The organism is Desulfosporosinus sp., from assembly GCF_014237355.1.
Lineage (GTDB): Bacteria > Bacillota > Desulfitobacteriia > Desulfitobacteriales > Desulfitobacteriaceae > Desulfosporosinus.
Genome location: NZ_JABZFS010000087.1, coordinates 1 through 57,671, shown reverse-complemented (window position 1 = coordinate 57,671; position 57,671 = coordinate 1). Strand labels below are relative to the sequence as shown.

General features: G+C 42.4%; 55 protein-coding genes, 1 rRNA gene and 1 pseudogene (1 of these 57 running past the window's edge). 7 read left to right on the top strand and 50 right to left on the bottom strand.

Annotated features, from left to right (window positions below):
• Positions 1 to 2,002, top strand: the 3' portion of a protein-coding gene (locus tag HGJ98_RS21295) for a glutamine synthetase III (RefSeq protein WP_291353776.1). It extends 92 nt beyond the left edge of the window; the window shows 2,002 of its 2,094 coding nt (coding positions 93-2,094); its start codon lies off the left edge, out of view; the stop codon is at positions 2,000 to 2,002.
• Positions 2,003 to 2,070: 68 nt separating this feature from the next.
• Here HGJ98_RS21295 and HGJ98_RS21290 read toward each other — a convergent pair whose 3' ends face one another.
• The 32 genes from HGJ98_RS21290 to HGJ98_RS21135 all read right to left on the bottom strand — a co-directional run bounded on the left by HGJ98_RS21290 (position 2,071) and on the right by HGJ98_RS21135 (position 33,668).
• Positions 2,071 to 3,627 carry an FAD-dependent oxidoreductase gene (locus tag HGJ98_RS21290; protein WP_291353774.1) on the bottom strand — a complete coding sequence of 519 codons (1,557 nt, stop codon included), beginning with the start codon at positions 3,625 to 3,627 and terminating at the stop codon, positions 2,071 to 2,073.
• 27 nt (positions 3,628 to 3,654) lie between these two features.
• Positions 3,655 to 4,401, bottom strand: a complete 747-nt coding sequence (gene sdhB, locus HGJ98_RS21285) for a succinate dehydrogenase iron-sulfur subunit (RefSeq protein WP_291353772.1) — start codon at positions 4,399 to 4,401, stop codon at positions 3,655 to 3,657.
• On the bottom strand, positions 4,394 to 6,157 hold the full coding sequence (sdhA, locus tag HGJ98_RS21280) for a succinate dehydrogenase flavoprotein subunit (protein WP_291353770.1): 1,764 nt from the start codon (positions 6,155 to 6,157) through the stop codon (positions 4,394 to 4,396). Before sdhA ends, sdhB begins: the two co-directional genes overlap by 8 nt.
• Before the next feature lie 12 nt (positions 6,158 to 6,169).
• Positions 6,170 to 6,775 (bottom strand): succinate dehydrogenase, encoded by a 606-nt coding sequence (locus tag HGJ98_RS21275; RefSeq protein ID WP_291353768.1) that lies wholly within the window; start codon positions 6,773 to 6,775, stop codon positions 6,170 to 6,172.
• 106 nt (positions 6,776 to 6,881) lie between these two features.
• Positions 6,882 to 7,361, bottom strand: coding sequence for a DUF1847 domain-containing protein (locus HGJ98_RS21270; protein ID WP_291353766.1), 480 nt, complete (start codon positions 7,359 to 7,361; stop codon positions 6,882 to 6,884).
• A gap of 311 nt (positions 7,362 to 7,672) precedes the next feature.
• Positions 7,673 to 7,891 (bottom strand): hypothetical protein, encoded by a 219-nt coding sequence (locus tag HGJ98_RS21265; protein ID WP_291353764.1) that lies wholly within the window; start codon positions 7,889 to 7,891, stop codon positions 7,673 to 7,675.
• Positions 7,892 to 8,204: 313 nt separating this feature from the next.
• Positions 8,205 to 8,522: a hypothetical protein gene (locus tag HGJ98_RS21260; RefSeq protein ID WP_291353762.1), complete on the bottom strand. Its 318-nt coding sequence runs from the start codon at positions 8,520 to 8,522 to the stop codon at positions 8,205 to 8,207.
• Between the two features lie 37 nt (positions 8,523 to 8,559).
• Positions 8,560 to 10,125, bottom strand: a complete 1,566-nt coding sequence (locus tag HGJ98_RS21255; protein ID WP_291353760.1) for a methylenetetrahydrofolate reductase C-terminal domain-containing protein — start codon at positions 10,123 to 10,125, stop codon at positions 8,560 to 8,562.
• 119 nt (positions 10,126 to 10,244) lie between these two features.
• On the bottom strand, positions 10,245 to 12,077 hold the full coding sequence (locus HGJ98_RS21250; protein ID WP_291353758.1) for an ASKHA domain-containing protein: 1,833 nt from the start codon (positions 12,075 to 12,077) through the stop codon (positions 10,245 to 10,247).
• Positions 12,078 to 12,172: 95 nt separating this feature from the next.
• On the bottom strand, positions 12,173 to 12,793 hold the full coding sequence (locus HGJ98_RS21245) for an HAD family hydrolase (protein ID WP_291353756.1): 621 nt from the start codon (positions 12,791 to 12,793) through the stop codon (positions 12,173 to 12,175).
• 151 nt (positions 12,794 to 12,944) lie between these two features.
• Complete coding sequence (locus HGJ98_RS21240) at positions 12,945 to 13,748, bottom strand: methyltetrahydrofolate cobalamin methyltransferase (RefSeq protein WP_291353754.1); 804 nt, start codon at positions 13,746 to 13,748, stop codon at positions 12,945 to 12,947.
• 278 nt (positions 13,749 to 14,026) lie between these two features.
• Entirely contained in the window at positions 14,027 to 14,653 is a 627-nt protein-coding gene (locus HGJ98_RS21235; RefSeq protein ID WP_291353752.1) for a corrinoid protein, read from the bottom strand.
• A 61-nt stretch (positions 14,654 to 14,714) separates the two neighbouring features.
• Positions 14,715 to 16,157 (bottom strand): trimethylamine methyltransferase family protein, encoded by a 1,443-nt coding sequence (locus HGJ98_RS21230; protein WP_291353750.1) that lies wholly within the window; start codon positions 16,155 to 16,157, stop codon positions 14,715 to 14,717.
• Between the two features lie 67 nt (positions 16,158 to 16,224).
• Positions 16,225 to 17,433 carry a phosphotransferase gene (locus HGJ98_RS21225; RefSeq protein ID WP_291353747.1) on the bottom strand — a complete coding sequence of 403 codons (1,209 nt, stop codon included), beginning with the start codon at positions 17,431 to 17,433 and terminating at the stop codon, positions 16,225 to 16,227.
• A 247-nt stretch (positions 17,434 to 17,680) separates the two neighbouring features.
• Entirely contained in the window at positions 17,681 to 18,340 is a 660-nt protein-coding gene (locus HGJ98_RS21220; protein ID WP_291353745.1) for a corrinoid protein, read from the bottom strand.
• 13 nt (positions 18,341 to 18,353) lie between these two features.
• Positions 18,354 to 19,628 carry a PocR ligand-binding domain-containing protein gene (locus HGJ98_RS21215; protein WP_291353743.1) on the bottom strand — a complete coding sequence of 425 codons (1,275 nt, stop codon included), beginning with the start codon at positions 19,626 to 19,628 and terminating at the stop codon, positions 18,354 to 18,356.
• A gap of 202 nt (positions 19,629 to 19,830) precedes the next feature.
• Positions 19,831 to 21,288, bottom strand: coding sequence for an ethanolamine ammonia-lyase reactivating factor EutA (locus HGJ98_RS21210; protein ID WP_291353741.1), 1,458 nt, complete (start codon positions 21,286 to 21,288; stop codon positions 19,831 to 19,833).
• Positions 21,289 to 21,301: 13 nt separating this feature from the next.
• Positions 21,302 to 22,210, bottom strand: coding sequence for an ethanolamine ammonia-lyase subunit EutC (eutC, locus tag HGJ98_RS21205; protein ID WP_291353739.1), 909 nt, complete (start codon positions 22,208 to 22,210; stop codon positions 21,302 to 21,304).
• A gap of 14 nt (positions 22,211 to 22,224) precedes the next feature.
• On the bottom strand, positions 22,225 to 23,589 hold the full coding sequence (locus tag HGJ98_RS21200) for an ethanolamine ammonia-lyase subunit EutB (protein WP_291353737.1): 1,365 nt from the start codon (positions 23,587 to 23,589) through the stop codon (positions 22,225 to 22,227).
• 30 nt (positions 23,590 to 23,619) lie between these two features.
• Complete coding sequence (locus HGJ98_RS21195; RefSeq protein ID WP_291353736.1) at positions 23,620 to 24,279, bottom strand: cupin domain-containing protein; 660 nt, start codon at positions 24,277 to 24,279, stop codon at positions 23,620 to 23,622.
• 59 nt (positions 24,280 to 24,338) lie between these two features.
• On the bottom strand, positions 24,339 to 24,887 hold the full coding sequence (locus tag HGJ98_RS21190) for a BMC domain-containing protein (RefSeq protein WP_291353735.1): 549 nt from the start codon (positions 24,885 to 24,887) through the stop codon (positions 24,339 to 24,341).
• Complete coding sequence (locus HGJ98_RS21185; protein WP_291353734.1) at positions 24,884 to 26,227, bottom strand: 4Fe-4S dicluster domain-containing protein; 1,344 nt, start codon at positions 26,225 to 26,227, stop codon at positions 24,884 to 24,886. Before HGJ98_RS21185 ends, HGJ98_RS21190 begins: the two co-directional genes overlap by 4 nt.
• Before the next feature lie 18 nt (positions 26,228 to 26,245).
• Positions 26,246 to 26,539 carry a EutN/CcmL family microcompartment protein gene (locus HGJ98_RS21180; protein WP_291353732.1) on the bottom strand — a complete coding sequence of 98 codons (294 nt, stop codon included), beginning with the start codon at positions 26,537 to 26,539 and terminating at the stop codon, positions 26,246 to 26,248.
• Entirely contained in the window at positions 26,536 to 27,354 is an 819-nt protein-coding gene (locus HGJ98_RS21175) for a flavoprotein (protein WP_291353731.1), read from the bottom strand. The genes HGJ98_RS21180 and HGJ98_RS21175 overlap by 4 nt, the downstream gene beginning before the upstream one ends.
• A 2-nt stretch (positions 27,355 to 27,356) precedes the next feature.
• Positions 27,357 to 28,787, bottom strand: a complete 1,431-nt coding sequence (pduL, locus tag HGJ98_RS21170) for a phosphate propanoyltransferase (RefSeq protein ID WP_291353730.1) — start codon at positions 28,785 to 28,787, stop codon at positions 27,357 to 27,359.
• A gap of 28 nt (positions 28,788 to 28,815) precedes the next feature.
• Positions 28,816 to 29,124, bottom strand: a complete 309-nt coding sequence (locus HGJ98_RS21165; protein WP_291353729.1) for a BMC domain-containing protein — start codon at positions 29,122 to 29,124, stop codon at positions 28,816 to 28,818.
• A 113-nt stretch (positions 29,125 to 29,237) separates the two neighbouring features.
• Positions 29,238 to 30,722, bottom strand: a complete 1,485-nt coding sequence (locus HGJ98_RS21160; RefSeq protein ID WP_291353728.1) for an acetaldehyde dehydrogenase (acetylating) — start codon at positions 30,720 to 30,722, stop codon at positions 29,238 to 29,240.
• Positions 30,723 to 30,745: 23 nt separating this feature from the next.
• The gene (gene eutL, locus HGJ98_RS21155) at positions 30,746 to 31,393 is read right to left on the bottom strand and encodes an ethanolamine utilization microcompartment protein EutL (protein ID WP_291353727.1); all 648 of its coding nucleotides are present in this window, start codon (positions 31,391 to 31,393) and stop codon (positions 30,746 to 30,748) included.
• Positions 31,394 to 31,442: 49 nt separating this feature from the next.
• Positions 31,443 to 31,778: a BMC domain-containing protein gene (locus HGJ98_RS21150; RefSeq protein WP_291353726.1), complete on the bottom strand. Its 336-nt coding sequence runs from the start codon at positions 31,776 to 31,778 to the stop codon at positions 31,443 to 31,445.
• Between the two features lie 437 nt (positions 31,779 to 32,215).
• On the bottom strand, positions 32,216 to 32,491 hold the full coding sequence (locus HGJ98_RS21145; RefSeq protein WP_291353725.1) for a hypothetical protein: 276 nt from the start codon (positions 32,489 to 32,491) through the stop codon (positions 32,216 to 32,218).
• Between the two features lie 14 nt (positions 32,492 to 32,505).
• A complete protein-coding gene (locus HGJ98_RS21140) occupies positions 32,506 to 33,513 on the bottom strand; it encodes a DMT family transporter (protein WP_291353724.1) in 1,008 nt (335 codons plus the stop codon).
• Between the two features lie 17 nt (positions 33,514 to 33,530).
• Positions 33,531 to 33,668 carry a hypothetical protein gene (locus HGJ98_RS21135; RefSeq protein ID WP_291353723.1) on the bottom strand — a complete coding sequence of 46 codons (138 nt, stop codon included), beginning with the start codon at positions 33,666 to 33,668 and terminating at the stop codon, positions 33,531 to 33,533.
• A gap of 439 nt (positions 33,669 to 34,107) precedes the next feature.
• Between HGJ98_RS21135 and HGJ98_RS21130 the strand changes: the two genes are divergently transcribed.
• Positions 34,108 to 35,520, top strand: a complete 1,413-nt coding sequence (locus HGJ98_RS21130) for a sigma 54-interacting transcriptional regulator (protein WP_291353722.1) — start codon at positions 34,108 to 34,110, stop codon at positions 35,518 to 35,520.
• Between the two features lie 55 nt (positions 35,521 to 35,575).
• Here the strand turns inward: HGJ98_RS21130 and HGJ98_RS21125 are convergent.
• The 8 genes and pseudogenes from HGJ98_RS21125 to HGJ98_RS21090 all read right to left on the bottom strand — a co-directional run bounded on the left by HGJ98_RS21125 (position 35,576) and on the right by HGJ98_RS21090 (position 44,313).
• Positions 35,576 to 37,042, bottom strand: a pseudogene (locus HGJ98_RS21125) (trimethylamine methyltransferase family protein).
• Positions 37,043 to 37,247: 205 nt separating this feature from the next.
• Complete coding sequence (locus HGJ98_RS21120; protein WP_291353721.1) at positions 37,248 to 37,886, bottom strand: B12-binding domain-containing protein; 639 nt, start codon at positions 37,884 to 37,886, stop codon at positions 37,248 to 37,250.
• A gap of 143 nt (positions 37,887 to 38,029) precedes the next feature.
• Entirely contained in the window at positions 38,030 to 38,353 is a 324-nt protein-coding gene (pylSn, locus tag HGJ98_RS21115; RefSeq protein WP_291353719.1) for a pyrrolysine--tRNA(Pyl) ligase small subunit, read from the bottom strand.
• A gap of 31 nt (positions 38,354 to 38,384) precedes the next feature.
• Complete coding sequence (gene pylC / locus HGJ98_RS21110) at positions 38,385 to 39,572, bottom strand: 3-methylornithine--L-lysine ligase PylC (protein ID WP_291353717.1); 1,188 nt, start codon at positions 39,570 to 39,572, stop codon at positions 38,385 to 38,387.
• Positions 39,532 to 40,677 (bottom strand): methylornithine synthase PylB, encoded by a 1,146-nt coding sequence (gene pylB, locus HGJ98_RS21105; RefSeq protein WP_291353715.1) that lies wholly within the window; start codon positions 40,675 to 40,677, stop codon positions 39,532 to 39,534. The genes pylC and pylB overlap by 41 nt, the downstream gene beginning before the upstream one ends.
• A gap of 412 nt (positions 40,678 to 41,089) precedes the next feature.
• The gene (locus HGJ98_RS21100) at positions 41,090 to 42,043 is read right to left on the bottom strand and encodes a choline kinase family protein (protein WP_291353713.1); all 954 of its coding nucleotides are present in this window, start codon (positions 42,041 to 42,043) and stop codon (positions 41,090 to 41,092) included.
• A 140-nt stretch (positions 42,044 to 42,183) separates the two neighbouring features.
• Positions 42,184 to 43,017, bottom strand: a complete 834-nt coding sequence (pylSc, locus tag HGJ98_RS21095) for a pyrrolysine--tRNA(Pyl) ligase large subunit (protein ID WP_291353711.1) — start codon at positions 43,015 to 43,017, stop codon at positions 42,184 to 42,186.
• A gap of 432 nt (positions 43,018 to 43,449) precedes the next feature.
• Positions 43,450 to 44,313, bottom strand: a complete 864-nt coding sequence (locus HGJ98_RS21090; RefSeq protein ID WP_291353709.1) for an SDR family oxidoreductase — start codon at positions 44,311 to 44,313, stop codon at positions 43,450 to 43,452.
• A 191-nt stretch (positions 44,314 to 44,504) separates the two neighbouring features.
• Between HGJ98_RS21090 and HGJ98_RS21085 the strand changes: the two genes are divergently transcribed.
• Together HGJ98_RS21085 and HGJ98_RS21080 are read left to right on the top strand one after the other, a co-directional pair.
• Positions 44,505 to 45,341 carry an SPFH domain-containing protein gene (locus tag HGJ98_RS21085; RefSeq protein ID WP_291353707.1) on the top strand — a complete coding sequence of 279 codons (837 nt, stop codon included), beginning with the start codon at positions 44,505 to 44,507 and terminating at the stop codon, positions 45,339 to 45,341.
• A gap of 26 nt (positions 45,342 to 45,367) precedes the next feature.
• On the top strand, positions 45,368 to 45,559 hold the full coding sequence (locus HGJ98_RS21080) for a hypothetical protein (RefSeq protein ID WP_291353705.1): 192 nt from the start codon (positions 45,368 to 45,370) through the stop codon (positions 45,557 to 45,559).
• Positions 45,560 to 45,628: 69 nt separating this feature from the next.
• On the opposite strand, the gene HGJ98_RS21075 is transcribed toward HGJ98_RS21080, so the two are convergent.
• From HGJ98_RS21075 to HGJ98_RS21040, 8 genes are all read right to left on the bottom strand, one after another.
• The gene (locus HGJ98_RS21075; protein WP_291353704.1) at positions 45,629 to 46,216 is read right to left on the bottom strand and encodes an indolepyruvate oxidoreductase subunit beta; all 588 of its coding nucleotides are present in this window, start codon (positions 46,214 to 46,216) and stop codon (positions 45,629 to 45,631) included.
• Positions 46,209 to 47,945 (bottom strand): indolepyruvate ferredoxin oxidoreductase subunit alpha, encoded by a 1,737-nt coding sequence (iorA, locus tag HGJ98_RS21070; RefSeq protein ID WP_291353702.1) that lies wholly within the window; start codon positions 47,943 to 47,945, stop codon positions 46,209 to 46,211. Before iorA ends, HGJ98_RS21075 begins: the two co-directional genes overlap by 8 nt.
• A 179-nt stretch (positions 47,946 to 48,124) precedes the next feature.
• Positions 48,125 to 49,051 (bottom strand): bifunctional enoyl-CoA hydratase/phosphate acetyltransferase, encoded by a 927-nt coding sequence (locus HGJ98_RS21065; protein WP_291353700.1) that lies wholly within the window; start codon positions 49,049 to 49,051, stop codon positions 48,125 to 48,127.
• 12 nt (positions 49,052 to 49,063) lie between these two features.
• On the bottom strand, positions 49,064 to 50,122 hold the full coding sequence (gene buk / locus HGJ98_RS21060; RefSeq protein ID WP_291353698.1) for a butyrate kinase: 1,059 nt from the start codon (positions 50,120 to 50,122) through the stop codon (positions 49,064 to 49,066).
• Between the two features lie 340 nt (positions 50,123 to 50,462).
• A complete protein-coding gene (locus HGJ98_RS21055; RefSeq protein WP_291353696.1) occupies positions 50,463 to 51,653 on the bottom strand; it encodes a C40 family peptidase in 1,191 nt (396 codons plus the stop codon).
• A 229-nt stretch (positions 51,654 to 51,882) separates the two neighbouring features.
• Positions 51,883 to 52,740: a TIGR03915 family putative DNA repair protein gene (locus HGJ98_RS21050; RefSeq protein ID WP_291353694.1), complete on the bottom strand. Its 858-nt coding sequence runs from the start codon at positions 52,738 to 52,740 to the stop codon at positions 51,883 to 51,885.
• Positions 52,719 to 54,020 carry a putative DNA modification/repair radical SAM protein gene (locus HGJ98_RS21045; RefSeq protein ID WP_291353788.1) on the bottom strand — a complete coding sequence of 434 codons (1,302 nt, stop codon included), beginning with the start codon at positions 54,018 to 54,020 and terminating at the stop codon, positions 52,719 to 52,721. The genes HGJ98_RS21050 and HGJ98_RS21045 overlap by 22 nt, the downstream gene beginning before the upstream one ends.
• A 119-nt stretch (positions 54,021 to 54,139) precedes the next feature.
• On the bottom strand, positions 54,140 to 54,283 hold the full coding sequence (locus HGJ98_RS21040; protein WP_291353692.1) for a hypothetical protein: 144 nt from the start codon (positions 54,281 to 54,283) through the stop codon (positions 54,140 to 54,142).
• A 256-nt stretch (positions 54,284 to 54,539) separates the two neighbouring features.
• Between HGJ98_RS21040 and HGJ98_RS21035 the strand changes: the two genes are divergently transcribed.
• The 3 genes from HGJ98_RS21035 (at position 54,540) to fliB (ending at position 56,888) form a co-directional block, all read left to right on the top strand.
• Entirely contained in the window at positions 54,540 to 54,815 is a 276-nt protein-coding gene (locus tag HGJ98_RS21035) for an ATP-binding protein (RefSeq protein ID WP_367142757.1), read from the top strand.
• Positions 54,816 to 54,889: 74 nt separating this feature from the next.
• Complete coding sequence (locus HGJ98_RS21030) at positions 54,890 to 55,438, top strand: NUDIX hydrolase (protein WP_291353690.1); 549 nt, start codon at positions 54,890 to 54,892, stop codon at positions 55,436 to 55,438.
• 205 nt (positions 55,439 to 55,643) lie between these two features.
• A complete protein-coding gene (gene fliB, locus HGJ98_RS21025) occupies positions 55,644 to 56,888 on the top strand; it encodes a flagellin lysine-N-methylase (RefSeq protein ID WP_291353689.1) in 1,245 nt (414 codons plus the stop codon).
• Between the two features lie 123 nt (positions 56,889 to 57,011).
• Here the strand turns inward: fliB and HGJ98_RS21020 are convergent, their stop codons facing one another.
• The gene (locus tag HGJ98_RS21020; RefSeq protein WP_291353687.1) at positions 57,012 to 57,311 is read right to left on the bottom strand and encodes a hypothetical protein; all 300 of its coding nucleotides are present in this window, start codon (positions 57,309 to 57,311) and stop codon (positions 57,012 to 57,014) included.
• A 250-nt stretch (positions 57,312 to 57,561) separates the two neighbouring features.
• Positions 57,562 to 57,671, bottom strand: a 5S ribosomal RNA gene (gene rrf, locus HGJ98_RS21015); the annotation flags it as partial.

Below are 57,671 nucleotides of genomic sequence, written 5' to 3'. Positions count from 1 at the left end.
AGGTGGACTTCCGCTTGATCCAAGTGTCGCTGAAATTGTTGCTAATGCTATGAAGGATTGGGCAATTGAAAAGGGTGCAACACATTTTACTCACTGGTTTCAACCCTTAACTGGCATTACCGCTGAGAAACATGATTCCTTTATCTCACCAACCATGCATGGTCTAGTAGGCATGGAATTCTCGGGTAAGGAACTGATTCAAGGGGAGCCGGATGCCTCCTCCTTTCCTAATGGCGGCATTCGAGCTACATTTGAAGCGAGAGGGTACACCTCCTGGGACTGCACCTCTCCTGCTTTTCTAAAAGAAGATGCTGGAGTCTTGACCTTATGTATCCCTACTGCTTTCTGCTCCTATACAGGGGAAGCACTTGACAAGAAAACGCCGCTTCTGCGATCTATGCAGGCTCTTAACAAACAAGCATTACGAATTTTGCGACTCTTTGGAAATACTACAACTACTCAGGTCACCAGTACGGTTGGAGCAGAGCAGGAGTATTTTCTTATCGATAAAAAGTTCTACGACAAACGCTTAGATCTCATGCTTAGTGGACGGACTCTATTCGGGGCTATGCCCCCTAAAGGTCAGGAAATGGATGATCATTACTTTGGCAGCTTAAAAGCACGGGTTGCTGCATTCATGCATGATTTAAACATTGAATTGTGGAAACTGGGTGTTCTGGCTAAAACCCAGCATAATGAAGTGGCCCCTGGTCAATTTGAACTGGCACCGATCTTCGGGACAACAAATATCGCGACTGACCATAACCAACTCGTTATGGATAGCATGAAAAAAGTGGCTCTCCGCCATGACATGGTATGTTTGCTTCATGAAAAACCGTTTGCCGGAGTCAATGGTTCCGGTAAACATAACAACTGGTCTATGTCCACCGATGATGGCCTGAACCTCCTAGACCCTGGCCATAACCCTCATGAGAACTTTCAATTTCTTACAATTCTTTGCGCTATTATTAAAGCCGTCGACGATTATGCTGAACTTCTGCGAGTCTCCGCCGCCATGCCTGGCAATGACCACCGTCTCGGGGCCAACGAAGCTCCCCCCGCAATAATTTCTATCTTCCTTGGTGATCAACTCACAGATATCCTTGAACAATTGCAAAATGGAGATATCACACATTCCCTCCAAGGAGAAAAAATGGCCAGCGGCGTAGAAACTTTACCCGCCTTCCATAAAGATTCAACCGATCGAAATCGGACCTCTCCCTTCGCCTTTACCGGAAACAAATTTGAGTTCCGAATGGTAGCCTCTTCCCAATCTATTTCAGGTCCCAACGTAGTGCTTAACACAATTTTTGCAGAAGTTTTCTCCCAGTTCGCAGATCACTTAGAGCAAGCTGAAGACTTTGATCAAGCCCTTCTCGAACTTCTAAAGAAAACCGTTGCAAACCACAAACGTATTCTATTTGATGGAAATGGCTACAGTAGGGAATGGGTTGAAGAAGCCGCTAGACGAGGACTTCCCAATATATCATCAACGGTTGATTCTGCCCTTGTTCTCCTGCGTGAATCAACAGTCGAACTGTATAAGAAACACGGCGTTTTAAACCGAACCGAGCTGGAATCACGTTATGAGATTAACCTAGAGCGATATTGCAAACAGATTAATATTGAGGCTCTGACCATGATCGACATGGCCAAGCATCTGATTATTCCAGCAGGTGTAAAATATTCTACTCAGCTGGCAAATTCTATCAATGCAATCAAATCTGCATCTAGTGCTGTCGATATTTCCGTCCAAGAAAACCTCCTGATCGATCTTTGTTCGACCCTAGCTTCCTTCAGATCAAACTTAGAAGCTCTGGAAAAAGATATTCAAGGTGCGAACTCTATCCCCGATGATGCTTACACTATAGGTGTCTATTACCGTGATGTGGTCTTTCAAGCAATGAAGGCCCTTAGGACGGATGGGGATAAGCTCGAAACCATGATAGACGCAGAGCTTTGGCCGTTACCCACCTATGCTCAAATGTTATATATGCTCTAATAACCCAAGGAAAACAGGGGGACAGGTGAGTTGTTTCGAAACAACTCACCTGTCCCCCTGTTTCGGCCTTAACTACACCGCTGTAAAGCTGCATCCACCATCAAATTTGCTGCCATGACCATCATTTTTTGTTCACAGTAGTGTAGTAAATCTCCATAGGTTCTAAGAGACATCAAATTCAACCGTTCCTCGATGCTCATCAAATCTACTTTGGCTTGCTGCAAACCTTTGTCGGAACGGATCACACCTAGATGCAGTCCCATCAAACGTTTCAAATCCAGCTTGACTTCCTTCCAGGAGGCCGCGGCTTCTAGATTAGTAGAAAGATTAGGAGAAAGCTCTGGACCAGACCACCGCCCAAATTTAGCTTCGAGGAATTCACCTATGAATCGGCCGCTCCAAGTTCCCATTTTACGTCCTTCGCTTTCAGTTCCTGCCCACCTTCCAGCTCGCCGACCAAACACAACTGCTTCAGTCAAAGCATTACCCGCCAAACGGTTTGCTCCATGCACCCCTCCAGATGCTTCTCCACAAACCCATAAACCTGGTATAGAACTGCGACATTTTGGATCAATAGTAATGCCGCCATTCATAAAATGCTGAGCAGGTGCCACCTCGATCTTTGTTTCACCTTGAAGAACCGTCCAAATATCCGGGTAGTTTTTAATCATTACTTCTTGTGCAATATTGGAGAAATCGACATAGACACCGCCACGGTCCGTGCCCCTTCCCCTTAAAATTTCCTCAAAATTTGCTCTTGCCATAACGTCTCTAGTGGCCATATCCGCTTGATGAGAATAGCGTGCCATATACGCTTCACCAAGTCCATTTCTTAGAACAGCTCCATCTGCAAAGGGTGCTGTCGAAATCACTAGCCGGGGAGTGGCAACTGTTACAGTCGGATGAAATTGGATAAATTCCATATCTCTAGTAGTCGCTCCTGCCAAATAGCCAAGAGCAAAACTGTCTCCACATACATCACTGGTATTTGTAGTGAGCTCAAAGAGACCTCCCGCCCCTCCCCCGGCTAAGACCACTGAGCCAGCATGCAGTATGTATACTATTGCCTCCTTTTTATCCAACCCAATGGCCCCACGTACTCGACCATTGTCTACTAACAGGCTGACAATTAAGACATTTTCCATAAACTCTACGCCAAGCTCTTTGGCTCTTTCCGCTAAGGGGACAGATAAACCTAGTCCTAGAGTTCGGTTGGATTTGGATACTCCAACTGCCCGAACCGTACGAAAGCGAGAATGACCTGGTGAACCTTTAATGAGTAGGTCATCCTTGTCCTTTTGAAACTCTACCCCTTGCTCCATTAGCCAAGAAATAGCCCCAGCAGCTTCCGATGCTAAAATTTGCACTAAAGCTCGATCATTGAGGTTAGCTCCACCTGCCATGGTATCCTCAATATATCTCTCTACCGAATCATCGGTTCGAAGACCGTTCCACACTACAGACATATTATTTTGAGTAATAACCGTATTTCCAGAGCGCCCTGCTTTTCCTTTACTTACCAAGGTGACCATATGTCCTGTTCCAGCGGCTTCCACTGCAGCACTTAGCCCTGCCAAGCCTCCGCCGATTATCAAGATATCCGTAGTAATTTGCCGTATTAACATAAGTATCTATCCTTCCCAAGGGTTATTCTATTTGTTAAACCAACTCTTAATTCCGTGGAACGTAGTAGCACGATTAAGACGGGCAATCGAACGAGTCAGTGGAACCTCTTTGGGACAGACTTTAATACAGTTTTGGGCATTGCCACAATCCGCAATCCCCCCTTCAGTCATTAAAGCCTCGAGTCTCCTCTCTCTTTGCAGAGCTCCGGTGGGATGAGAATTCATCAAATCTACCTGGGCAATCGGTGCGGGACCGATGAATTTAGACTTGGGGTTTACATTCGGACAGGCTTCCATACAACAGCCACAAGTCATGCATTTAGAAAGAGCATACGCTTGCTCCTGAACTTTCGGAGGAACTCTGGGTCCCGGACCCATATCATGAGTGCCATCAACCTCGATCCAAGCTTTAACTTTACGCAGATTCTCAAACATAACCTTGCGATCTACAACCAGGTCACGAACCACTGGAAACTTTGAAAGAGGAGCTAAATGAATGGGTTGGGGCAGCTGATCGACTAGAGCTGAACAGGCTTGGCGGGCTTGACCATTGATCACCATTGTACACGCACCACAGACTTCCTCTAGGCAGTTACAATCCCAAGCAACCGGCGTGGTCACCTCCCCTTTGGCATTGAGAGGATTTTTCTGGATTTCCATAAGGGCTGCAACTACATTGATTTTAGGAAAATAGGGTATCAAAAACTCCTCCATGTAGTCAGCGGCCTTAGGGTTTGCTTGGCGTTTTATCACTAATCGAATATCCTTAGACATTTTGTACAGTCACCTCTTTCGCCACATCGTAGCGTCGCTTGCGTGGTTTTATGAAGCTCGTGTCAACAGGATCATAACTAAAGCGCGGGCCATTTGCCGTCCATTCTGCTTTAGTAGTTTTAAGCCAATTCTCATCATCACGGTCCGGATAATCCGGTTTATAATGGGCACCCCGACTCTCATTGCGGTGATAGGCTCCTAGTGTAATAACTCTAGCCAGAGAGAGCATTCCCCAAAGACGACGGGTAAAGGGAACAATCTGATTCCCCCATTCCGCACCATTACCCACTCCAATAGTTCTATAACGTTCCATAAGTTCTTGGATCTTTTGGTCAGTAGCCAATAGTCGGTCGTTATTGCGAACCACGGTGACATTATCCACCATCCACTCGCCAAGTTCCTGGTGCAATTTATACGGATTTTCCTTCCCCTGCATTGCGAACAAAGCCTTCTGTTTAATAATTTCCTCCTCTTTAGCTCGCCCAAATAGAGACCCAGGCAAGTCGTTACACCGTTGCTTAAGTCCATTGCTATACTCGAAGGCTTTAGGTCCAACCACCATTCCGGCATATATGGCAGCCACTAACGAGTTACCCCCTAAGCGATTGGCACCGTGGTACTGATACTCACACTCTCCTGCGGCAAATAAACCCGGTATGTTGGTCATTTGGTTATAATCAACCCATAGGCCACCCATGGAGTAATGCACAGCCGGAAACGTCTCCATGGGAACCTTGCGCGGATCATCTCCAATGAACTTTTCATATATGTCAACAACTCCAGCAAGTTTGCGATCAATATCATGGGGATCTAAATGGGTAATATCTAGATAAACTTTATTTTCTCCCTCCACACCCAGCTTCATATCTACACAGACTTTAAAGATCGCCCGGGTGGCGATATCTCTAGGTACCATGTTCCCATAGGCCGGATACCAATCCTCCAAGAAATACCAGGGCTTTCCATCTTTATAGACCCAGACACGCCCACCATCCCCCCTGATGGATTCGGACATCAACCGGAGTTTATCCCTCCCTGGGATAGCTGAAGGATGAATTTGAACAAACTCACCATTTGCGTAGGTTGCTCCTTGCATATAAGCAGAGGCAGCCGCAAACCCTGTATTGATCGTCGAATTCGTACTACGGACATAGATCATGCCCGGGCCACCTGTGGCTAAAATCACTGCATCGGCTGGAAAAACTTGAATATCAAGACTCTTCATGTCTTGCACAACCGCTCCCCTGCAACACCCTTCGTCGTCACGTACTAGGGAAAGCAATTCCCATTCTTCATAGCGAGTGACCAACCCTTCATCTTCATAACGGCGGACCTGTTCATCCAGAGCGTATATCAACTGTTGACCAGTGGTAGCCCCAGCAAAAACCGTCCGGGAGTATTTCGCACCCCCTAACCGACGAACATCTAGAAATCCTTCCGGAGTCCTATTAAACTGCACTCCCATTCGGTCCATTAAATAGATAATACTCGGAGCTGCTTCAATCATATTTTTCACTGGAGTTTGGTTCGCCAAGAAATCTCCACCGTATATGGTGTCATCAAAATGTTCCCAGGTCGAATCCCCTTCTCCTTTAGTGTTAACCGCCGCATTGATCCCCCCTTGTGCACATACTGAGTGAGAACGCTTGCAGGGAACTAACGAAAATAAATCGACTTTTTGACCACGCTCAGCTAACTTGATTACTGACATTAGGCCGGCGAGGCCTCCCCCTATCACAATTACTTTTCCGCTCATCTCCCCGACCTCCTAAATGAAGGCTAGCAGGGCGTTAATCCCTACAGCCGTCAGTATTATAAATACAGCAAAGCAAGCATAAGCCGCTGTTCTCTGGGCCTGTTCTCCCACAGTAATTCCCCAGGAAGCTAGAAATGACCACAGCCCGTTGGCAAAATGGACGAAGGAAGCAAGCAGTCCAATCAAGTAAAGTACAAGAATGACGGGCTGATTCAACGCTGTCGCCACAAACTCGAACGTGATACTATTGCTAATCACGCCCTCGGAAAATCGCAGTACGACAACATGCCAAGTTACAAACATCAAGGTGATTACGGCAGATACTCTTTGCATATAAAACAGCCAGTTGCGAAAATATCGATAGTTCTCAATGTTATTTCTGGTAAGATAAACAACCCATATTCCATAAAATGCATGGTACAGAATTGGTATAAAAATGACAACCAGCTCTAAAAACCATAAGTAGGGGATATTGTGTAAGAGTGAAACCCCACGGTTAAAATTCTCCTGCCCTAAAGTAGCCATGGAATTGATAAACATATGGACCATCAAGAAAATGCCTAGCGGAAGAATCCCGGATAAGGAATGAAGTTTGCGCCGGAAAAATGAATGGCTCATTTGAAATCCTCCTTTCACTTGCCGTCAAATCTTTCCCGAAGATATACTCATATCATTACTGACTCTCGTCTCCTTATTTTAGCGAAGCAACTATGACGAAAAGACGTTATAATTGCCGGCGCCAGTAATTAGAGTAGATAGCCCCTAAGGGATTATGGGCAAGAACTCGGTCTTTGACGACTAAGGTAGTCACCGGCGCCTCTGAATATTTTGTAAAAAGCATATCATGCCCGATACAAAGCCCGACGATGATGTTGAGCTGAGTACCTAATTTGTTCAGGTACTTAACCTGTCCGACAGGATTACAAGCTGCTTCGTAACGCTCTGGTTTAACATTTGGTATTTCATATTCTCTTTTATCAACTCCACAAATTTTGCAACAGATTGAATGAACTTTGAAGTGGCTTTCAAATATAGCAGCAATCTCTTTTGCTTCTTTACTCAAGCCCACACAAAAACCAATTCCCAGCTTTTCATAACCCATTTCCTGACAGAACTTAATTACTTCCTGAATGCGAGTCATTTTCATATAATGTTCAGCCTCTATGCGGCTTGCCATGGCTAAAATCCGTCTGTTCTCTTCCACCAGATATTCAGGTTGCTGGTACCCCTGATCATAGCAACTTTTTCCTTGATAACAAGCATTATTTAGTTTACAGTTAGCGCAGTCTATGATAATCCCTCCTCAAAACAATATAAATTAACAATTCAATGTTTTCAATCAATTCCAGCTTACTTTAAGTTTTCTTTTAGAGCAATGTTTAGGTCATATTGTTTCGTTACTTGAATAGGTGAAACAGGGGGACAGGTGCATCAAACAGGGGGACAGGTGCATCGTTTCGAAACGATGCACCTGTCCCCCTGTTTCTTTGAGAAATGAGAGAAAAGAACTGTTGACTATGTTTTTGGGATTATTTCTAGATCGTCGGGATCGTATGCAAATTCGCGAGGTATAATATCTAACCGTGCTACAATAAAAGCTCCAATTTCATCCCGATCTAACCGTACAACAGTCCCAATGCGATGATTACTTGTCTTAACACGGTCTCCTACTTGAAACTTGTGTTGGTGATTTAGAGAATTGTCTGTTTTCAATTTACGATTTAGCGCTAACATAAGCTAATATCCCCCTCTTTATTGCAAATGGTACGTAGAATTCAACGAACGTGACTCTCTCAAAATCGTGTTAGCTAAAGTACAGACTTTAGTGAATGATTTCACTTTTCTTATATAATATTTCAAAAGTCTGAAAATAACAAATTCATTTTAGTTTTAGGGGGTATAAATTCTATTGATACTCCTGGTTAAATAGGGGGACAGGTGAGTTGTTTCAAAACAACTCACCTGTCCCCCTATTCACCGAAGAAGGCTGATTGACGATCTTATTAATCGTCAATCAGCCTTCAGATTCAATCTCGAACTTAAGAGCTTATTCCTTGGTTATACTGATACTGGCATTCTGAGGCAATGCCAAACCTGCTGCCACTTCTATGGTTTTCATGATCCCGGAAACGCCTGGGCAGCTTGGATGTGGGCTATGCTTAGCAAATGCTTCATAGACCTTCCCCATATGGAGTTTCTTGAAAATCTCTTGGAAGGCATCAACTTCATCTAGCTCTTTAGCTATCTTCTGGTAATTCGGACAATCACTGGTTATTTCCAATTTTACCTTCTGATTATCATCACTTACAGCCTTCACATTGATTGTGAAACCACATACTCCTGCTTTGATTACCCCTGTTACCATACTATCTCCTTTATCTCCTCTAACTACTAATTACTAATTACTTTTTGATTTTACTTTCTGGGCGTTTGATCCCTAAAATCGGTGCCGAGTGGTCTTTTCCTAAGTAGAAATTAGACCAAGAGGACGTCTGATAGAAATCCCAGTTGGCAGGTGGTACTGGAGGAACGTCTAATGTGTGTTCTTCCCCATATTTTTTAAGCCTTGCATAAGCTCTAACCCACACGCATTTCTTCTCTTTCGGGAAAACTTCACACCAGCCATCCAAACTTCCACCACAAGCTCCGTTACGTTGGTTTTTGGGACATTGGGACATGGGGCAAAGATAGCCTATATCCAAAATGGCACAATCGCCGCAGTCCTTACAATCAAGCATGACGACTTTGGCAATATGCTCAACCGCATGAAGTCTCTTTTCAGCTTTTTTCTTACCCTCAGCTGCACGATACATACTGCGCATCACAGGGAAGAGCATCTTATTAGGAGTAAACATGAGACTGTGCATTCCTCTCATCATTGAGTTCATAAAACCAGCAGGGGCGTCTAAAGGTCGATTAGCACGATTCGCAGGGCGATCTGTATTCAAACCTGTCTTCTCGTCTTTTTCGAAGTAATAGAAGCCATTGTTTTGAGGATAATCAAACTCCTTGATGTAGTCTTGCCAATTCGCACTGAGTTCTTCACCTTTATCAATGATGTATTCCACTTGCTCGTATTTAAGATTGTGCCCGCCGATATGAACTCCGGCAAAGCCCATCCCTTTCATAAAGGCATACATTTTAGCAGCTCTCAACATCCGTTGTCCGACCCCTTTATCGGCTGCAGTTTTTTCTTCATTAAGCTCTGCTAATAATTTGTCTGTAACAACACAACCAGGCAATTTGTTTTGGTTCATAACATTGGCTGCACCATAAGGGAGAACATAAATGTTTCCTACGACTGGAACATCCAGGTTGTTAACTTTCAAGAACTGTAGAACTTCATGACATTTACGCGCATCATATCCAAGCTGGGTAACAATAAATTGTGCGCCACCTTGAATTTTCTTTTTTAACTTATAGTACTGAACCATCAGCTCTGCCTCAGTAGACTTGAAGGGGGAAACAGCTGCGCCGGCAAAAAAGTCACTAGGTGCATGATAAGTAGGCCCCTTCATACCTTGTACTTCTAAGCCTTTATTCATTTCTGTAATTAGTTGTAAGGTGTTAGAAGGATCAAGGTCAAAGACCGGCTTAGGACGTCCTTTAAACCCGGAATAAGTATAGTCCCCAGTCATTACTAGTAGATTTCGAACGTTTGCACGATCTAAGGCATACAATTGGCTTTCCATTTGGTTCCGGTTTTTGTCCTTACATGTAAAATGAACCAATGGTTCAATTCCCAATTTTAGAATTTCCATTCCCAAGTAATCCGCCAGAATTGCTGGATTACCTCCCGGGTTATCCGTGATGGTAAGTGCATGGATCCTGCCACCTTTTGCAGCTTGCTCCGCTGAAGCAATCGCAGTTTGTTGAGCTTTTTCGTTGGCACCTCTTCCCGGTACAAGTTCCCATGTCACAGATAGGGTGTTTTTGTCAAGCAGCGATTCTTTGAATTTATTTTCCATTACTCAGTTCCTCTCCCTTATAACAAATATTTTCTGGAGATTGTCCTTTTATTCTCTAACCATTATAACTCTTCTTGGACAATATTTTAAGGTGTTTTCAGTCTTTTCCTAACATTTAATTAACTCAGCCGTTCAAGGTACATACTATTCATGAAATAGTTGGAAAATTTCGCACTACCACCAAGTTCAATATGACGAATCTTCTTGTACAATTCATGTGTCATTTCCATCTCCTGGTGATTTAGTAGTGTTCGTATGGCACCAACATGGGCAGCATTTCCTACCATCTTTATTTTTTCGGGTGATATATCCGGTACTAGACCAATATTTAAAATGTTATTGGCCTTGAGATAGGTTGCAAAGGTTCCGGACAAAACTACGGAATCAAGCTCAGAAACGCTGATGCCCGCCATTTCAACTAACGTTTTAATACCGGCACAGACTGCTCCTTTAGCCAACTGTAATTCCCCGACATCTTTTTGGTTGATGGTTACGTCCGATCTCTGATCTGTTCCATAAGCTAGTATAAACTCGCGACCTTTTTCCGTTGGGCGTATCCGTTGACGAAGATCAGCCGAAAGATTGTCAGCTGTATCTGGAACTGTTACCTTCCCTTGTTTGTTAATAACCCCAGCCTGTTTCATCTCATCGATGGCTTCGATAAGACCTGACCCGCAAATCCCGATTGGATCCTGCCCACCGATGACTTCACAGTTCACTCCACTTTCTGTAATGGATACACCCTCGATGGCTCCCTGCTTGGCCCTCATTCCGTAAGCTATCCCTGCCCCTTCAAAGGCAGGTCCAGCTGCGGTAGAACAAGCCATCATCGTTTGATCCGTTTTCAGAAATAGTTCACAGTTCGTACCAAGGTCGATGAGTAGATGATTTCCCGGCTCTAAAACTTCAGGTGCACCTACAATCGCCCCTACCGTGTCTCCTCCAACAAAGCTTCCTATATTTGGCAAAAGGAAAACTTTTGCTTGAGTATTGATCTCTAGGCCTAACTCTGACGCAGAAAACTCTAAGGGTTTATTACAAACAGAGACAAATGGAGAAACCGCCAAATGAGACACATCGAAACCCAGTAAAAGATGATGCATCGTAGTATTTCCAACAATAGACATCTTATAGATCTCACTTCTAAGTACACCTGTTTTGGACTCGAGTTCTTTTAGTAAGTGATTGATTGTTCTCCTAACCGCACTACGCATTGTCCTAGCATTTTCTTGGCTCGCCTTGGCAAAGGAAATGCGGGAAATCACATCTGCGCCATAAGCTGTCTGCTCATTCTCAATTGAAACGACCTTTTGCAAGTTACCGTCCATTAAATCGTATAAAGCCAGCCCAACACTGGTTGTCCCAATATCCACGGCGACCCCATATAGTCTTTTTGTGGTATCTCCAGGTTCGATTTCCAATACCTCGTTTTCAAAGACTGTAACTGTCAGTACATAGCTTTCTGCTCGTAAAACCTCAGATACTTTTTTTAGAACATACAAACTTGGGTACTCATACTTCTTACCCGTGATGGCACATAAAGCATCCATCACACGATCCCAGTCTCCCCTCTCATCGTCTAAGGAAGGCTTATTGAGTGTCACACAAATCTTTTCAACTTTGGTATTCAAGGTAGCAATTTTCATCCCTAAAAGTGCACTTTCTTTTCGATCCTGACTTTCGACAAAATTAAGTTCAATGACCATTCCCTCTTCAGGAGCGACAGTACAGGCAAGCCGAAATCCCGCCTCCAGTTCTACCTCACTGAGATGCTTTAAATCTTGGGCACTTGGCGCCGAAATATTCCCAATCATTCGGACTTTGCACTTACCGCACGTTCCCTGACCATTACAAATATTATCAACGGGCAGCTGATGGCGGGTAAGTGCTTCCATTAAAGTTTCATTTTCATTAACTTCAATAACTCGATTGGGGAGTATTCTAACTTCCATAATTACCTCCTGCAGTACATTTATCTGTGAATAATTCATGTTAATTTTAACTATTATATGAATATTCGATCTATCCTTCAAATTTTCCTTCCTGTTCAGACAGAAACTAAGAAGTCCGCAAGTTCTTCCGGGGTATTGACAAGATAATCCGGGTCGCCTTCTTTAATCTTCTGAGGGTTATGCCATCCCCATGTGACTCCTATCGTTAGGGTGCCTGCACGTTTGCCTTCGATCATATCTCCTTTAGTATCTCCTACGTAATAGGCAGGGCTGCCTGGATGCAATGCCATGGTGTTATGGATTTTTTTTATCTTACTCTTTTCCTTTTCAGCTCCGATAACATCCTTAAAACAATGAATGCCGTTCTTCTTTAAAATCTGAATCGTTGCGCTGGAAAGATTCGAGGTGATAACATAGACATGATGTTTTTCTGAGATCCTCTGTAAGGCAACCCCAATGCCGTTGAAGAGGGCAAGCTCCGTCAATTGCTCATCTTGTAATAGTTCATATCTCTTCAATATATTGTTTATGGTAGCTTCCGAAATCCCTCGGCTCATCATAGTCTCGTAAACATTACCATCGAAGAATGAAATAACATCCTTTGGTTCTTTGATTCCTCGAAACCCATTCTCAAGACAAGCCTGTGAAAAACGTGATATAAAGACGTCTAGAGAATCAACAATAACTCCATCGTAATCAAACATTACAAGCGCCACAAGTTTACCTCCTAACACATTGGTAAGATCTCTATTGTTATAAGATCCCCTACTCTAATTTAGAGAAGGGGATCTTAATTCATATACATACAGAATTTAATTATACTATACCATAAACTTGATGAATTACCTCAATGGGATTAGGGGTTTATTAACCTAAGAAATCAAACTGCTTATTCCGGAAAGCCTTAAGATAGTTGACACAGTAGTCATCACGTCCGGCTAGAGCTTCTGCTGTAACCAAACTAGCCATCATCATTTTATCCAGTGGATTGATAATCAGTCCATCCAGCCCTTTACCAATAGCCATAATAGCAAAGGCATGGTTCATGAATTTACGTACTGGCAAACCATAGGAAACGTTTGAGAGACCGCAAATAGTATGAACTCCTTTAAAACGAGTCATGATAGCTTCTACAGAATTAATGAACTCGACGGCAAAGGTACTGTTCGTAGAGACTGGCTGAACCAATGGATCAACATAAATGTTTTCCAGTGGTACATTATTCTTAACGAGTCCATTAATCAGCTTTTCGGCAATTTTCAGCCGAGCATCCATAGTTTCTGGCATTCCCTCATCACTCATGCACAGAGCCACAACTTTTAAGTCCGTACCTGCTACCACAGGAATTAAGGCATCATAACGCTCTTTTTCTAAGGATATTGAGTTAATCATAGCAATGCCTTTGTGTACAGATAAAGCTGCTTCAATAGCCTTAGGGTCTGGGCTATCGATACAGCAAGGGGCATCTACTGCTTCTTGAACCGTTTTTACAAGCCATTGGAGGTATTCAGGTTCCTTTCCAACAAAAATACCAGCATTAACATCAATAAAATCCGCTCCAGCTTCGTGTTCTTCTTTAGCCACCTGTTTAATATAGTCTGCATCTTGAGCCTTAATGGCTTCCCCTACTGCTTTACGACTTGCATTAATTAATTCTCCAACGACTAACATGAATTTCTCCTCCTCATACTTAGCTAAATTATTTATCTTGTCAAAGATATCATTGCAAATTCTATGCCAATACCGGTTTTTAGTAAAACTCATTTATAATGACTAAGCTTACGACTATTTTCAGCTTACAAGTCCCCATTTAAGATGAAATCTCAAACATTTAGGAGTCTCATATACTTATGAATAAGTCAGTTCAGACTTAAATTAAGGAACTGACTTCAAAATAAGTCAATCAGACTATTAAGAAGTCAGTTCTGAAGTTTTAGAGGAAGTCCTATTTACTTAGCTGTGAGTCGACGAGCAGTCTCAACTGCTCCAGGTCCGTCCGTACTCCAACCGTCAGCGCCAATCTTCTTAGCAAAATCTTCTGAAACAGGTGCCCCTCCAACCATTGTCTTGAAGCTTAGTCCTTGTTCACGTATAGCATTGACTGTAACTTCCATGAAAGGCATAGTGGTAGTTAATAGAGCAGACATGCAGATGATGTCGGCGTTTTTCTCTTTAGCGGTTGTTAGGAACTTTTCTGTATCAACATCAACACCGAGGTCATACACTTCGAAGCCAGCGCCTTCCATCATCATAGAAACTAAGTTTTTGCCTATATCATGCAAGTCTCCTTTGACAGTTCCTATAATAATGGTTCCCTTTTTTTCGCTTGCCCCTTGGGATAATAAAGGTTTTAATACCTCAAGACCAGCTTTCATTGCCTTTGCCGCCATCAGCATTTCAGGTACAAAAAATTCTCCTTCGGAATAGCGTTGGCCAACTTCGTCCATTGCTCCGATTAACCCATTGCTAAGAAGGTCAGAAACATCTGTTCCACTTGCTACCTCTGCATTAACCAGAGTAACCACTTTATCAATATCAAATTCTACCACTGCGTCATAAACATCTTGTATGCTCATTATTCTCTCCCTTTCCCCTCGGTCTCAAGACCGTACATCATAAACTTATTATCCCGTTCTACTAGAGGCTCCACTTAGCATCTCCAGCCACAAGCCCTTTAAAATGGTCTCGAACTTTTGCATCTAATTCATCAGAGAAGCGCGATTTATTCGGTTTACTTAAAATCTTATTAGCTTCTTTCATAGCGCGGCTATGCGCATCGGGTTTTCCTTGGTCTTCCCAGCGACGACGCATTTCTCTGGTAGCAACTTTGGGAAGAACGGCAATGGTACGCATATTTTTCATAGTATGATCCAAATCCATGTAACTGCCGCCTGGTCCGACTTTGGCTATAAGATCTAAGCAAAGATTCTCTTCACTGTATTCGAAGCCCTTTTTCATTCGTTTAAGCATTAGAGCAATTTCGTTATCAATGACGGCCTTGCCGAAATCAAAGGCCATTAAACTTCCTAAGAGACCACCCATATTGAACAAATCTGCTCCCGCAAGCAAAGCACCTGTCGTGTTCATCCCGGTCTCATAGCCAGATTGAGCGTCATTGGAGTGAGCATTTGTCAATCCGATATATCCGCCGGAAGGAACATTATAATATCTCGCCATTTCCGTATGGGCCATTTGTAACATTCCTGTTTCAATAGCACCTGGAGCATAGGCACCAGTCCTCATATCCGCGACTGTGGACAAGACTGCATAAATCATCGGGGCACCTGGACGAATCATTTGAGTGAGGGTTGCAAGGCCCAAGAACTCTGCATTGCCAAGGGTTAGTGTTCCCATTAGGCTAAGGGGTGAAGTCATCCCAGCATTTGGGACAATTGTTCCATAGACTGGCAACCCCTGTTCGAGCAGATAAATGACCGCTTCGGTTGACTCTACATCAAAGGTCAGCGGGGAAACAACGGGGCAATAATGATGATTGATAAATGGGCGCTTACGATATTCATCTTCTCCACCAGCAACCAAGGCACCTAACTCCAGAACTGCTTTTAGGTCGTCCATATTTGGAGTATTACTACGGACAGGCTTTTTACAGTTCTTCAAAGCAGGATAAAAACGGGACAAACTGAATTGTCCTTCTGGAGCATCGTCAGCAAGAGTGGAAATCGAAAAAACATCAAAGCCTGGTAATTCATTGATTAAATAGGCAATATTTGCGATATCATCTGAGGTAGCACGACGTTCTTCGCCCGTTTTTGGATCGATAATATTGGGAGCAGAACTTCCTGTTACAACGATAGGACGATCGCCGGGCATGGTTACATCAAATTTTGGATCCTGAGCCGTAAACGTATAGGTTGGGACAAAGGACTTTCTTGCATTCTCGACGACATCTCTGGGGAATTTAACCATCATAGTCTCCATATCAACTTGACAGCCATTTTTAGCAAATATTTGGAGTGCTTTTTCATTTCGAACCAGCATCCCGACATTCTCCAGGATTTCTAGTGAGGCCTCATGTACACGCTCTACTTCAGACTGACTAAATAATTTAGTGAACTCCACAATATGATCCCCTTTCCTACTACTTGAAAATCTATGGATAAATTAACTCTACTCTACAATTCTCAGCCTAATCTAAGATAGACTTTGCCATTAACCCTATCTCTTCTTTATGATCCTCAATCCAATTCATCAAGCGAACATTATGTTGCAAATAAGCAATATACTCATACTCATTAAGATCTGTGCCAGCATAATACGCTGATACATCCCAATTAATCAGATATATGTTTGCGGCAGCAATCATCGTAGGCAAATACTCAATTTCCACCGCATTTAAAGGCTCAAGTCCTTGCAACTCCTCCAATTTCTTCTGGTAAGACTTAAGGAAGATTGCACACTTATCGAGAAGGAGCACTCCATCTTTTTCGTCTTGCCATGAACAACAACAATAGGCCAAAGCTAATGTTACATCAAATAGACGACGATCGATCTTGGACCAATCAAAGTCGAAAATTCCTACAACCTTACTATCAACGTATTTCAAGTTACCCGCATGAAAATCATTGTGACAAGGTGTGAGGGGCATTTTCTCCAGTACATCCTGTGGAATTTGTGACCTTTCAATAACTTCCAAAATCGAGTTAAGTTTACCTCTATAGTATCGATGAAACTTGGTGTCGATATCCGTCTGTGCTAAGTCCTTAAATTTTTGTGGAAGGGTCGGTAGAAATTCCATGATCTTTGGCTCTACACGTTCGAGGCCTTGAGGATCGAAATCTTTCGCGGCATTATGGAACATTGCGAGGACTCCAGCGGCGCTGGCATATTCTTCATCATTTAGATTCGGGGTATCCCATGTATATAAATCCTCTCCCTTAAGAAATTGATAAACTGCAAAATAGCTATCAGTCGTCTTTCCGTTTGTACCCTCAGTCTTTTTAACAAAGGTACGACCACTCTTAGTACGGTACAACCCAGCAGCAATATCCAAGCCATGCTCAATAGAGTAATCAATCATAGAATGCTCAAATTCAATTTCCGACTCAGTGATCCCATTTTTGTACTTACGTACAAAATACTCGTGCTTTTCCCCGTCTTTTTCAGTAAAAATGCCAAAACTTCGATTAACATAACCACCAAAAATCTCATAAACCTCAGTTACTGCCCCGAGATCATAATTCCTCAGCACATCAACTATTTGACTTCGGATTAGAGTCGCCTCCATTGACCCAAAGAAGTTGGTAGCGATTTTCTTTAATTCTTCACTTTGCGTAAACAAACTAAATGTTTGCTCAACACTAAGTTCTTTAAGATTCCTCATTTTGCTAGTATCCATGTGCATCCTCCTCATTTGTAATCTCTCATAACGGAACCGATTGACTTAATGACTCAGACCAACGCGCAATGGGCTCATCAACTTGATAACATCATATCACCTAGAACACACCTTTTTATTGACGCATTTCTGCTCGTTTTGACTCATTACAACCAATTGAAAATTCGAACTATTTGGTATAAATTGCTATACTCTGTCGATTAAAATAATCTATGAGCTAATTGTGCATTTTTTCAGTAACGTACAGTTAATTTAAACGCCCCTTTTTGGTAATAATCTTAGTTAAATTTTCATCAATAAAAGCTCGAGCCTCAAATGCATCTTCAAAATAATAATCAGCCCCAATTCGCTTAGCATAACCGTCGTTGATAGGAGCACCTCCCACGATAACTATAAGGTTTTTTCGTAGGCCCAATGACTCTAATTCGTCAATCACCTCTTTCATAACAGTCATGGTAGTAGTAAGCAATGCCGACATCATCAAAATCTGAGGCTTTTCCTTACGTACTACACTTGCAAACTTTTTAGGGGTAACATCCACTCCCAAGTTAATTATCTCAACACCGGTAGACATCACTAACATCTTGACGAGGCTTAATCCGATATCATGGAGATCCCCGGCTACCGTACCCATAACAATCTTGCCAGTACTTTTCTTTTCAAAATTCTCAAGTAAGGGTTCTACAAGGCTTAAACCAGCATGCATTGCCCGAGATGCCATAAGCACTTCAGGAACCATAACCCGTTGTTCGCGAAATTTTTCAGCAACGCGGTCCATACCAGCAATTAAACCTTTTTCCAGAACAGACTCTGCAGGAAATCCCTGCGCCAGAGCCCGTTTTGTCAAGAGCAAACTTTGTTCTGCATCCCCGGTGGCAATAGATTTGATGATACTTCGAAATATCATTAACATCACCTTCTTAGTACAAGCTGTTTTTATAGGTCAAGGGAGTAACCCCAATGTATTTCCTGAAGACTTTAGAAAAATAACTTTGATTTTGGAAACCAACAGCTTTGGATACTTGAGCAACACTAAATTGAGGTTTTTTCATAATTTCAACAGCTTGTTCTACTCTGACCCTGGTCAGAAAATCATTAATAGTACAATCCAGTTCCTCACGAAACAGCCGAGAAAGATGAGAAGGACTAATGAAAAGGTGTTCTGCTACATCAGTCACAGTAAGAGGCAAAGCATAGTTTTCCATAATAAAATCTCGAGCATTTTTTACAATGGCTAGATGTTTCTTATCTGCTAATGTGAAAATTCCTTCTAAAAAGGTTTCTACAATTCGCTGGATCTTATAAAAACACTTTTCTACCCGCTCAAAACCTTCCATTTCCTTATTAAATTCCTTTAACAGCTTCATTATGCGCTCCGCATTTGCTCCGCCTTCAACTGCAGCCCTGGATGTCAACGTTGCCAATTCCAAAATTCTCACTTTAACCGTTTCCAGGTCTCCCACAGTTTTAGTATAAAGGTCGGTCAAAAGGCTCTGAAGAGTTTGATTGGCTCTCGTTCTATCCCCTAAGCGAATGTAGCGTAGAAACTTACGCTCCTTTTTTAAATAATCGTCGTAATTACTAAGGTCGGGTAAGTTTTTCCGTTTACGTTCTTCAATTTCACGTCTAATTTGCTGTTGTTGTACACGTGTTGCATCAATTTCTTCCAGACTATTAATGTTGCGCTTGACAATATGATTTACTACGACAAAAAGCATATCGGCAGCGGCTTGAGAACGTAAAGGAGAGACAACTTCAAGCTTGCTAGCCATATTTTTCAAGCAGTCAAAATTTTCAATTTCAACATTAAGTTTCTTTAGTTCCTGAAAGAAAAAACAATCTGGTTCCCACATTAAAACTTGGCCACAGATAATGCTTCCAATGGAAACCCCTCTGATCATGATCGGAACAGCCCAGATAACCAACCCAGCATGACAACGAAAGAAATAAGGTTCCTCCCACTTAGCTGCCTCAAGGCTAGCACGTTTATAAGAATCTTGACACTTTCTCTCTCCTCCAGGTTGACTTCGAATATATCGACAAAACTCACTCCGTTCAAAGTTTCCAGGAACCGAGAAGGTTACTCCGTCGTTATTTATGGCCTCTATATGTAAACCAGTAGCATTATGAAAGCTTCCTAGGCTTTCTTCGAGATAGTTTGGATCCAGAAGGTTAGAATCTAATGTTTTGTGCATTCAAACTCACCCTTCCATTAAAGGCATAAGAATAAATGAAAAATTAATATATAATTCGTCAAAAAAAGACAGAATCCTTTTAATTATATAAATTAATGAACTAAAGCGACTGAAAATGTTAATACTCCAGTCGCTAAATTCATAGAAGCTTATAAACCTGTACCTTTCCTATGGTCAAGGCAATTGAACAACGTCATTAAAGTTAACGATTAAATACTAAGGTCTTTAAAACCACCGGGACAACTCTTCCACCCATTAGCGGCTTACCGATATCAATATAATCACAGTTTTCCACTTCAAGCTGATCTATACAAACCATTTCTAGCGGCCGATTAGCTGAAGCATTGATACACTGTCCCAAGACTTTTCCACAATCTGCTTCAACAACAAGTATCAGGGGCTTGTTATTACACAAGTACTCTTCCAACCCCAACAGTACCCCTTTTGCTAAATGACTGATATCAGCAAAGGACATGGTCCGAGGCCCTTTCAAAGCTATTGCTACAACACCCTCTAAATGGTCAACCTGCAGGCGCAGGATCTCGTTTTTAATGACTTCTGCAATTCTTTGCGGAGTTTCTGGAATCATCGATTGAAAGGGAGATAAAACCATGATATTGCGCAGCGGCAGTGTATTTTCTTGAAGATGGATGGTACTACCACTCAGATTAACGGACTGAGTCCCTGTACCGATGACGGTTGCTCGGACTGTCTCCTTTGGCTTTTCTAAGATAAAACCAGCTTCCTCCAAGCTCACTTTAAGCTCCCATCCCAGAAGTGGTCCAAAATCACCAAAAGCTGTCACTTCTGACATAGTTGAAGGTCCTTTTTCTGCATAGACATAGTCTGCTACCCCACCAGAAATCATCACTTTTCCTATCGGGTGACTGAACTGTAAAGGGGGCGTCATCAATAACTCCTTAGTTAACCCGGAAGGAGTCGACGTCTTAAGCAGGTCTACAACCGACCCAGCCATTGCTTTAACAATTGGACGAAGTTGAGGAAGAGTCACACGTTCCCCTACCTGAAGTCTTTCTCCAGTGATTTGCAAGGCAATTTTTGCTGGTTCAGAAATGTAAGTAATACGGTCTCCTTGCCGATCAAACTCTATTAAGTGTCCGCCGACGTTGATGCATGAAGAATCGACGGCCTTACCCTCATGGAAGGTGGCATAGTTCGAAGTTCCACCACCCACATCTATATTAACAACCACTTGGTGTCTCTGGGCTGAATATAAGGCAGCTCCAGATCCTTTTCCAGCATAGATTGCCTCCAAATTGGCACCAGCAGTGGCTACTACGAAGTCTCCAGCGAATCCTGCCAAAGCATCAATAATTGCCTTGGCATTTTCTTTTTTTGCTGTCTCTCCGGTAATAATCACTGCTCCAGTGTCAATCATTTCAGAAGTTAGACCGGCAGCCTGATATTCACTTTCCAGAATCTTCGAGACCGCAACCGCATTAATTAAGTCGCGATCTAAAAGAGGCGTAAAATAGATCTGGCTGCGATGGATAACTTCCTTTTGAGTGATTTCCACGCGAGGTACTAAAGACCCTGAAGCTGTATTTTCTATTGTTAATTGGCTGATCACCAGTTGGGTAGTTGTGGTTCCAATATCAATGCCCACACTCGTGATTCTTTGATTAGTCGATTCGGGCATTTTATCACCACCCCTATTTTTGCTGGTTCAGCTTAACACCACTTGCTTTAGCGGCTAGAATTTCTTTGATAACATCTGTAAGATGGGCCCCTGCTTCAGCCGGAGGAATTCCGCCCTTGTGAATATTGGAAATAACTGTGCGATCAGCTTCCACAGTAGTTTCGTCAGGTCTGTATATCATATAAGCACTAAGGCTCTCAGCAGTTCCAAGACCTGGGCGCTCGCCAATCAAGGAAATTATCACCTCTGAATTGACAAGGGATGCAACATGGTCTTGAACCCATACCCTGCCATTCTTAACGAAAAACGGAGCTCCAACGTTTATTCCTGATGATTTCAACCCTTGCATCAAAGCAGGTAATAGGTCTGGAATATTCGCCTCGATGGCCGTTGAACTTAGTCCGTCGACAATCAGTATCTGAACTTGGACATTTTTCTCACACTTCTCCGAAATTGTTTTCACAGCTTCTGGGGATAAACGACGTCCCAAATCCGGTCTTTGTAGAAACTCATCCTTACTGCTAGCTGCACTCTGGACGGACATCAAGTTCATCCGTTGGAGAAATTCCTCAGAAACATCGAGGAAAACTGCATCTTGAGCTACTGCATGATCCGCCAAAAACCTTAACCAGGATATTGTTTTGGGGCGAGTTCCCGCTCTGCCAATTCCAATCCTAGCTGGAGTCAACTTTTTCATAGCCCTAACTGCATCTGCATTAAATGGGTTAGAAATCTGCATTTCATCTAGAGCAGGAAATGTAACCATATCCTCAGAATGGGTGTCAGGGACTATAGGCGTATCCATTATCGCTGCCGCCATGACATGGTCTTTCCCCTTTTGTGAAAGCAACCCTTTCTTAGCTAGTTCTTCCATAATACTTTGAATAATGACTTTCTCTAACTCGTTATTCGCGACTGCCACCTCGATTCGCCTCCCTATTTATCAAATATGGATGGGTCTCCGGCCCTCTCTGTAAGTTTGCCGTTTTCTAAAATACCCATTTTTTCCAACCACTGTTCAAACTCCGGAAGCGGTCGTAACCCTAAGATTTCCCGGGTACTTGCATCATCATGGTAACTCGTATCCTGATAACTGAGCATAACATCGTCGCCGCCTGGAACACCCATGAAGAAGTTTGAACCAGCCATGGCGCAGAGGAGGGTTCCCATTTCCTGATCATTTTGGTCTGCTTTCATGTGATTTGTATAACACGGTGCAATCCCCATGGGCAGCCCGTGCAGCTTACCCATGAATAGATCTTCCAAGTCTGCTCGAATAACTTCTCGACCTGAATAAATCGTCTCCGGTCCAATAAACCCAGAAACATTGTTGGTCATGAATGGGCGATAACCCCGTGCATACCCGTAAGTTCTTGCTTCCAATGTCATCATATCAACGCCCAAGTGAGCATCTAGGGAGACCTCGGAACCTTGTCCTGTTTCAAAGTACATGAGATTAGGACCTGTCGCAGTTCCTTGACGCTGTGCCAAAGCAAAGGCTTCATCTAAAATTGCAGCGCTTACACCAAAGGCATCATTAGCTTTTTGAGTTCCAGCTATACTTTGGAAGACTAAGTCAACTGGAGCTCCTTTTTCAATCGCTTTCATCTGTGTTGTCACATGTGCTAAAACACAGTTTTGAGTTGGAATTTCCCATTTTACCATGAAATTCTTGACAGTATCCAAGAGGCGGGTAACAGTCTCCACATTGTCTTCCACAGGGTTAATTCCGATGACTGCATCCCCGGATCCATAGGATAAACCCTCTTTAAGGGAAGCCATCATCCCTTCGATGTTATCGGTTGGGTGATTAGGCTGGCAGCGAAAAGCCAGCGTTCCAGGTACACCAAGTGTTGTATTACAATGCGACTGAATTCGCATTTTTTTCGACCCAAAGACAAGATCCATAGTAGACATTAACTTAGCCACTGCAGCAATCATTTCGCTTGTCAGACCACGACTAATGTGAGCTAAGTCTTCACCTGTCGTCTTATGATCTAAAATATACTCACGTAGGTAACCGACCGTCCAACCTTTGATCTCTCGATAGATTCTTAAGTTGAGACCGTCGTAGATTGCTCTAGTAACTTCATCTTCTTCATAAGGAATGATTGGGTTATTATATATATCCTCAAGGGTAAGATTACTCAGAACCAATTTTGCCGCTACTCGCTCAGAAGCTGATTTTGCAGCAATTCCGACCAGTTCATCGCCAGACTTTTCTTCATTGGCCTTAGCCATAACTTCTTTAAGACTTTCAAACCCAAATAGTTTATTATAAACTTTCGCCTTTAAAATCATTGAACGATCCCCCAATCTGACATAATGTCCTTAATCACAAAAATCTGCCCAGTTAGCTGGGTAAGTACAATAGAAGACTTTACAAAACCCTGGTGAAGAAAAGACCACTTGGCTTCCCTTCGGAATATAAACTACATCTCCAGGTTTAGCGCGGAAAACTTGCCCCTCAACTTCCAGGACAAACTCTCCCTCAATAACGTAATCTACTTCATCATAGTTTAAGAACCAAGGCAACTGAGAATGATCAAAGGTCATAAAACCTGAAGCGAGATTTCCTACTCGTGAGTCAATCACGTCGACAAGCCCGACTTTTTGTCCTGGAGGTGCCTCTAAGAAAGGCTGTATGATCACACTTTCCCCTTTAACATGAGTGGCTTTAGGGTTCTCACAGGCGGGTTTAAGGACCTCACCCAGAATTCTTTGCACCGCCGTCTTCAAGTCATCCTTTTGGCTGCTTAAATCAGCGATACCAATGGAAACGCTTTCTTCCTTAACGCCAGACTGCGGATTCACAAACTGCCCAACAACACTGTGACCGATAACTTCTTGCTTGCCTTTGCTGATCGTAATCCCCAATTCTTTGGCTAGATCCTTGGCAGAGGGAGTCAGTACACTATCTTCTTCTAAAACTATGTTTTTGTCTAATTTGGCCATATCTCGCAATACAGCTGCTGAGATAAATCGTCCCATAGTACACCTCCTTATCGTGGTTCGATATTCGATATTCGTGGTTCGATGCTTAAGTGTTATTAAACTAGGCTTTCAATGAGTTGTTTCGAGGGTCTTGGGATGACGACTTGACGGATGAGGAGTCCTTTCTCACTCGCAATGGCGCTTCCTTCTTCGACAGCAGCTTTAATGGAAGCTACTTCTCCGGTGAGAAGGGTGTAGCTTTTGCCCCCGATTCCAAACGCCAGATGAATAAGTAGGGGTTCCACGTCACCTGCTTTGACTGCTGCATCCGCTGCTTCGATTAAGGATGCTACACTATAGGTTTCTATAATCCCTAAAGCCTTGATGTCTTTAAGGGTGTTGGCACGACTAATAGCCGGTAATATGGAAGGATGTACATTGGGGATGACAAAGGAATCCACCACTGTCTCTGCTCCTAAATCAATACCAGCATTTACAGATTGCTCTACTCCTGATACATCTCCGCTTACCAAGACCATATATTTTCCGGGACAGATGGTTTTCGCTACCAAAATGGTCACATCCGCTGTCTTGGTCATTATATCGGCGCATTCGATGCCTTGTGCTATGCTTGTAAATTCTACTAACCCTATGGCATGGATCATTTGGCTGCACCACCTTTCCGTATCGTTATGGTTTGGGGGGTTATGTGGATCACTCTTCCCTCTATACTGGCATGGACATTTGCACCTAGTGCTCCATCAGGAATTTTTCCGATCAGTTGTCCTACATGAACCACATCTCCGACTTGGACGACGGATATTGCAGGTGCACCAATGTGCTGTTGAAGCTTTAGAGTGACTTCGTCAGGTACATACATCTCCGCCGATAAGGGGGCTTCTTTATACCAAGGTCGAAGCCTCAAGCGATCCATTAACCGCGACGAGGGGATTAGACGATGTCTGGCCATCGGATCTACTTTTCCAAGTTCGCCCTGATATTTAATTCCCTTGGCACGAAGCTCTGCTTTTAAAGCGATATTCACTCTGAGCGGCGAGATTCCCACCGGACAAGCATAAGCTTCACAAACTCCGCATTCGGAGCAGGTTAGGGCTGTAGTAACTAAAGAGGGGGCACTAATGTTTTTATAATTGACCGCTCTAATCAGTCGATGAGGGGATAATTCGTGTCCTATGATATGCCTAGGACAGAGTTCTGTACAAAAATTGCACTGTTCGCAGACAGTCTTAGCAATGCGCAAAATAGTCTCAACCCTCTGACCCTTGCGTTGGATCAGCATATGATCTTTCGGCAGAGCTATTAGTCCTCCGGTGGTTTTGGTCACTGGAGTTGAAAGATCGGTGATAAGGGTTCCCATCATCGGCCCTCCATTGATATAGGCTAACTCCCCGCTTCCACCACCGGCCAATTCCAGAATGTCTCGTAATGGCGTTCCAATCGGAACTGTGACGGTTATTGGTTTTTTGACAGCGCCGGTTACTGTAAGGGTCCTTGTGGTAACAGGGGTCCCTTCGACGGCCCTTGCGACATTGATCAGGGTTTGCACATTATTAACTACCACACCAATATCCAATGGTATTCCACCTGGAGGGACTCGCCTCCCAGTCGTTAACCAGATGGTGATTACTTCGTCTCCAGCTGGGTAAATATCGGGCATAATTAAAATTTCAAGGTCTTTATAATTCTTTATATGGAGTTCTAAGGCCCCTATCGCATCTTTATACTTTCCTTTTAAAGCAATAATTCCTTTTTGAGCACCTGTAGCCTCCATAGCTAGGGTTAAGCCTTTGACTAAAAGATCCGGATAGCGTGCAGCCAGTTGTTGGTCGGTTTTCAGTAAAGGCTCACATTCCGCTGCATTAACAATGACGATCTCTGCTCGTGCTAAGAGTTTGACATGGGTCGGAAATCCAGCTCCACCTGCGCCAACAACCCCAGCTTCTCTAACCTTCGCACTGATTTCTTTCATACTCATCTCGCTCATTTTTTCACCCACTTAAGCTTACGCTTCATAGGTTTCTTTATCGATAATGCCTACGATGGTGGCGTCAATGGGGATACTATGGTTAGTTAGACCCTGCCGGGCCGAGGAACCGCTCGCTACCATGACGATTTCGTCTTCTCCTGCACCGATTTGGTCTGCAGCGACAAGAGAATTCCCAACTTCCTTAAGTATGGGGGTCCCATCCTCTTGATAAGAGAGGGTGACGGGCTGGACAACTAGAAACTTCAGACCTCGTAAGGACTCATCTTTTCGGGTAGACCAGACGTTTCCTATAACACGGGCTAAAATCATCCGTTTTTCCCCTCCTTCTCAATACACAGCTCAATTCGGCGCAGCTTAAGGGTGTCTCGAGCGAGGGGTGAGACGACTGTCCCTTGTTTTATAAGAACTCTCGATTCCTCCGGAAATTCGTAGGCCTGTTTATCCCCTAAAAACTTATTAGCAAAGCGTATCTCCTCTTGCACAAAGAGGTCTTTTTCCTGGGAGAACACTTCGTTCTGTTTATATATCCCGGAGCTTAACTCTGAAATTTTTGCAGGGTATTGTTGAACAGGTTTCGCCGAAAAAGAACAATCCTCAGCTAAACTGGCACATACCATGACTCCGTAAGCCTGCAGCCTCTGGATATATCCTTCATAAAGCTCTCGATAAGCCAGAGGAGTTTGTATTGTTAAGCCCAAATATTCTGTCACCAGATCAATGGAGCTTCCTCTGCTTAGTCCACGCCCAATCATTTCGCAGATTGGGTTATCTCGTATCCCTAAAGCAGCTTTTGCTAAGGTATTAGGAGAACATGTTGGCAGGATCAATTTTTGCCAATCTGACCTACTCAAGGCATCTTGAGCGGTTATCCAGGTCATGCCAACAGGTAGTTCTGGCTTGGCTATATAAACCTGATCACTCGGTAAAATGCAGAAGGTAAAGTCTGCTCCCCATCGTTGTTTGACCGCAGCCAAGACTCGCGGAAAATCCGAGACAAAATTCAAAAGGACTAAGGCCTCAGATTTAACCCCCCCCTCTTGACTCCCGTTTCCTTGGAGTAATCCCTGCAAAGAGGGATCAGACAAGATACGGCGCACAATTTGGTTGATCAGTTCTTCATTCATGCTCATACCTCCATGAGCCTTCCCTGGGTGGTTGCATCGACGAGAGCCGCATTAGCTTCATCCAAGTCCAAGTGAAACTCTTTGCGGTACATGTCACTGACCCGAATTAACACATCTTCGAAGACCATTGGTCGTTGGCTCTCAACTTTCACTCGAACTCGGTCTCCATCTTTCAGAGACCAATCCTTAGCATCGTCAGTGTGGAGGTGAATGTGCCTGCTGGCTACCATGACTCCTGCTTCAAGCTCAATTTGACCAACAGGACCTTCAATTCTAAGACCTGGGGTTCCATCATGTTGCCCCGAATCCCGGATGACGGGCTTAACTCCTAAGGTAAAGCAATCTGTGACACTTATTTCTGCTTGCGTATTCTTTCTTACCGGTCCTAAGATGCGGACCCTATCTATTCTTCCTTTGGGACCAACTAACGTGACAGTTTCTTTGGCTGCAAACTGTCCGCGTTGAGAGAGCTCTTTTTGGACGTGAAGAGAATAGTTTTCGCCGAAGAGGGCCTCTAGGTCGGTTTGTGAAATGTGTATATGGCGATTCGTAGTTCCTATAGGAACTTGTTTTTCAACTTGCCCCGCTTTCACGGCATTCACCGCTTTCTCAACTTGGTCTTGGTTATTCCGGCCACGTACTTCACAAGCGAGGATATAGAAGGTACTAGAGAGCCGATTTAAGGCCTGAATCAGGTCTGTTCGACTACATGCCCCTGTTTCATCGGTGAAAGCTCGGTTAGCATAAAGCTCAACTTCTCGTGATTTGGCCCTAAGGTGATGGAGTTTGGATACAATGGGGCCATGAGTATAGCTTAAGGGAGTGTGATCGATACCGTAGTATTTTTGGGGATGATGAGATCGTTCGCGCAATTCTTCAGGGGTAAATCCAATTAGGGTTAACCATTGAAAGGGCTCCTGTTTAACTTCGCTGACCATAAGCTGTCGACAAAAAACTGAGATTTCCTCCAGCTTTAGTATTAGGTCATCCTCCCCTTGGTTACTTAAGAAACCCTGAGCTTCAACGAGTTCACATTGAAACAAGTCTAATTGCCCACGATAAGCGATCACCGGATGTATCTTAGTGACTAAGGCTCCTGAACGCAAATGAGTCATGTGTTCAGGTTTGACACCCGAGGAACTATTTGAATGGGTTTGCATTTTGTTTTGAGCGTGGTTTTTAGACTTGATTTCCCGGAGTGGATTGATTTGAATGGGGGTTGGTCTGGTAGTACTATCAATGCTTTGGGCTGCACTGGAAAAAGTATTCTTATGAATATCCCTTAGTCCGTTCCCCTCAATCTGAACATCAATTCCTTTGGACCTAATAAAGTCCCTTGCAGATGGTGTGATTACACTACCGGGCGGTAATATAATCAGTTTCTCCTTGGTTTTATGCCAATTGGCTCTTAGCTCATATTCTGTGACGATCAAGACCTCACCTCATTACAGAAGTCGGAGATTATTTTTCTCCATAACCTTTGTTGTCACCGACTGGTAGGATATACTCAACGTCCTGATGGGGTCGGGGAATAACATGAACACTGAGGAGTGCTCCAACTCGCTGGGCTGCAGATGCTCCTGCGTCTACGGCTGCTTTGACGGCACCGACATCACCCCGAACCATGACTGAGACTAATCCCCCGGAGACATGTTCTTTTCCACATAACGTTACATTTGCTGCTTTTAACATTTGATCAGCTGCTTCGATCGCAGGGATTAGTCCTTTGGTTTCTATCATTCCAAGTGCAATTACTCTTCGATCTGCCATTTTGTTCCCTCCCAAATTCGTGGTTCGATATTCGATGTTCGTAGTTCGAGACATGCCTCAATTAATGAACTTAAATCGAACCTAATTATTCGTTAAAAACATTTAGCACTACGCTACTTTAAATGCTTTAAGATTTGCGTAATGATCTCTTGGACCATCTGAGCATCTACCTGTTGTGTTTGAGCTTGGTTTTGGTTTTGGTTGCAATTACTTATTTCGTTCAGGGTTTCTAGGGATTTACGTTCAGGCAGACCAAGATGCCAAGCAACACGTTTGATATTGATTAGGTGAAGTGGTGTAACGTTTTCTGAGACGCTTGATCCAGCCCAAGTTCCACATCCTAAGGTAAAGGAAGGAGCTAAGCCAGTGGTCGCGCCAACGCCACCCATAGCTGCTGGGGTATTAACGAGTAATCGGTTAACAGGTTTCTTAAGCGCAAATTCCCGAATGATTTCTTCGTTATTGCAATGCATTGCGAGACTATGGCCCACTCCGCCAACTTCCAAGAGTTGGAAGCAACGGTCACATCCTTCATGCCAATCTGCAACTCGGTAAAAACCCAAGACGGTAGTTAATTTTTCGTAAGATAAGGGCCACTGGGGACCAACCCCTGACAAAGGGGCAACTAAACATTTCGTTTGATCTGGAATGTTGATTCCAGCAAGCTGTGCTATGAATTTCGGGTCTTTCCCCACTACTTTTGGGTTAACTCCTCCATTTGCCAACATAACTACGTTGGACACCTTCGTTACTTCCTCAGAACTGAGAAAATGGGCTCCCTGCCGTTTTAGATGGATTATCAACTCATCAGCGATACATTCTTCAGCCACAATAGCTTGTTCAGATGCGCAGATGGTCCCGTTATCAAAGGTTTTTCCCATAATGATGTATTCCGCAGCTTTAGCAAGATCAGCACTCCGTTCGACAAAGGCAGGGACGTTTCCTGGACCCACGCCGAGGGCTGGTTTTCCGCTGCTGTAGGCAGCTTTGACTAGGGCACTTCCACCGGTTGCTAGGATCATAGCGACATTAGGGTGTTTCATGAGTTCGTTAGTCGCTCCCATGGATACATTCATGATGCACCCTATGACCCCTTCGGGAGCTCCTGCTGCAATAGCTGCTTGATGCATAATTTTTGCCGCTTCATTGGTACATCGAACAGCACTTGGGTGCGGAGAGAAGACGATGGCATTACGTGACTTGAGTGCGATCATGGCTTTATATATGACGGTTGAAGTAGGATTAGTGGTCGGGATGATTCCAGCGATTACTCCTACGGGTTCAGCAATTTCCCAAAGCTTTTGATCGAGGTTTTCTCGGATGATTCCTACAGTTTTCATGGGTTTAATAAAGTCATAAAGGGTTCGAGAAGCAAAATAGTTCTTGAAACATTTATCGTTGTAGTTTCCCATTCCGGTTTCCGATACAGCCATCATGGCTAAACGAGCTGCATTAGCTTCTCCTGCTTCGCGCATCAGGTCGATAATTTTGTCGACTTGTTCTTGCGTAAAGTTCATGAGGGCTTCTTGGGCTTTTCGCGCAGCTCGCACTAAATTTCGGGCTTCTTGTAAGGAACATAGGTCTTTATCAAGTTCCATTATGAAGCTGCACCTCCCCTATGCTAAAATTTAAGACCGTGTTCGCAAACGTCGATAACAGCTCTTTGAAAAGCATCACAAGCAGAGCGGCAGGCGCTTTGTGAACCTGTTAAGAGCCCACCTCCAAAGTTCGTTTCCGTTGGCGGCCCGTAAAAGGCTTGCATGGTGACCTCCGCAGCTTTTAAGGCAGCGTCTAAACCAAACATGGCCTCGATTGGAGGCGCAATCAGGTAGGATAGCGCTTGTCCTTCCGGAATTCCTGCCAATTTGGATAGGTAGCTTCCTGTTCGAGAAACTGTATGAGGAAAAAAGGCTGTTTTTCCTCCGTCACAGGTGTAGAAGAAGCATTCGTTTTCGAGATGATCAATGCAGGCATCCACTCCCGCTCTCACTTCGGCTGGGTTCGGACCAGCTAGAATTCCGATAATTTCTCCGGATAGTGGACCGGAAGCCCGGGCTGCTCCGCAATAAAAACTTTTAGCGTAGACAACTTCGACTTCCGCCTTTTTTGTAGCTTCATCTAAGGCCACATAGGTTGAATCATCGATGTCGGCGGTGATCATACCGATGGAACGCTGATAGCCAGTAAGGCCCAATTTTTCGGCGAGATCAGGGGCCACATTAGGAATTAATCGAACGGCTAATACTTTTGGTTTAATGGGCTCTATCATGGTTACCCTCCCTATTACTGCCGGAAATTCTTCTTAGTTCCGACGAAATTTACTTCGTATTCTCAACGTTTTTTGTTTTAGGTTTTTCTTCTATTACAGGTAGCTTTGGTAATATTGCTTCGAGCTCCTGATGTGGACGTGGGATAACGTGACAGCTAACAAGTTCACCGACTCGTTCTGCTGCGGCAGCTCCTGCATCAACTGAGGCCTTTACTGCTCCGACATCTCCTCGAACCATAACAGTGACTAAGGCGCCTCCTACTTTCACTTTACCTATCAGTGTAACGTTGGCTGCTTTGACCATGGCATCAGCCGCTTCGATGGCTCCTACAATTCCACGGGTTTCTACCATCCCTAGTGCAACAAGATCTTCTCTTATAGCCATTAGTGTTTTGCTCCTTTCACTCGATCAATTTATCTTTGGAATACATCGTTGGTTCAGCGGCCTAATCAATACCGCTATAGTTCCAACCTCTAAATCATAAGCCGTTGTATCAACGGCTGTATTCCCTCCTTTATCCGGACTTTACTTAGAATTTACTATCCATTAGGGATCTTTAAGTTACTTTAATATATTTAATAACTTACATAATACAGATTAATGCAAAAACCATGCCATTGCCCAACCAGCGTATTAATTCAATAACATTCAGCAAGAACGCCATATCTACTTATTTTCTCAAGTCATCTATGACTTATCGAAACCAAATTTTACTTAAATTAAACCATTTATCTAAACAGTCATCGAATTGACAAAATGGCTAAGGAATAATTTCCTTAAGCCATTTTTGTCACATTAATAGTTCCACGTTTCGAACTAGTTTACTGCCATTCTTTGGGCAAATAGTTCAATCGCCCAGTCCCATAGTCCGTAATTTTGTACTCATGGGTTAACTTACCATTGGCGTCTACGGATACTTTCTGAATTTCAATCAGCCCAACCGCCAACATGGATTGTAAGTGGTTATCAATGCTTGATTCTTTGAACTGACCTTCCGTACCATACTCCGGCCTCAATGCTTCTTGCATGGTGATTTCAGACAGGGTCTCATGTTTAGATAGTAAATGCAACATTCGGAAACGCATCGGTAGTTTCATCAATAATCCCCCTCTTATACTTTTCTCAATTTTAAGAGTTCTTTGGGATTCGCTGTGACCAAAATTGTTCCCACAGTAATGATGACAGCCCCAACGACTAATGTGAATGTTAGTTCAAAGCCCGGAATTATCAACCAGCTGAAGAAGACGGCCCACAAGGCATATGTTACATTAAGTGCCATCGCCCGACCCACACCTGTCATATTAAGGGCTCTATACCAACAGACGTAGGATAAAGCTCCTAAGGCTCCTGCAACCGCAACATAATAGACGCTAGCTTCGGTGAAGGCATCCCAGAAAATAACTACCCCAGAAGCAATGGGTAAAATTCCGATGAGGTAAACGAAAAATGATGTAGCTTCACGAATTCCGATGGCGATATCAGGATCGGCCATATCCATTCCATAGGTTGATAGAACGCCTTCCATACCCCAACCTAGTGTAGCAAGTAAGGAGAAAGCTAGTCCTAGATAGAAATTAGGGAAATCACCTCCTGGTGGAACATATCCTACAACAACAGCTCCACCAATACAAAGAATAATCCCTGCCCAAACACGTGGGATGATTTTCTCTTTTAGAATAAATACCGCCATAATTGCCCCAACAGCGGGGTACATAGCGGTTATGGCTAAGGCATAAGAAGCTCCAGCCATGTTAATCCCCAACAGGTAACCTGACATAGCTATTGGACCCCCAAAAAGTGCGGCTAAAACGACTATTTTTCCTGGTCTAGTGCGCAACGTTCGAAGATATTCAGGTGCCCTTCCGGTAAATAGGTTGTAGAAAAAGAGCCAAAAACCAGCAAACCCATCATGCATTGCTGCACCTGCTAAAGAACCTGCATATAGAGAAAGAGTTGCGCCACCTGTAAACGGCGCCATTGCCAACGCCATACCAAGGATAACCCCATCAAGTCCCCATGTTGCACCCGAAATTACTCCATAGATAAGACCTTTTTTGGCATGACCAAGCTCCTGAGCTGTCTGCATCACTTGGACATTTTTTTCAGTATTGAGTGCCATAAATTACCTCCTTATACTTATTGATACACTAGGGAAGGAGCAGCCTCAATGGCCCATTTCAGTTCGTCCATTTCACCCGCCCGATACGATTGCTTTGTAGTAGGCGTATGCCTTTTCCTCAAGTTTTCGATTTCCCTAATAAAATACAGGATCATAAACTTCTGGGTTACACCAATGCCTCCCTTCCTTTGTTTACGTATAAAGAGCAATGCTCCTCGCTTCACCCCTCTCGTAAACCTTATGCCCGGTATAGCCGGTAATTATATGAATAATGCAAAAACCATGCCATCTTATTATTGAAAACTAATCCTCTGAAACTGGCTTAATTATCAGACATTTTCGAGATGAGTCTGCCCTATGGCAAGTCAGGGTTGACTTGTTAAGTCAAATCTATCATCACAATTAGTTCTTTGAAATACGATTTTTTATAGTATAATTATCATAATTGGCCGGAATTTTTCTTCGATCCTACGTCTCTATTCTCTTTTTATGACGAAAATAATATAATGTTGTCAGAATTGCTTTTATTTCAACTAATTCTATACTATATTTAAGTTGTTAAGACATTAATAACTCGATAAGGAGGTCATTAGTTTGGATACAGGAACAACTGATCTGGATTTTGAAACCCTGAAGAAGATATTAGATAATTCCCATGATGAAATCTATGTAACTAATGCTATGGGGATCGTCGTTTATGTAAATAACGTCTGTGAGAAGCATTATGGCGTTAAAGCTTCGGAAATCATTGGTAAGAAGTCACGAGAAATATCCGAAAAGAAATATTGGGGTCCACGAGTCAGTCCCATTGCAATTGATAAGAAAATGAGCATAACCCTTGAACAAAAAACCTGCACGGGTAAAACGTTGCTCACTACCGCAACCCCAGTCTTCGATTCAGACGGTAATATCGAACTCATTATTGAGAATTCCAGGGATGTTACTGAGTCTGAAGGGATGAAGCATGAACTGGATAAGAGTATCGAGTTATTGAAGCGTTATAAAATGGAAGTGGAAGTTTTTCGAAAAAAGGAAATGAACATCCCTGACTTTATCTGCGAAAGCCCCAAGATGGAATCACTGTTACGTCTTGTAAGACGCATTTCAGCAGTAAATTCAACCGTTCTACTCCTTGGTGAATCGGGATCCGGTAAAGGACATATGGCCAAATATATTCACAACCATAGCCCTAACAGAGATGGCCCTTTCATAACCGTTAACTGTGCTTCTATTCCTTCAGAACTTATGGAAGCAGAGATGTTTGGCTACTCAAAAGGGGCATTTACCGGAGCCAATACCAAAGGCAATATAGGCCTAATTGAGTTAGCAAATGATGGAACTCTTTTTTTAGATGAAATTGCCGAATTATCTCCCCGAATGCAAGCCAAACTTTTACAAGTACTCCATGAAAACCAGTACTTTAAAGTAGGAGGCCGTGAGATTCAGCAAGTTTATTGCCGAGTCATCGCTGCAACGAACCGCGATTTGCAGGAGATGATAAGAAAAGGTACGTTTCGGGAAGATTTATACTATCGCTTAAATATTTTTGAACTAACTCTTCCTCCTTTAAGAGAAAGAAGAGAAGAGATCATCCCACTAGCTCAAGATATCCTGAACAAATTTAATAGGAAGTATAAAATGGAGCATGAATTTAGTCCAAGATGCTATGAGCTTTTCAAACAATACTCCTGGCCTGGAAATGTTCGAGAGTTGGAAAACATAATCGAACGCCTAACCGTCGTAACTCAAGCCACTGTCATTGATGAATGTGACCTACCTCAATCCTTTCATACTATGGCAGAATCTCCAGTAGAATCTACTCCGTTGACCCGTAATCGCCCACTTTCTCTTGATGATGCTATAAGTGACGTGGAAAAGAATTTAATTATTCAAGCCTATAAGGATTTTGGGAGCTCATACGAAGTAGCCAAGGTCTTAGATATCAGTCAAAGTAAAGCTAATCGCCTGATTCGAAAATATTACCCATCTGGATTAGAATCCCAATAGAACAAGGAGCTGGTGAATTCACCGGCTCCTTGTTCTTTGCATCAGAAGAAACAATTTAGAATTTAGGTTTTCTTGGTCTTCTTCTAGCTTCTTTTTCCTTTGCCTTTATCTCTGTGGTTTCAGCTTCCGCTTCTAAGACAATCTCTTTCAGCTGTCTTTGAATATCTTCAGGTAGAGGATTTTGGTTTTCATAGTTTTCAAGAATGTCAATAGATTTTGCATAGGAGGTTTCGACAATATCCTTACTGCCAGCTGCTTCCCAATTCTCTCTATTCTTTCTATCTAACAACTCCGTTTTAGACAGCTCTTTGTAATGCGCGTAAGTGTGATCATGGCTAATGAATTCTCCGCCGATACCTACCGAACGGACAACTTCCAGTGCCATTTTCTCATCACTTATCGGAATACCTTTAATGGTATGCATAATCATTCGTGCCATTTCATTCTGCATAACCATTTGAGCATAATCCCAAGTTAGGCCCCCTTCGAGCATTCCAAGACCATATATCATGTTAGCGCCTGCTAACGCTGGTAATAAGGCGGTCAAGGTAAACTCATGGGCTGCTTGGGCATCAGGTACTTTGCTATCCGTCTATCCCCCAGCTACCCAGACGGGAATATTATAGAATTGGGCCAGTTTGGCGCAAGCAGCACTAAAGAGAGCGAGTTCCGGTGTTCCTACACAAGCAACAGTGGTTCGCAAGTCCATCATGGTTGTGGACGTTCCATAGACCATGGGATACCCTCTCTTTTCAAGCTGACCTAAGACAAACATACTTAGAATTTCCGCATTATGTGTCACAAGTGTACTTGCGAGGTGAACACAAGTCGTTCCACCTGCAAGACCCATGGAATTAATCTTAGCCGGAACACCCAAGCGTATGGCCTGCAGTAACGTGTCAGTTGCTCCTTTAGCATGGACAAGGGGAGCCACTGGGTCTGTACTTTGTGAGAAAAGGGGTCTTTCGCGGAATTTATCTTCCCCTCCTGAAACAAGGTAGCCCATTTTTGCAGCTGCACGCATGTTTTCAGGACGATTCATCCCAATATAAGCATGCTTGGTTGAAAAATTGAAAAACGATTCTGCAATGTGAACTTGAGCCACGTCCGGATCAACTTCTGAAGGACCTAATGCTCTTTCAAAGACAATGATCTGATCCATGGCTTCACAGAAACGGGTTACGTCATCCACGTCTTTTTTGAAGGGCTTTCGGAGTTGACGGGAATAAGGGTCAATCATGCGGATAGCCTCTCCAAAATTGACAAACCCGGTCCGATTTCCTTCATTGAGCCAGTCATTTTCGCGTTTTCTTCCGCAGGCTCTAAACGTCTTAGGTATTGAGCGAATAGCATCTTCTACTAAGTGGGCAGGTATTTTAACTATGTTAGTGTTGCGGTCAAGAGTGCATCCAGCACTATAGAATATTTCACGTGCCTCTTCACTTTCAACTTTCACCCCGATATCCCATAGCAGGTCCAAAGTTGCCAAATGGACATCATACAGTTCATCGTTGGTAAACATATTCAGTCCGATCCCATCCATTCTGGTAGAACCAGCATGTATACCTCTGAATGTCAAAAAAATCACCTCCATGTATTTTCAAGAGCAATAAGAAAAACCATATAAGATAAAATTAACTACGTTAACAAATCACCCCCTTAAAACCGCCTGCGCTTAAACTCATCCTTCACGACTTGTATTCGGTAAGGGTTGTTCGCTAATAGGTTTACTTAGAGGCTAAGAGTTTCTTGCAAAGTTCTACAGCTGAACCAGCATCGGGAGCATAGCCGTCTGCACCAATCGTATCGGCATACTCTTGAGAAACTGGGGCTCCTCCGATAATTACTTTTACTTTGCCTCTGAGATCCTCATCTTCTAACATTTCTATAATATCTTGCATAGCCGGCATGGTTGTGGTTAAAAGAGCTGATAAGGCAAGAATATCAGGTTCATGTTCAATAATCGCATCAATAAAATCTTCAGCAGAAATATCGACGCCCATGTTAATGACTTCAAGTCCGCCACTCTCAATCAGCATACCAACAAGATTTTTACCTATATCATGTAAGTCTCCTTTTACAGTACCTAAAAGGATCTTACCTTGGCTTTTTTGATCAGCACTAGCGATTAAGGGTTTTACAATTTCCAGTCCACCGGTCATACTCTTTGCTGCCATAAGGACTTCAGGAACATACATATCCCCTGCCTTAAAGCGAACGCCAACAACATTCATTCCGGCAATCAAGCCCTCATTAACAATTTCCAAAGGGCTATTCCCTGCTGCGATTAGACTCTGAACTTGATCCTTTACCTTATCCTTCTGACCTTCAATAACACTTTGAGCAAGATCTGCATAACTAGCCATACCTAAATTCCTCCTCTTTTTTCAGTAATTAAAGTAAATCCTTCCAGGGTTTAGCCCTTCCTTAGAATCTTCTATATCCTAGAAAAGGCCTTATTATAATAAAGCTTGCCTTTCCATTAATGGGGTAAAAACAAGCATTATTGCTATAAGCGTGATCCATAATTTTGATTGACGTGAGTTGAAGAGTACTTAGCTAATTTCCAATCAGGGATTTTACAGGTTTTGCATGCCTGAAAGAACAGTTTATTGCGTAGGCACCGTGCTGCACGGCTATTTTTGGAATTAAAAATCTGGAACGTTTCATTACAATGGGTAATGATTTCCGCGGTATTCCCTCTAATGGTCATACTTTTAACCCCATGCAGGGTTCCACTTCTCGAAGGCCATAATTTCAGCTTTTCAACAAATTTGAAGAAATCTACATTCTTACGATAATATCGTTTCTTTTTTGACGAATCCACTGTCACCAAACTCAACTCCGATCCATACTTGCAATTCCTACCTCACAGAGGCGCATATTACCTCTTTGCATTCGTCATCCATTGGAAAAGGATCAAAGTATTGCCGGATTCCCCATTCATTTTGAATCGCTTTGAGAACAATATCACGATTTATCCAGGCTGCTTGTAGATTCTTTCCGGTGATAATAAGAGTTGCTACCCAATCAGTTTTACCTGGAATATAGTTAGAAAGTGCTTCGTCCGCGCCAAAAAAATCGGGATAAAGATGGAGTGGACCTGAGCCGGACATAATATGTTCGCCACAGATTTCAAGTTTGTCCTTCGTGACATGGATGTGTTCGTAAATCACACCCTGCTTTTCCCTGATCTGAAAGTCTTGCCAAGGCTTACCTTCGACGAAGGCCCGACCGAGAATTTCCAGCATATTAATTCCAGTGGCGTGATAGACAGATACTGGGGTTTGACTTGGAAGACGAGCATCAATTTCTAAGACTTTTAACTTACCCTTATGCAAAATCGTTTCAATGTCCATAATCCCGTTCAGATTAAGGTTTTTCGCCAAGCTTAGCCCAATCTGTTCAAATTCTTCCCTAAGGGCGGAAGATAGAATTGCCGAACCAATAACACGTTTACAATCGTAGTTCTTATCCATATGAAGCTCTGTAATGTGCAATACTTTGTAAACTCCTGAGAAACCCATGACCTCTAATGAATATGAGGGTCCTTCCAGATACTCTTCGATTACCCAATCCGTTAAACCCTTTTCAGAAAAGCTCCGAAACTCTGTAGTGCTGTTTACCTTATAGACCTCTTCACTTCCACTTGCTCCGGAAGGCTTAACAATAATAGGAAAAGTACATTTTGGCCAGGGATTTGGGGATGGGACCCCTGTGCGAGCAAACATTTCGTTGGAATAAATTTTAGACGATGAAATCGCATAGGACTCCTTATCAAATAACAACGGAACACCAGCATACTTGGCACTTCGGACCAGGCTATTAAGAGCTTCCAGATTCTCTAAAGCGGGAATAATAAGATCTATGTCCTTAAGAATGGGAATCCATTCAAGGACTTTCGTAACATCAAGCATCAAGAATTGATCACATAATTCTACAGCTGGTACCCCATCGTTCTTATCAACAAGGACAACTTCCCAACCGGCTTTCTTGGCCAGGTAGACAGCTTCAAGCCCTTGCAGCTTCCCCCCCACTATTGCTACACGCATGCTTAGACTCCTCTCTAAAAACCCTGGTCTTATTCTGATGCAGTGAAATCCACTCCGCATAATCTCCACGGCTTGCCATAATAAGTCCGTTCTGCTCTAAGACAGGAATAATTTTATTTACCGTCCGGTTTCCGTCTTCAATATCTAAGGAATGATTAGAAACTCCAGCTAATCCAGACTGCGGGGGAATGATCGAAGTAACAACGTTAGCACCGGCGTTAAGACGCTCCGCTAAACCATTTAACCCGTCTACATCCAACGAAGCCGGAATCAAGCGATCTGGAAACGCTATGCGCATGACTGCTATAACAAGTAACTCTTTTAATCGGGGGACAGAAGGAAAGTGTTGCATCGGGGTATCCTTCTGGGGAACAAAACTCATTACTCGGAGTTGGTCTACCCCTAACTTTTTTATTTCTTCTAAGGAATCAATTAAATCCTCATCCGTATCCCCTACACCAGTAAGTAACCCTTCTTCAAGAAGAAAACCCATCTGTCGGGCTTCGACTTTTCGTTGCATTCGTAGGACATAGCTTTGTCCAAGTCTTAACCTGCTGTATAAATCAGGGTTATGGGTTTCCTGATAGGTTGCATACCAATCGACTCCAGCCTCTTTAAATTCCATTAGAATATCCTCAGGAACAACACCGACAGAAATCATAATCGGGATATTGGTACTCTTTTTAATCATTTCTACAGCTCTAATCATATGGGCAAATCCTGACTCCTTGTTTTCAAAATAGAAAGGATCCTCTCCCATGGTTAGATCAATTAAGTGCACTCCCGAATCCACCAGGCTCAAAGCAGTCTTCATAATTTCCAAATCGGTTTTACGATAACGTTTCAATGAATTATTTGACTTGCGATATAAACAAAAAGCACATTCGTTACGACAATAGGTTGAGAAATATACGAACCCATAGACAAACACCTTATTATCGAAGTAACGTTTCCGTAGAAGTCTAGCGGTATTAAACACCTTCGCAAGGTCGTTTTCGTCCGATACTCTTAATAAATAGAGGAGCTCTTCTCGGTCCAAAGGGATCTCTCTGGTTGCTTTGTCTAGTATCTCGACTAATTTTAATGTTGCAGGATCCACTGACATGTTGTCACCTTCGTTTTCGTTAAAGTTAGTCCTCGTTATCAGATCAAGCCGATGATTAGTAGTTCACCCTTGTAGCTTTTATTTGCCCTTATGCAATTTCAAGTTGCAAGTTTTATGCCAGAATGATTATACCTGTGCCCTTAATTCAATATTCTCTCTAAAAACCTTGCAAGATCCTCTCAGATCACCGATATCACTTATTCCTAAGTCTCTTATCCTCCTTATATTTGTTATCCTATGATTCTTGGTTGGGCATGAAAAACATCATGATCAAGTCGATTCAAGTCGCATGTCACTTTTAATAAGTCAGTATTAACTTACAAATAAAAAGAGGCTCAGTTACACTGAGCCATTAAAGAGAGTTTTAGAGATTTAAGATGTGAGTATTTGGACTATATTTCAAAGCAACCAATTATTGATTAGCTTTGATAGCACGGTCTAGGCTTCCATTGTGAATTAACGCATAAGCCCGATTAAATCTGTTTAAGCCGTATGGCCAGTACTCTTCCCTCGATTTACCCATTGCAATTTGTAGTACTGCCCAATAAGCCCATAAAGCATCGCACAAGAATTTATTAATAACGAGGGAGCCCAGTTGTTTTTCTGTCAAATCTCCACCGTAATATTCCTGAAGGAAGAAACGTTCTTGTTCGTCAGTTAATTCAGCTTCAATAGCTAGTGCTCCTAAATCAAACAAAGGATCGTTCATTCCACCGTATTCCCAATCAATAAGGTAAAAGTTTTTCTGGTCATCCAGCCAATTTTCGCAAAGTGGATCGTTATGACACGGCGCTTGTGGAGGGGGATTATTCTTAAAGAGCACTTTAATCTCTTCAATTTTGCTCTTCATGGTCTCAGCACCTTCATAAAACTCAATATTTTTCTCTGCCAACAGCTTCATATAAGCATCAATTTCTTTTAAAGGATCAAAGACTGAGACAAATTCTTTCTTACAATCATGATATTTTTTAAAAACACGAGCTGCCATACTGAGGTACTTTTCTTCTTCTTTAAAATCTTTAATGTGTAACGTTTTACAATCGTCGATATACTTACACACCTGATTTCCAGTGGTATCATCATAATAAATAATCGGCGCACTAATATCAAGATCCGCCATAACCTGAGCATTATGCTTTTCAGCAGGACGATCTAAGTACTCCATAGTTCCTGCTCCAGCAAGCCTTACAGCGTAAGTTACTTCATTAATCGTTACTTTGTAGTTACTATTCGTTAGCCCTCCGGGTAAGATTTCAATAGCACTAATTCTGGAATCTTTAAAGAAAGGAATCTCACTGATCATTTTATAAATGCGCCCGATATGCTCCAACGAGATAGAGGGTTCGATCATAATTGGTTGATGCATAAGTTAATCCTCCCATTCAAATTAAAGTTTTCTTAATCTTAGTAAAGCTGAACCCACCCAGAAATATGTTTAATACTCAGACTATTGATAAATCCTAACGAAGTATCGCTACGGAAAGGATCCTGCAACAATATCCCCCGTTAGATATTTAACCGTACACCATTGAGATATGTAAGGGTCCTTCCCATGCTTTGGACATTCTGAGACCCCTCTCTAATCATTAGTAACCGTTCTAAACCAAATCCGATTCCAACCCATGGATCAATAATTCCCCATTGGTCATCAAGAGGGTGAGGGCCCATGGCACTTGAACCTAGTTCAATACCCTTAACAACATCTAAAGTATCCCCGTAAACAACCGACGAGGTTAACTCTAACTGATAATTATCAATACCCGCAGTTTCCATAACCAAGGAAGCTAGCTCTTCCAAGCGTTGATGCCTCTGATCTTCAGGTAAACCTAACTCTGTAAGATTAAGCATAGTAAATTCATTCAGATGCAAAGAACCTTTGGATTCTTTCCTATAACAAGTCCCGATTTCAAAGATTCGTATAGGTTTTTCCCATAAACGCAGCAAATCTTTCCACAATGTATATAGATTAGGTGCCAACATTGGACGTAAACAACGCTTAGAATCAAGCCAGAACACTTGAGAAAAGAGCGGATGATCATCAGCAACCGACATTTTTGCTAGAGATCCTTTAGAAATTATCGTTGGAGTGACCACCTGAGTGAATCCCTTTTGGGTCAAAGCCTCAACGAGTTGCTGTTCAAGCACACACAAGGAGGGGCGTCTCTTGATATCCCTCAATTCAAGCAACTTCTGTTTTCCTTTGACCACTAATAGATGTTCTTGTTCCTGATAAGCTCGATCACGTTCTTGATGAGACTCAAAACACATTTCTTGCTGGGATTCACTGGCATTAAGTTCTTGTAATCGTTGTTTTTGGATCGCCGTCCATGAGATGCTCACTCGGCTTACCCCCTAATTTTGGCGAGGAGTACGGGAGTTTCACCCGTCTACGCGGATTTAGAGTCCACGCGATCAATCCGATCTACCCCCCATGTAAATGAGTATAAACTCCTATGAAACACGATAAGATTATTATGCAATTTCAATGCCAAATGCAGGTTTCAACTGGATACTTCATTATGATCGTGTCTTCAATTTACAAAAATTTACCCCAACCGCATTTTTACTAGTCTGTTAGCAAATATTTCTCCTCATCTACCTTGATACGGTAAAGATCACCCTTATTTACTGATAGTTAATTTTAACTTTTAGTTTATCACTTCGAGTCATGAAGGACTTTTCCCCAGTCATTCATGACTCATAATGACTTGAAACGATTAGGTTTTTTGATTCCAATTTGGTTTTGTTTGACATTATACCATTTAGTTACTATTAACTATTAATGATTTTCCCCCCATTGATATGGAGCATTTGTCCTGACATATAAGAAGAATCTTCTGAGGCCAAAAATACATAAGCCGCAGATAATTCTTTCGGTTGCCCAGCTCTTTGCATGGGGGTCGTACTTCCAAAGGTCGACACTTGCTCGGCCTGAAAAGAGGCAGGGATTAAAGGCGTCCAAATTGGACCTGGAGCAACCCCATTGACTCGAATACCCGATTTACAAAGTGATTCTGACATTGAACGGGTGAACGCAACGACTGCTCCTTTGCTGGAAGAGTAGTCGATAAGCTGATCATGTCCCTCATAGGCCGTGATCGAGGCAGTATTAATAATTGTATTTCCTGATTTAAGGTGAGGTAATGCTGCTTTTGTAAGATAAAAACAACCAAAGATATTCGTGCGAAACGTTCTCTCGAGCTGTGCACTCGTAATATCTAACAAACTATTTTGCGGATGTTGTTCTCCAGCATTATTGACTAAGATATCCAGCTTGCCAAAAACCTGCAGGGTTTGATGAACCACTTGCTGACAGAAGGTTTCTTCTCCAATATCTCCAGCCATTATTATGCAACGCTGACCTAATCGTTCAATAGTTACTTTTGTGTCATTAGCATCCCCATGTTCGTTAAGATAGACAATAACAAGATCGGCCCCCTCTTTGGCATAAGCTATAGACACTGCTCGGCCAATTCCGCTATCTCCGCCGGTGACGATAGCTACTTTTCCAGATAGTTTTGAACTTCCTATAGAACCAATATCTTCCGTTATAGGCTTTGGGTTCATGATTGATTCTAAACCTGGCTGCTGATCTTGATGTTGTGCTGGAAATGTGGGTTTAGGTACTTGGGACATACGGACACTCCTTCCCTAGGTTTTATAAGAAACTCTACATCAAAAAGCCTCTTTAATACTTGCTCCTATCTAATAAAATGACCCATTTAGCTTTTATAAACTCCTGGAATTCTTCTCCATATTCAGGAACTTTACATAGTGATATAATAGTGATATCATATTGGTATTAACATTAACTAGGAGGATGCAATATGAAAGAAAAAAAAGCATGGGCCATTAACGGATATCTAGCTCTAATTCTTATGCTCGCCCTTTTGATCGGTGGAATTGCCTTAGTCATCCAAAAGCATTTAGTGGGTATCCCTATGATTTTTTTAGCTATAATCTTGGCAACTGGGATATTAGTGGTTCAACCTAATAAGTCCTATGCTTTAGTTTTTTTCGGGAGCTATCTCGGGACTATACGTGAACCCGGTCTATGGTTAACTGTTCCATTAGCAATCCGCAAAGGGGTTTCATTACGGGTTCGTAATTTCAACAGCAAAACTCTTAAAGTTAACATTGAAGGCAATCCCGTTGAGATCGCTGCCGTTATAGTCTTCCGCGTCATTGATACTGCTAAAGCAATTTTTGATGTAGAGAAGTATGAGGAATTCGTCGAAATCCAAAGCGAAACCGCTTTGCGCCACGTAGCAACGCGTTACGCATATGACAATTTTGAAGGACAAGGTTTTTCCTTGCGAGGTAATCCTGAAGAAGTATCCAATGAATTGATGAACGAACTCCAACAGCGTCTAGGATTAGCTGGCGTTGAAGTTAGCGAAGCACGTCTTACCCACTTAGCTTATGCTACTGAAATTGCAGGAGCAATGCTGCAGCGCCAACAGGCCTCTGCTATTCTTTCCGCCCGACAAATCATCGTAGAAGGTGCGGTGGGCATGGTTCAAATGGCAATTGAACGGATTGAAAACGATGGTGTTGTTAAACTTGACGAAGAACGTAAAGCCGCTATGATTAATAACCTTCTTGTATCAATCGTTTCCGAACGTGCAACGCAACCCGTTATAAATACCGGAACTATGTATTAACCGCTTAGACATTGGATGTGGTAACTATGGCAACAAAAAAGCAATTTCCCTTGCGCCTTGATCCCAAACTTTATGCAGCCTTAGAACGCTGGGCAGCCGATGAGTTTCGAAGTGCAAACGCTCATATCGAGTTTTTACTCCGGGATGCCGTCCGCCGGGCGGGTCGGTTAAAGGAGGATCCAGATGTTCCTACAGATTCAGGGGGATCCGATAGATAAATAAGTAAGCCCGTGAACATTCATTACTGAAGTTCACGGGCTTGTTTACTTTCTACGATACGGAGTTAATTACCTAATTTTTGCCCCGTCAACACCTAAACTAAAGGCTTTCTTATTCAATTCCAGCAGCTTTGCTGGAACTTTTGCCGAAAGAGCATCTTGCCAGGAATTCTCTGGGAATTGCATAAACTTTGAAAGGACTCCCATTAATACAACATTTGTAGCCTTGGCGTTGCCTGCTTCAATGGCTAGTTTTAACCCATCCAATTCGATAAAACGTTCGATCCGTTCCTTTAGGTCGGCAAGAATTTTCTCTGGATAGGTTGCAGCTCCAATAAGGACCGGTAAAGGTGCTATCTTTTGTGTATTAGCGATTAAAACGCCGTCATTTTTCAAGAAGTGTGCCCATCGATAGGCTTCTAACTGTTCGAAGGCCACAATAAAGTCTGCTTCTCCTGGTTCGATGACTGGAGAGTAAACGTCTTTTCCCATTCGAACTTGAGTTACAACTGATCCACCACGTTGAGCCATACCATGGATTTCGGACATTTTGACTTCGTAACCTTGAGCTATGGCGACATGAGTTAGAATCTTAGAGGCTAAGATAGTCCCTTGCCCGCCAACTCCCACGAGTAACACATTTATTATTTTAGACATTGTCCTCACCAGCCTTTCTCAAGGCATTAAATTTACATACATTGATACATAATCCGCACCCTGTACAGAGGGCTTGGTCAACTTGGGCTGTTTTGCTTTCTTGATCGAAGGAGAGAGCTGGACAACCAAGTTTTATACACATTTTACAACCGGTACAATCTTGGACATAAAGAGGTTTTTCAGTATTCTTGATAATAAGAGCACAAGGACGCCGGGCAATGATCACTGATGGTTCAGAAGCGGCTACCTCAGTTTTAATAACTTCTCTGACAGTTGCTAGGTCAAAAGGATCAACCTCAGTAACTCGTTTTACTCCTAGGGCTTTGCACAAGGCTGCAAAGTCGACTTGTGGAGCTGTCTGACCCATTAGATTCTTACCTGTCGATGGGTTATCTTGGTGCCCTGTCATAGCTGTAATGGAATTATCTAAAATGATCGTCGTTAGATTTCCGCCATTGTATACGACATCCATTAAACCGGTAATACCTGAATGCAAAAAGGTTGAGTCGCCAATCACAGCGACCAGATTTTCGGCCATTTCTGGATGGGCTTTAATCATTCCTAAACCTGCAGATATTGAGGCCCCCATGCAGATTGTCGTATCCATTGCTTCAAGCGGAGCCATTGCTCCAAGAGTGTAACAACCAATATCACCTGAAACAACGAGCTTTAGTTGTTTTAATGTATAAAACATCCCGCGGTGTGGGCAACCAGGGCACATTACTGGAGGACGAATGGGAGTTTCAAAGGCTGGGGCTACGGTTATTCCGGGTTGACCGCTAATCTTTTCCGCTACCATACGCACGCTAAGCTCACCATAAGGTGGGAAGAGCTCTTTGCCTACGACACTGATACCCAACCGACGGACTTCGCTTTCTATATAGGGCTCTAATTCCTCAACAACATAAAGTTTACCGACCTTTGCAGCAAACTCTTTGATTAAGCCTGATGGTAAGGGATTAGTGAAACCTAATTTAAGGATTGAAGCTGTGGGAAGAGCCTCTTTGACATATTGATAGGAAATTCCTGATGTGATAATACCAATGGACTGGTCCTTTAGCTCCATATAATTTACTGCCACCGTTTCGCTGTAGTCCGCTAGTTTCTGCATTCTTTCTTCCACCACTAGCCGACGAGCACGACCATTCCCGGGAAGCATGACGTATTTACGCAGGTTTCGTTCATAGGTCTTAACCTCTCGTTCAATAGGGTCCTTTAGTTCAACCAAACTTTGGGAGTGAGCGATTCGAGTTGTAATCCTTAACATAACTGGGGTGTCAAAGGTTTCAGATATCTCCATCGCTAGGCCAACCATATCTTTTGCTTCCTGAGAGTTCGAGGGTTCTAATAGCGGTATCTTAGCAAATGCCGCGTAAAGTCTGTTGTCTTGCTCATTTTGAGAAGAATGCATCCCTGGATCATCTGCTGATATTAAGACTAAGCCTGCACGGACTCCGGTGTAAGCAACAGTAAAAAGTGGATCGGCGGCAACATTAACTCCTACCATTTTCATAGCAACAATAGAGCGCGCACCAGCAATGGCCGCTCCGATGCCGACTTCCATAGCTACCTTTTCATTAGGAGACCACTGAGAATAAACTTCTGGGTATTTTGCAATATTTTCGAGGATTTCAGTACTTGGAGTACCAGGATAAGCCGCAGCAACGCTGACGCCATATTCGTAGACTCCCCGAGCAATTGCCTCATTGCCTGTCATTAATGTTTTCATGTATATATTTGTCTCCCCCCTTAGTGGAATATCATCACCTTATAACTTGTCCATTTTTCTATTTTAACTTAAAGAATAGAAGTATGTAAAGGGGTGAGAAGATTCCATATGAAGTTAATACGTTCATTTTTAAATAATAATCTACTTCCTGTTAATTTGGACAAACATAAATTCCCTTGTTACGATATTGTTCGATTCAGCGCAGCCATAGTCAAAGCCATGAACTTATTCCGAGGAGTATCACTTCTCGAGGTCAACACGATGGGAACTTGAGCCCCAAGTACAATTCCCGCCATTGTGGCTCCAGCAAAATAAACCATCGATTTACCCAAAACATTTCCTACTTCTATAGTAGGAGTTAAGAATAGATCTACATCTCCGTTGATCTTACTGTGAATTCCCTTGTGTTTCAAAGCTACTGCGCTGACCGCACCATCGAGTGCCAAGGGACCTTCCACGATTGCCCCTGGGAATTTTCCTGCTTGGCCCATTTTCACAAGCGCCTGAGCATCCATTGTCGCAGGCATTTTTGAATCTACTGTTTCGTTAGCAGCTAGAAGTATTACTTTTACCAAATCCATCCCAATGCCCTGCAAATAACATAGGCTATTCTCTAATATTTCCTTTTTCTGAGTAAGACTTGGAGCAATATTCATACCCCCGTCAGTAACAAATAGCAAACGAGAAAACCCGGGAACTTGAAATGCAGCCAGGTGACTTAGTAACCGTCCTGTCCGAAGACCTTGTTCTGAACGAAGCACTGCTCTTAAAAAATCCGAACTATTGATAAGCCCCTTCATCAAGAAATGCGCTTGCCCATCAACTATAGCATCAACTGCCCTATGTGCAGCTTTCAGCGGATCTGGCTCATGAATTAACTCTGCTCTTTGCAAGCCTAACCCTATCTCTAGCGATAATCTCTTAATTATTTCAACATCACCAATTAGCACAGGTGTAATTAAACCTTCTTTTTCAGCTAGTTTGATGGATTCCATAACATCTTTATCTGCAGCAGCCGCTACGGCAACCTTGGCCCGACCTAAACTTTTCGCCCTCTCATATAAAGCATCAAATCCGCTAAAGCGCATTCTTTCACCCCAATTCAAAAACCCTTATTCCTAGTAGGTCTTAGCCTTCTCTTCACCATGAAGGACCCTCAATGCACCGAGAGCTAATGCTTCCATCTCCTCTTCTCCAGGGACTACAATAACTGGGGAAATAAAGGATACTCTCCGAACAATTTCTGAGGTGATAAATTCTGAATAAGCAAGTCCTCCAGTTAGGATAATATGATCGATCTCTCCAGCTAATACTGTAGCCATCGCACCAATTTCCTTAGCCACTTGATAACACAGACCCTCTAGGATAAGCCCGGCATACAAGTCACCTTCGTTCATACGTTTCTCGGCTTCCCGCGCATCTTTAGTCCCAAGGTATCCGTACATACCGCCTTCTCTGAGGATCTTTGTTCGCATTTCTTGTTCTGTGTACTTACCAGAATAACAGAGTTTCACGAGTTCAGAAACAGGTAGGGTGCCACAACGTTCAACAGAATATGGCCCTTCATTGTTGGCATTGTTCACATCAATCATTTTTCCCTTACGGTGTGGAGCCACCGAAATTCCTCCGCCCAAATGGGCAATAATCAGATTAACCTCATGGTAGGCTTTTCCCATCTGAGAAGCCACTTTTCGAGCGACAGCCTTCATGTTTAAAGCGTGAGATTGACTTCTACGTGGTATTTCTGAAAGTCCGGAAAGCCTAGCGACCGGCTCAAATTCGTCAACTGATACAGGATCCACAATATACACTGGGACATTAATTCTCTGTCCCAGGGAATAGGCCATGATTCCACCTAGATTTGAAGCGTGTTCCCCACCCGGCGCATTTTGTAGGACATTTACTAGGTGTTGATCAACAACATAAGTGCCTCCTACAAGAGGTTTGAGCATACCGCCACGTCCCACAATTCCATCAAAAGAATTTAACGGGGTTCCATTTTCTTTTAGCAAGCTTAGAATAGTTAGAATTCGATAGTCACATTGATCAACCACGCGAGGGAAAGCGTTAATATCCTTGGACGGGTGATCAATTACTTGTTTCCAAAGACAGGTCTCACTTTCATAAGCTGCGACCTTTGTTGAAGTTGAACCCGGATTTATAGCAAGTACTTTCACTAACTTCCTCCTTTACAACCATATCTATCTTACAACTCGTAAATTATATCATAAAGCAAAGAGAATATTTAAATCCACTAAGCGCTTCAAAAAACCTTGCAAATCTACCTAAAACTAATACTATCTTGTGTATTATCTTCTGTTCCGGGCAATAAGATACTCCTTCGTTATATTCCCAAAATAGTATGACGTCAGAGCATAAAAGTTTGCTTTACAAAAAGGAAAGTGTTCCTCAGACAATTAAACGCTGTAGGAACACTAAAATTCCGCCCCTGATCCACTGGGTATCTTCCCGGAGGAAGGGCTAATAATCATTAATGAAATATAATCCACTTCCCATTTATGAAGCTATAACACGCCGGGCACCGAGATATCGTTTTGCCCAATAAGAGGTGGTCATGTCATCGTAAGATACACCACCCGAGGAAGAATGAATCATAGTGTTATTTCCAACGTAGATTCCAACATGGGATGCTCCAGAAGAGTATGTGGCAAAAAACACTAAATCACCAGGCTTTAGGTCAGCCTTTTTGACGGAAACTCCATTTTTAAACTGCTGTTCGGAGGTTCTACTCAGAGATATGCCACTTTTTCGGTATACGTATTGAACATATCCCGAACAGTCAAATCCCGGTGAGGGAGACGTCCCCCCCCATACATACTTCGTGCCTAAAAAGTTAGCAGCGAAATTAAGAAGTTGTTTAGCTCCACCCGTAATAGCAACCGTACCTGCAACCCCTCGACTTGAAGATCCCTGTGAAACTGAACCGGGAGACTCCTTTTCTTTTGCTGCATAGGCTGCTTCAAGTTTTTCCTGTTCAATTAATTGTTGTATGCGATTAACCTTAGCTTTAGCCGATATGGAAGCATTAAGTGCCACTTTTTCTTCTTTGCTTAATTGATCAAGGATAACCTGTTGCTTATCGAGTACTTGTTGTACAGTTTGTTGGGTTTCAGTTTTATCTTGAATCGTAGCTTGAATAGTTTTCTTCTTCTGTTCTATCTGTTCCATCTGGTGATTCATGGTCTGTTTTAACTGTATAATGTCTTCTTGAAGCTTACTATGAGTCTGAACGACCATCTGAATCTTGTCTGCACGATCAATAAAATCTGATAAACTAGTGGCTTCAAACAAAACAGCCAGGTATGTAGTGGCACCATCTTCATAGTTACTTCTTAAAACTTGTCCTAGAGCTTTAATGTATTCTTGACGTTTAGTTTCAAGTTTCTGTTGCTCGTTTTCCAATTCGTTCAGATGATTTTGTTCCTCGGTGAGTTTGGCTTGTTCCCGCGCTATACTATTATTTAATGCCTCTACAGATTGCTTTAAAGCCAAAAGCTGTGCCGTTGCATCTGCAACTTTTTCTTTCTGAGCACTCAATACTCCATTTAATTGATTTACTTGTTGTTGAGATTGAGTCAGTTGCTGCTGTAGGTTATCAGCTCGGGCCGGTATAGATACCGAGGCTAATAGAAAGACTCCAATCATACTGACTAGGGTTGTCTTACGCAAAAACTGTATCCTGATCATATTCAACTTAACCCCTTAAATGCATTTTCTTCTTCAATCTCATGGCGTTGTGTTAGCAACATTCTTTTCTTTAAGATATGTTAATTCGCTATGAAGCAATTAATTTCCTTGTTTTAATTCACACTTTATTAATTTTCAGTCCATTCCCTTATCTGCATTGAAAAAGCGCCTCTTTTAAATTATTAAAGTAAGCGCTTTAACATCCTGCCTATAGTTTTTGGTTTATATTTCAGTTGCTTATCCTGTAAGTGGATAGAGGATCCCTAGTGCAAACCTCAGTACCTGACAGCCTCGTTCCTGTTCCTGTCTCAGCCACTTGCCATCGTGCAAACTCATCCTTTTCGTTTAATTCGGTCATTTGACCCCAATAACGTTTTGGCATCAAAGTCCTTTGACAGCGCGGGTTAATCCTGTCTTCAATGGCAATCGTTTTAAAGAATTGTTTCCATAATCGACGGTATTCCACCTCTGCAGAATCAATTTCTGGCAAAGTTAACTCGTCAACAGATATCAGCTCTGCCTTTTTCGACTGATAGATTAAGGCCATCCTATGAGTTTTATCATAAATCATAAACCGTTCACTCCGGTATCGATCACAAAAATGCGGTGACAAAAGAGGAAGGACATAATTCTTAGGTTCAATGACTGCTACAAGCACTTCACCGTAGACAGAAAACCGAACGAAACCCTTGAACTTATGACTCTCCGATGTTAAGTGTTGTACTGCTTTTTGGAGAGAACAAACTATATCATCAGTAAGCATAGTCATTACCTTGCCCCCATGTTTAAATCCTAAACGCAGAAAATGGAGGATTAACAATTCCTTGTTCGGAACACAAGTTAAGAAACCAAGTTTCACCAAGTCCTGGGCTAGAGAGGATATCTTCATCGGAATTGAGTTGTAGACCCTGTCCGCCTTGTGTTCATCCGTTTCAATCCATTTTGCCGTATCAAAAAGAGTCTGTTGATCACTGGGCGGCCGTATAAGGCTTGGGATTTCCTTGAACTCATAGCTGGCAAAGACGCAACACATTAGTCCCTCAAAACTTCCATCATAAGCGTAGACTATATCTGTCCCGTCAGGCATTGTTGCACATCCTCTCTTTTAACCAACGGTTCGGTAAAAAATGAGAGCTGTTCAGGAAACTGTGACGGAAGCTTATACTGATCTGCCATTAGGGATCTAATGGCTCCATCTGAAGTTATTTTCAGTCCCTCCAAAACCTTTCCCTTACAGGTTACAAAATACTGCGCTCGTTTTAGGACAACACCTATCTTTTTAAGGCCTGAAAAATCTAGCGCTCCGTTTCTTCTAGCTGATAGAATTCGTTGAGCACTAGTAACCCCTATTCCCGGCACTCTCAAAAGCATCTCATAGGGTGCTTTATTAATTTCAAGCGGAAATATATCTAAATGGTTAAGAGCCCAATTGCACTTAGGATCAACTTGTAGGTTGAAATTGGGATTATGTTCATCGAGTAGTTCTTTAGCCTCAAAGCCGTAAAAACGCAATAGCCAATCAGCCTGGTATAACCGATGCTCCCGCAAGAGTGGTGGTTTCGTATCCCTTGAAGGCAAGAGGGAATTCTCTGATATTGGCATATATGCTGAGAAAAAGACCCTTTTAAGATGGTATTTTCTGTACAACCCTTCAGTTAGAGTTAATATTTTGTGGTCAGTATCAGGAGTTGCCCCCACAATCAGCTGGGTGCTCTGACCAGCCGGCACAAATTTCGAAGCATGACGATATTTTACAAGATCTGTACAGTTTTCCTGGATCTTGGCTGAAATCAGTCCCATTGGACGAAGGATGGACTCCTTTGTCTTGTTCGGAGCTAAAAGTTTCAGACTCTCCTGAGAAGGCAGCTCAATATTAACACTCATCCGATCAGCTAAAAGCCCTAGACGAGTAATGAGCTCACTATCAGCTCCCGGTATAGCCTTAACATGAATATAGCCATTAAAGTTATAAACCTTTCGCAACAACTCAAGAGCTTTAATTAATTGTTCAGTTGTATAGTTAGGACTTTTAATTACTCCGGAGCTTAGAAACAAGCCCTCTATATAGTTTCGTCGGTAGAAATTTATTGTAAGTTCGGCAAGTTCTTGGGGCGTAAATGCCACTCTTAAGGTATCATTTGATACACGATTGATACAGTATTGACAATCATAAATACAGACATTCGTCAACAGGACCTTCAGTAAGGATATGCACCGCCCATCAGCTGAAAAACTGTGACATATGCCAGCTTTAGCGGCACTTCCGATACTGCCGAACTTCCCTTTTCTATCGACTCCACTAGAAGTACATGCAACATCATATTTCGCTGAATCTGACAAAACTGTCAGTTTATCAAAAATATCAATGGTTAAACACCTCTAACTTGTTTCTCTAAACTTTATAATAAAGGAAACATACGTTCTTGTCAAAGGGGGTAAAACCAAACGCTTGTAGTTTTACAGATGTTTTTGGTTTCTCTTATTTTTTATATAATGGCAACTCCTTGAATTTCTCCAATCCCACGATCACCATGAAGTAATCCATAGTTCATTGCTCCAGATTCCATTTTCAATAACCACAGTTTTCTTCCTTTTTCACTAATAATCTCCATTACTATCTTGATTGCCATGTCATATTTTCGACTATTATTGATTCACTCAATCATATTTCACTAAGTTCCTACTTAAATTGCTGTATTAATACTTACAATCCTCACCACCTTTTGCATTTATATTGAAGTATACTGAACGGGGATTTTCGCATATAAGCATTATTGGTAACCAAAGATGATAATGCAGGTTATGCTTTGTATTTTTTCTCTAGGTTCCTTTACTTAAAAGCACCTTTCTACTTAATAAGAACGAGGTGACAGAAACAGGGAGTGAATAGATGTTTATACCCAGTATAAAAAGACAGAGGATTTCATTACATTAAGTATAAGTGATTCTGGCTGCGGTATTCCTGAAGAATGTATTGTTAACATTTTTGAGCCGTTTTTTACAACAAAAGAAGGCGGTACCGGATTGGGTTTATGTGTATGTAAAAATATCGTTGACAGACATAAGGGAACAATAATTGTTACCTCAAAGCTTGGTGAAGGAACTACTTTTACTATAAAACTTCCTATTCCAACTAGTCTATTTACTGAAAATGTTGCTTAACTTAATTCCTTGACAGTTGCGTAAAATCATTAATAAACACTCCCCTGCTGTAGGGTAATAGGTAGGTGGACGAAATGAATTCTGAAGAGTTAAGGATCTGTGAAAACAATATGCGGTATAAATTTTGCCCCCATTGTGGTGGCAAACTATCCTTAGAAGAGACATTTTCCCTTAGTAGACCCAAATGTGTAAACTGTAATAGAATATTTTATCAGAATCCTGCAGTAGGAGTTGCTGCCATAATTATTAGAAACAAAAAGATACTTTTGGGAAGAAGGAGAAATTCAAGCCATCGTGATATGTGGTGTATTCCCTGCGGGTATGTGGAGTATTACGAGGATGCTAAAGAAGCCTTGATTCGAGAAATGAAAGAGGAAACGAATCTGGATATCAAATTAAGTACAGTATTTGATATACATTCAAATTTCCATAATCCGGCACAGCACACAGTGGGAATATGGTTTTTAGTAGAAGAACATCTTGGAGATATAGCTCCGGGAGATGATGTAGAAGCATTAGATTTCTTTTCGACTGCAGAGATCAAGGAACAAAATATAGTGCTTGCATTTCCTACAGATGTACGAATATTAGATGATCTTGTTAATAAAGGATTGATACGTTAATGGATCCGCTAAAGAAATAATACCGTGTATCCCATGGACCGAAAGGCACGATAGTGTCTGTGGAGAGTGTCGCCGAGCAAAAAATACTCCATCGTTATATTTTTACTACCATAGTATGAAGCTATATTATTTTTCACCGTATATACCTATTAAACCGTATATACCTATTAATCTTAACATTTTAAATGGATATGAGGTAAAATACATGGCTAAAATAACGAAAGAGATACAAATGCCTCTCTACCTAAAGTCTTTCAATTGCATAGGTTCTGCCTGCGAGGATAGCTGCTGCTTTGGTTGGAGCAGTATTACGGTGGACAGCAAAACCTTCAAAAAATACAGCAAGATCCACGACACAGCATTGAAAGAAATAATCGATAATAAGGTCGTGCTCAACCAAACAGAACAAAGTGAAGAAACCTACGCCAATGTAATACTAAACAATGATTCAACTTGCCCTTTTTTGACTGAAAAAAAACTTTGCCTAATACAGTTAAAACAAGGAGAAAAATATTTACCCAAGATTTGTTTTGCTTTTCCTCGGGTAACTAATGTTATCAACGGTATCCTAGAAAAATCCGCAGTCATGTCTTGCCCAGAGGCTGTACGCGTGGCACTGTTAAACGCCAAAGGAATTGACTTTATTTCAGTACAAGAAACTCTAGATGTGCGCAATAATATTTCGATTTCACTTAATACCAATAATGATCCAGCCTTCACTGATACACCCAATGAGTATTTTCAGGATTTACGAAATTTTACACTTCATATATTAAAGAACAGGGATTATAAGCTCGAGGAACGGCTTATTATCCTAGGATTATTTTTTCAAAGGCTTGCAAAAGTATGTGATGAAAAAAAGGTTGATACTATACCTGAGCTCATTGCTTCCTTTACCAAATTATTAAAGAAAGAGTCTTTAATAGCGATTCTCGCGAAAACCCCCACATCCCCAGCAGTTCAGTTTAAACTGTTGATGCAAAGCGCTCTTATAAGGCTTGTACAGGGAATAACCAATCAACGCTACGCTGAATGTTTCATTGAATTTTTGCAAGGTATAAAACATTCGCCTAACATAAGCTTAGATATTTTGGCTGAAAACTATCGTGTAGCGTTTGAAAATTACTACGCTCCCTTTGCTTTTAAGCACGAATATATTTTTGAGAATTATTTGGTCAATTACGTCTACAATAATCTTTTTCCACTGTGCAACGGAGACATTTTTGACGAATATATAAAGCTTGTGTTTCATTACTCGTTGATCAAAATGCTCCTTATCGGTATTGCCGGATTCCACCAAGGACTTAGTTTAGAGTTGTTAGTTAAGCTGATTCAGTCCTTTGCCAAAACAATTGAACACAATCCCCAATACATAAATGAAACGAAAGATTGGTTCAAAGGAAAAGGTTTAAACTCAATGAGTTATTTATCAATACTTATTAAAAACTGAACTTGTACAGCTCTACTCTTGATTAACTTCCCCTGACAATAACTGTATTTACAGCCCTTAGGATATCTTCCGGTTCACAGCCGACAATCAGATTGCTTCCTAAATTTACAGACCGTTGCTTGTTTACCTGGCGATACGAAAGTCTCCAGTGGAGACTTTCGCCAAACGGCGTCCCGTGACGAATCCTCCTGCCGTTTGGATCCTACTTTCCCAGGAGCTATGCCCCAAGTACCCTTGGCCCTGGAACGAAAGGCGGACGAGCCTTTCGCCACACTGCGACTTGTAACGCACGCTCCTGCAGTGTGGATTCTTAACTTCCGTGTTCGGTATACGAAAAGCACGATAGTGTCCGGTGGACAGTATCGCCGAGCCACCCACCCCAAAGGAACACTTCGTGGCGAAGGAATGAGCTTTTCGCCACACTGCGTCCCGTAAAGCATACTCCTACAGTGTGACGAAAGTCGAATGAGACTTTCGCCACATTGAGACTCATAACGCAATCTCCTGCAATGTGACGAAAAGCGGACGAGCTTTTCGCCACACTGCGACATATAAAGCAACTCTCCAGCAGTGTGGATCCCGAACGGGTGGAACCCCGTGCCCAAGACACCTCAATTTTACATATGACTAACACAAAAAGGACCATCTCGTTAGAGATAGTCCTTCGCTTGTTACCTGGCGATGACCTACTTTCCCAGGGGCTATGCCCCAAGTATCCTTGGCCCTGGAGGTCTTAACTTCCGTGTTCGGTATGGGAACGGGTGGAACCCCTCCGGCATAATC

Coding starts and splice junctions, on each gene's coding strand:
- HGJ98_RS21290 (WP_291353774.1), bottom strand. CDS start 3,627: ATGTTAATACGGCAAATTACTACGGATATCTTGATAATCGGCGGAGGC.
- sdhB (WP_291353772.1), bottom strand. CDS start 4,401: ATGTCTAAGGATATTCGATTAGTGATAAAACGCCAAGCAAACCCTAAG.
- sdhA (WP_291353770.1), bottom strand. CDS start 6,157: ATGAGCGGAAAAGTAATTGTGATAGGGGGAGGCCTCGCCGGCCTAATG.
- HGJ98_RS21275 (WP_291353768.1), bottom strand. CDS start 6,775: ATGAGCCATTCATTTTTCCGGCGCAAACTTCATTCCTTATCCGGGATT.
- HGJ98_RS21265 (WP_291353764.1), bottom strand. CDS start 7,891: ATGTTAGCGCTAAATCGTAAATTGAAAACAGACAATTCTCTAAATCAC.
- HGJ98_RS21260 (WP_291353762.1), bottom strand. CDS start 8,522: ATGGTAACAGGGGTAATCAAAGCAGGAGTATGTGGTTTCACAATCAAT.
- HGJ98_RS21255 (WP_291353760.1), bottom strand. CDS start 10,125: ATGGAAAATAAATTCAAAGAATCGCTGCTTGACAAAAACACCCTATCT.
- HGJ98_RS21250 (WP_291353758.1), bottom strand. CDS start 12,077: ATGGAAGTTAGAATACTCCCCAATCGAGTTATTGAAGTTAATGAAAAT.
- HGJ98_RS21240 (WP_291353754.1), bottom strand. CDS start 13,748: ATGTTAGTCGTTGGAGAATTAATTAATGCAAGTCGTAAAGCAGTAGGG.
- HGJ98_RS21235 (WP_291353752.1), bottom strand. CDS start 14,653: ATGAGCATACAAGATGTTTATGACGCAGTGGTAGAATTTGATATTGAT.
- HGJ98_RS21225 (WP_291353747.1), bottom strand. CDS start 17,433: ATGGATACTAGCAAAATGAGGAATCTTAAAGAACTTAGTGTTGAGCAA.
- HGJ98_RS21220 (WP_291353745.1), bottom strand. CDS start 18,340: ATGATATTTCGAAGTATCATCAAATCTATTGCCACCGGGGATGCAGAA.
- HGJ98_RS21215 (WP_291353743.1), bottom strand. CDS start 19,628: ATGCACAAAACATTAGATTCTAACCTTCTGGATCCAAACTATCTCGAA.
- HGJ98_RS21210 (WP_291353741.1), bottom strand. CDS start 21,288: ATGCCCGAATCGACTAATCAAAGAATCACGAGTGTGGGCATTGATATT.
- HGJ98_RS21200 (WP_291353737.1), bottom strand. CDS start 23,589: ATGATTTTAAAGGCGAAAGTTTATAATAAACTATTTGGGTTTGAAAGT.
- HGJ98_RS21195 (WP_291353736.1), bottom strand. CDS start 24,279: ATGGGACGATTTATCTCAGCAGCTGTATTGCGAGATATGGCCAAATTA.
- HGJ98_RS21190 (WP_291353735.1), bottom strand. CDS start 24,887: ATGATCCATGCCATAGGGTTAGTAGAATTTACAAGCATAGCACAAGGC.
- HGJ98_RS21185 (WP_291353734.1), bottom strand. CDS start 26,227: ATGAGCGAGATGAGTATGAAAGAAATCAGTGCGAAGGTTAGAGAAGCT.
- HGJ98_RS21180 (WP_291353732.1), bottom strand. CDS start 26,539: ATGATTTTAGCCCGTGTTATAGGAAACGTCTGGTCTACCCGAAAAGAT.
- HGJ98_RS21175 (WP_291353731.1), bottom strand. CDS start 27,354: ATGAATGAAGAACTGATCAACCAAATTGTGCGCCGTATCTTGTCTGAT.
- HGJ98_RS21165 (WP_291353729.1), bottom strand. CDS start 29,124: ATGGCAGATCGAAGAGTAATTGCACTTGGAATGATAGAAACCAAAGGA.
- HGJ98_RS21160 (WP_291353728.1), bottom strand. CDS start 30,722: ATGGAACTTGATAAAGACCTATGTTCCTTACAAGAAGCCCGAAATTTA.
- eutL (WP_291353727.1), bottom strand. CDS start 31,393: ATGATAGAGCCCATTAAACCAAAAGTATTAGCCGTTCGATTAATTCCT.
- HGJ98_RS21150 (WP_291353726.1), bottom strand. CDS start 31,778: ATGGCTATAAGAGAAGATCTTGTTGCACTAGGGATGGTAGAAACCCGT.
- HGJ98_RS21145 (WP_291353725.1), bottom strand. CDS start 32,491: ATGAAACTACCGATGCGTTTCCGAATGTTGCATTTACTATCTAAACAT.
- HGJ98_RS21140 (WP_291353724.1), bottom strand. CDS start 33,513: ATGGCACTCAATACTGAAAAAAATGTCCAAGTGATGCAGACAGCTCAG.
- HGJ98_RS21135 (WP_291353723.1), bottom strand. CDS start 33,668: ATGATCCTGTATTTTATTAGGGAAATCGAAAACTTGAGGAAAAGGCAT.
- HGJ98_RS21120 (WP_291353721.1), bottom strand. CDS start 37,886: ATGGCTAGTTATGCAGATCTTGCTCAAAGTGTTATTGAAGGTCAGAAG.
- pylC (WP_291353717.1), bottom strand. CDS start 39,572: ATGCGTGTAGCAATAGTGGGGGGGAAGCTGCAAGGGCTTGAAGCTGTC.
- pylB (WP_291353715.1), bottom strand. CDS start 40,677: ATGTCAGTGGATCCTGCAACATTAAAATTAGTCGAGATACTAGACAAA.
- HGJ98_RS21100 (WP_291353713.1), bottom strand. CDS start 42,043: ATGCATCAACCAATTATGATCGAACCCTCTATCTCGTTGGAGCATATC.
- HGJ98_RS21090 (WP_291353709.1), bottom strand. CDS start 44,313: ATGTCCCAAGTACCTAAACCCACATTTCCAGCACAACATCAAGATCAG.
- HGJ98_RS21085 (WP_291353707.1), top strand. CDS start 44,505: ATGAAAGAAAAAAAAGCATGGGCCATTAACGGATATCTAGCTCTAATT.
- HGJ98_RS21080 (WP_291353705.1), top strand. CDS start 45,368: ATGGCAACAAAAAAGCAATTTCCCTTGCGCCTTGATCCCAAACTTTAT.
- HGJ98_RS21075 (WP_291353704.1), bottom strand. CDS start 46,216: ATGTCTAAAATAATAAATGTGTTACTCGTGGGAGTTGGCGGGCAAGGG.
- iorA (WP_291353702.1), bottom strand. CDS start 47,945: ATGAAAACATTAATGACAGGCAATGAGGCAATTGCTCGGGGAGTCTAC.
- HGJ98_RS21055 (WP_291353696.1), bottom strand. CDS start 51,653: ATGATCAGGATACAGTTTTTGCGTAAGACAACCCTAGTCAGTATGATT.
- HGJ98_RS21050 (WP_291353694.1), bottom strand. CDS start 52,740: ATGCCTGACGGGACAGATATAGTCTACGCTTATGATGGAAGTTTTGAG.
- HGJ98_RS21040 (WP_291353692.1), bottom strand. CDS start 54,283: ATGGCAATCAAGATAGTAATGGAGATTATTAGTGAAAAAGGAAGAAAA.
- HGJ98_RS21030 (WP_291353690.1), top strand. CDS start 54,890: ATGAATTCTGAAGAGTTAAGGATCTGTGAAAACAATATGCGGTATAAA.
- fliB (WP_291353689.1), top strand. CDS start 55,644: ATGGCTAAAATAACGAAAGAGATACAAATGCCTCTCTACCTAAAGTCT.